General features: G+C 40.2%; 40 protein-coding genes, 6 tRNA genes and 2 pseudogenes. 8 read left to right on the top strand and 40 right to left on the bottom strand.

The annotated features are described in order from the left end of the window. From NFR46_RS08135 to NFR46_RS08205, 15 genes and pseudogenes are all read right to left on the bottom strand, one after another. Positions 1-590: reverse transcriptase domain-containing protein (locus NFR46_RS08135; protein WP_251576366.1), on the bottom strand; the 590-nt coding region annotated here is incomplete at its 3' end. A gap of 37 nt (positions 591-627) precedes the next feature. Then, a pseudogene (tnpA, locus tag NFR46_RS08140) lies at positions 628-984 on the bottom strand (IS200/IS605 family transposase); the annotation flags it as partial. Positions 985-1,205: 221 nt separating this feature from the next. Continuing rightward, complete coding sequence (gene rplA / locus NFR46_RS08145) at positions 1,206-1,898, bottom strand: 50S ribosomal protein L1 (RefSeq protein ID WP_251576368.1); 693 nt, start codon at positions 1,896-1,898, stop codon at positions 1,206-1,208. Between the two features lie 95 nt (positions 1,899-1,993). Further along, positions 1,994-2,419, bottom strand: a complete 426-nt coding sequence (gene rplK, locus NFR46_RS08150; protein ID WP_003717526.1) for a 50S ribosomal protein L11 — start codon at positions 2,417-2,419, stop codon at positions 1,994-1,996. A 207-nt stretch (positions 2,420-2,626) separates the two neighbouring features. After that, complete coding sequence (nusG, locus tag NFR46_RS08155; protein ID WP_191684403.1) at positions 2,627-3,172, bottom strand: transcription termination/antitermination protein NusG; 546 nt, start codon at positions 3,170-3,172, stop codon at positions 2,627-2,629. 107 nt (positions 3,173-3,279) lie between these two features. Beyond that, positions 3,280-3,456 (bottom strand): preprotein translocase subunit SecE, encoded by a 177-nt coding sequence (secE, locus tag NFR46_RS08160; RefSeq protein ID WP_003717524.1) that lies wholly within the window; start codon positions 3,454-3,456, stop codon positions 3,280-3,282. 16 nt (positions 3,457-3,472) lie between these two features. Beyond that, positions 3,473-3,622, bottom strand: a complete 150-nt coding sequence (rpmG, locus tag NFR46_RS08165; RefSeq protein WP_003717523.1) for a 50S ribosomal protein L33 — start codon at positions 3,620-3,622, stop codon at positions 3,473-3,475. Positions 3,623-3,781: 159 nt separating this feature from the next. After that, on the bottom strand, positions 3,782-4,348 hold the full coding sequence (locus NFR46_RS08170) for a sigma-70 family RNA polymerase sigma factor (protein ID WP_338146934.1): 567 nt from the start codon (positions 4,346-4,348) through the stop codon (positions 3,782-3,784). A 555-nt stretch (positions 4,349-4,903) separates the two neighbouring features. Continuing rightward, the gene (rlmB, locus tag NFR46_RS08175) at positions 4,904-5,650 is read right to left on the bottom strand and encodes a 23S rRNA (guanosine(2251)-2'-O)-methyltransferase RlmB (protein WP_251576372.1); all 747 of its coding nucleotides are present in this window, start codon (positions 5,648-5,650) and stop codon (positions 4,904-4,906) included. Next, positions 5,640-6,053 carry a Mini-ribonuclease 3 gene (locus tag NFR46_RS08180; protein ID WP_251576374.1) on the bottom strand — a complete coding sequence of 138 codons (414 nt, stop codon included), beginning with the start codon at positions 6,051-6,053 and terminating at the stop codon, positions 5,640-5,642. The genes rlmB and NFR46_RS08180 overlap by 11 nt, the downstream gene beginning before the upstream one ends. A 15-nt stretch (positions 6,054-6,068) precedes the next feature. Beyond that, positions 6,069-7,487, bottom strand: a complete 1,419-nt coding sequence (gene cysS, locus NFR46_RS08185) for a cysteine--tRNA ligase (protein ID WP_251576376.1) — start codon at positions 7,485-7,487, stop codon at positions 6,069-6,071. Positions 7,488-7,850: 363 nt separating this feature from the next. Next, positions 7,851-9,509, bottom strand: a complete 1,659-nt coding sequence (locus NFR46_RS08190; protein WP_251576378.1) for a formate--tetrahydrofolate ligase — start codon at positions 9,507-9,509, stop codon at positions 7,851-7,853. Positions 9,510-9,620: 111 nt separating this feature from the next. Beyond that, positions 9,621-10,781, bottom strand: a complete 1,161-nt coding sequence (locus NFR46_RS08195) for a PIN/TRAM domain-containing protein (RefSeq protein ID WP_251576380.1) — start codon at positions 10,779-10,781, stop codon at positions 9,621-9,623. 20 nt (positions 10,782-10,801) lie between these two features. Continuing rightward, on the bottom strand, positions 10,802-12,181 hold the full coding sequence (gene radA, locus NFR46_RS08200) for a DNA repair protein RadA (RefSeq protein ID WP_251576382.1): 1,380 nt from the start codon (positions 12,179-12,181) through the stop codon (positions 10,802-10,804). A 172-nt stretch (positions 12,182-12,353) separates the two neighbouring features. Further along, positions 12,354-12,890 (bottom strand): dCTP deaminase/dUTPase family protein, encoded by a 537-nt coding sequence (locus NFR46_RS08205; protein WP_251576384.1) that lies wholly within the window; start codon positions 12,888-12,890, stop codon positions 12,354-12,356. 104 nt (positions 12,891-12,994) lie between these two features. On the opposite strand from NFR46_RS08205, the gene NFR46_RS08210 reads away from it, so the two are divergent. Together NFR46_RS08210 and rpiA are read left to right on the top strand one after the other, a co-directional pair. After that, positions 12,995-13,288: a GNAT family N-acetyltransferase gene (locus tag NFR46_RS08210; protein ID WP_251576386.1), complete on the top strand. Its 294-nt coding sequence runs from the start codon at positions 12,995-12,997 to the stop codon at positions 13,286-13,288. 18 nt (positions 13,289-13,306) lie between these two features. Further along, entirely contained in the window at positions 13,307-13,999 is a 693-nt protein-coding gene (gene rpiA, locus NFR46_RS08215; RefSeq protein ID WP_251576388.1) for a ribose-5-phosphate isomerase RpiA, read from the top strand. A gap of 88 nt (positions 14,000-14,087) precedes the next feature. On the opposite strand, the gene NFR46_RS08220 is transcribed toward rpiA, so the two are convergent. Continuing rightward, a complete protein-coding gene (locus NFR46_RS08220) occupies positions 14,088-14,987 on the bottom strand; it encodes a LysR family transcriptional regulator (protein ID WP_251576390.1) in 900 nt (299 codons plus the stop codon). 131 nt (positions 14,988-15,118) lie between these two features. On the opposite strand from NFR46_RS08220, the gene NFR46_RS08225 reads away from it, so the two are divergent. Both NFR46_RS08225 and NFR46_RS08230 read left to right on the top strand, forming a co-directional pair. Further along, positions 15,119-16,738, top strand: coding sequence for a malolactic enzyme (locus NFR46_RS08225; RefSeq protein WP_251576392.1), 1,620 nt, complete (start codon positions 15,119-15,121; stop codon positions 16,736-16,738). Between the two features lie 137 nt (positions 16,739-16,875). Next, positions 16,876-18,216 carry a C1 family peptidase gene (locus tag NFR46_RS08230; protein WP_251576394.1) on the top strand — a complete coding sequence of 447 codons (1,341 nt, stop codon included), beginning with the start codon at positions 16,876-16,878 and terminating at the stop codon, positions 18,214-18,216. A 316-nt stretch (positions 18,217-18,532) separates the two neighbouring features. On the opposite strand, the gene NFR46_RS08235 is transcribed toward NFR46_RS08230, so the two are convergent. The 6 genes and pseudogenes from NFR46_RS08235 to NFR46_RS08260 form a co-directional block, all read right to left on the bottom strand. Then, the gene (locus NFR46_RS08235; protein ID WP_251576396.1) at positions 18,533-19,324 is read right to left on the bottom strand and encodes a transporter substrate-binding domain-containing protein; all 792 of its coding nucleotides are present in this window, start codon (positions 19,322-19,324) and stop codon (positions 18,533-18,535) included. Between the two features lie 16 nt (positions 19,325-19,340). Further along, positions 19,341-20,090 carry an amino acid ABC transporter ATP-binding protein gene (locus NFR46_RS08240; RefSeq protein ID WP_251576398.1) on the bottom strand — a complete coding sequence of 250 codons (750 nt, stop codon included), beginning with the start codon at positions 20,088-20,090 and terminating at the stop codon, positions 19,341-19,343. Positions 20,091-20,104: 14 nt separating this feature from the next. Continuing rightward, positions 20,105-20,800 (bottom strand): amino acid ABC transporter permease, encoded by a 696-nt coding sequence (locus NFR46_RS08245; protein WP_251576400.1) that lies wholly within the window; start codon positions 20,798-20,800, stop codon positions 20,105-20,107. A 7-nt stretch (positions 20,801-20,807) separates the two neighbouring features. Further along, a pseudogene (locus NFR46_RS08250) lies at positions 20,808-21,963 on the bottom strand (trans-sulfuration enzyme family protein). 348 nt (positions 21,964-22,311) lie between these two features. Continuing rightward, on the bottom strand, positions 22,312-23,181 hold the full coding sequence (locus NFR46_RS08255; RefSeq protein WP_251576403.1) for a prolyl oligopeptidase family serine peptidase: 870 nt from the start codon (positions 23,179-23,181) through the stop codon (positions 22,312-22,314). Continuing rightward, complete coding sequence (locus NFR46_RS08260; protein ID WP_251576405.1) at positions 23,168-23,866, bottom strand: 2,3-bisphosphoglycerate-dependent phosphoglycerate mutase; 699 nt, start codon at positions 23,864-23,866, stop codon at positions 23,168-23,170. Before NFR46_RS08260 ends, NFR46_RS08255 begins: the two co-directional genes overlap by 14 nt. Before the next feature lie 199 nt (positions 23,867-24,065). On the opposite strand from NFR46_RS08260, the gene NFR46_RS08265 reads away from it, so the two are divergent. Further along, on the top strand, positions 24,066-25,796 hold the full coding sequence (locus tag NFR46_RS08265; protein WP_251576407.1) for a glycosyltransferase family protein: 1,731 nt from the start codon (positions 24,066-24,068) through the stop codon (positions 25,794-25,796). A gap of 65 nt (positions 25,797-25,861) precedes the next feature. Here NFR46_RS08265 and NFR46_RS08270 read toward each other — a convergent pair whose 3' ends face one another. The 16 genes from NFR46_RS08270 to NFR46_RS08345 all read right to left on the bottom strand — a co-directional run bounded on the left by NFR46_RS08270 (position 25,862) and on the right by NFR46_RS08345 (position 41,494). Continuing rightward, positions 25,862-26,830 carry a beta-galactosidase small subunit gene (locus NFR46_RS08270; RefSeq protein WP_251576409.1) on the bottom strand — a complete coding sequence of 323 codons (969 nt, stop codon included), beginning with the start codon at positions 26,828-26,830 and terminating at the stop codon, positions 25,862-25,864. After that, positions 26,814-28,763, bottom strand: a complete 1,950-nt coding sequence (locus NFR46_RS08275) for a glycoside hydrolase family 2 TIM barrel-domain containing protein (RefSeq protein WP_251576411.1) — start codon at positions 28,761-28,763, stop codon at positions 26,814-26,816. Before NFR46_RS08275 ends, NFR46_RS08270 begins: the two co-directional genes overlap by 17 nt. 177 nt (positions 28,764-28,940) lie before the next feature. Then, a tRNA-Leu gene (locus tag NFR46_RS08280) sits at positions 28,941-29,026 on the bottom strand. A 57-nt stretch (positions 29,027-29,083) separates the two neighbouring features. Beyond that, positions 29,084-29,536: a SprT family protein gene (locus NFR46_RS08285; RefSeq protein ID WP_251576437.1), complete on the bottom strand. Its 453-nt coding sequence runs from the start codon at positions 29,534-29,536 to the stop codon at positions 29,084-29,086. Beyond that, complete coding sequence (locus NFR46_RS08290) at positions 29,529-31,709, bottom strand: Tex family protein (protein ID WP_251576413.1); 2,181 nt, start codon at positions 31,707-31,709, stop codon at positions 29,529-29,531. The genes NFR46_RS08285 and NFR46_RS08290 overlap by 8 nt, the downstream gene beginning before the upstream one ends. A gap of 20 nt (positions 31,710-31,729) precedes the next feature. Beyond that, the gene (nadE, locus tag NFR46_RS08295; protein ID WP_251576415.1) at positions 31,730-32,557 is read right to left on the bottom strand and encodes an ammonia-dependent NAD(+) synthetase; all 828 of its coding nucleotides are present in this window, start codon (positions 32,555-32,557) and stop codon (positions 31,730-31,732) included. 11 nt (positions 32,558-32,568) lie between these two features. Continuing rightward, positions 32,569-34,035: a nicotinate phosphoribosyltransferase gene (locus NFR46_RS08300; RefSeq protein WP_251576417.1), complete on the bottom strand. Its 1,467-nt coding sequence runs from the start codon at positions 34,033-34,035 to the stop codon at positions 32,569-32,571. A 51-nt stretch (positions 34,036-34,086) separates the two neighbouring features. After that, on the bottom strand, positions 34,087-34,788 hold the full coding sequence (locus NFR46_RS08305) for a GntR family transcriptional regulator (RefSeq protein ID WP_251576419.1): 702 nt from the start codon (positions 34,786-34,788) through the stop codon (positions 34,087-34,089). 198 nt (positions 34,789-34,986) lie between these two features. Next, on the bottom strand, positions 34,987-35,703 hold the full coding sequence (locus tag NFR46_RS08310; RefSeq protein ID WP_251576421.1) for an aspartate/glutamate racemase family protein: 717 nt from the start codon (positions 35,701-35,703) through the stop codon (positions 34,987-34,989). A 37-nt stretch (positions 35,704-35,740) separates the two neighbouring features. After that, complete coding sequence (locus tag NFR46_RS08315; protein ID WP_251576423.1) at positions 35,741-37,390, bottom strand: aspartate-alanine antiporter-like transporter; 1,650 nt, start codon at positions 37,388-37,390, stop codon at positions 35,741-35,743. Positions 37,391-37,509: 119 nt separating this feature from the next. Next, positions 37,510-38,151, bottom strand: coding sequence for a hypothetical protein (locus tag NFR46_RS08320; RefSeq protein ID WP_251576425.1), 642 nt, complete (start codon positions 38,149-38,151; stop codon positions 37,510-37,512). 72 nt (positions 38,152-38,223) lie between these two features. Next, positions 38,224-38,295 (bottom strand) — tRNA-Gln (locus NFR46_RS08325). Between the two features lie 10 nt (positions 38,296-38,305). Beyond that, positions 38,306-38,388, bottom strand: a tRNA-Tyr gene (locus NFR46_RS08330). Between the two features lie 145 nt (positions 38,389-38,533). Then, entirely contained in the window at positions 38,534-40,030 is a 1,497-nt protein-coding gene (locus NFR46_RS08335; protein ID WP_251576427.1) for a peptide MFS transporter, read from the bottom strand. Between the two features lie 320 nt (positions 40,031-40,350). Beyond that, positions 40,351-41,271, bottom strand: coding sequence for a glutaminase A (gene glsA, locus NFR46_RS08340; RefSeq protein WP_251576429.1), 921 nt, complete (start codon positions 41,269-41,271; stop codon positions 40,351-40,353). Positions 41,272-41,421: 150 nt separating this feature from the next. Then, a tRNA-Asn gene (locus NFR46_RS08345) sits at positions 41,422-41,494 on the bottom strand. A gap of 151 nt (positions 41,495-41,645) precedes the next feature. On the opposite strand from NFR46_RS08345, the gene NFR46_RS08350 reads away from it, so the two are divergent. The 3 genes from NFR46_RS08350 to NFR46_RS08360 all read left to right on the top strand — a co-directional run bounded on the left by NFR46_RS08350 (position 41,646) and on the right by NFR46_RS08360 (position 42,869). After that, positions 41,646-42,131, top strand: coding sequence for a flavodoxin (locus NFR46_RS08350; RefSeq protein WP_251576431.1), 486 nt, complete (start codon positions 41,646-41,648; stop codon positions 42,129-42,131). A gap of 138 nt (positions 42,132-42,269) precedes the next feature. Beyond that, positions 42,270-42,542, top strand: coding sequence for a hypothetical protein (locus NFR46_RS08355; RefSeq protein ID WP_251576433.1), 273 nt, complete (start codon positions 42,270-42,272; stop codon positions 42,540-42,542). A 6-nt stretch (positions 42,543-42,548) separates the two neighbouring features. Continuing rightward, positions 42,549-42,869, top strand: coding sequence for a hypothetical protein (locus NFR46_RS08360; RefSeq protein WP_251576435.1), 321 nt, complete (start codon positions 42,549-42,551; stop codon positions 42,867-42,869). A gap of 380 nt (positions 42,870-43,249) precedes the next feature. On the opposite strand, the gene NFR46_RS08365 is transcribed toward NFR46_RS08360, so the two are convergent. Together NFR46_RS08365 and NFR46_RS08370 are read right to left on the bottom strand one after the other, a co-directional pair. Beyond that, positions 43,250-43,322 (bottom strand) — tRNA-Thr (locus NFR46_RS08365). Between the two features lie 150 nt (positions 43,323-43,472). Further along, a tRNA-Asn gene (locus NFR46_RS08370) sits at positions 43,473-43,545 on the bottom strand. Positions 43,546-43,628 lie beyond the last annotated feature (83 nt).

Here is a 43,628-nt window from a genome sequence, read left to right on the forward strand (position 1 = left end):
TCATCAATATATTGTTGGAGGTATTTAATCATCAAATCATGGTTGACATTATCAAAATAGGCCCTAAGGTCTAAATCGACTACCCGTCGATATCCTTGATTATATAGCTTAACTACCTTTGCGATTGCGTCTTGGGCTCCACGATGAGGGCGGCTATTGTCAGAGAAAACACGCTCAAAGATGGGCGTGAGTACCTGGGCAACTGCTTGTTGGACCATGCGGTCCACTACCGTTGGTATCCCTAGTTTTCTCACTCCACCGTTGGGTTTGGGAATTTCCACTCGTTTAACCGGTGCTGGCTTATAATTGTCCTCACGTAGGTTGGTAATTAACTCCGTTTTATTTTCCTTGAGGTAAGGCAGAAGGTCATTGACGGTCATATCGTCAACGCCCGCTGCTCCTTTATTTCTCTTAACTCGCAAATAAGCCTGATTAAGGTTATTGCGATCCAAGACTAGGTCTTGGATAGTGACACTCATACCTTTACCTTCACCATAATCGGTACTACGCGCCCTTATGTACTTTCGGTTTTCCAAACCTATTCTCGACAAGCGGTCAGCTTGTGTTTCTGTTTTCTGTGATTGTCGCACCTGATTACACCTCCGATATAATTTATGAGTTGTTGTCGTTCAGTCCTACTGTGCTGACATAATAACCTTCTGCCCAAAAATGTCGATTGCCAAATTTATACTTTAAATTGGCATGATGATCAAACATCATCAATGCACTTTTTCCTTTCAAATATCCCATAAATTGCGAAACGCTTAGCTTCGGTGAAATACTTACTAATAAGTGAACATGATCAGGCATCAAATGTCCTTCAATGATTTTTACTCCTTTATACTGACATAGTAATCTAATATAATCTCGTAAATCTTTCCGATATTGATTGTAAATTATTTTCCGTCTATACTTTGGAATGAATACGATGTGATACTTACATAACCACTTCGTATGGGCTAAACTATTTAGTTTATTAGCCATATTAATTAAACCTCTTTTCCCTTATTTGATTTTGGCTTGAACACCTACATCTTAAGGCAAAAGAGGTCTTTATTTATATAGTCTTATCCCCCACCCGCAAAGCAGGTGGTTTTTTGTTTCGCATACTCACTCCGTTCGCATGCTCAACTAGGCCTAAAGGCATTAAATTAAAAAAGCTTCGAGAAAATTCTCGAAGCTTTTCTTTCTAAATTAAATTTAACTTAGAAGCTTTCCAAATCAAGTGTAACACTTGGTCCGAAAGTAGATGCGATTGAAGCATGTTGTACATAAGTACCACGTACAGAAGCTGGACGTGCCTTAACAATAATGTCTTCAATAGTCTTTAAGTTTTCAACTAACTTATCAGTGTCGAATGAAGACTTACCGAATGGAACAGCAACGTTACCATCACGGTCAGTCCGGTAGGTAACCTTACCAGCCTTAGATTCTTCAACTGCCTTAGCAACATCCATAGTAACAGTACCAGTCTTAGGGTTTGGCATTAAGCCCTTAGGTCCAAGAATACGACCTAAACGACCAACAACTGGCATCATGTCAGGAGTTGCGATTGCAACGTCAAAGTCTAACCAACCGTCTTGGATCTTGTCAGCCAAGTCAGCGTCACCAACAAAGTCAGCACCGGCTTCCTTAGCAGCCTTAGCGTTTTCACCCTTAGCGAAAACAATAACAGTTTGATCCTTACCAGTACCGTTTGGTAATACAACGGCACCACGTAATTGTTGATCAGCTTGCTTAGTATCAACGTTTAACTTAAATGCAACTTCAACAGTTGAGTCAAAGTTAGCGAAATCAATATCTTTTACTAATTGAACAGCGTCGTTAACAGCGTACTTCTTCTTGCTGTCAACCTTTTTAAGCGCGTCTTGGTACTTCTTACCACGTTTTTTAGCCATCTTGTGTTTTCCTCCTTGCAAATGTGGTCTAGCGGAGTTCATACCTCCCACGGGGTCCACTACTTTAATAGCGTACCCGGTCTGCTACTTAGCAATTAGTCTTCAACAGTGAAGCCCATGCTCCGTGCAGTACCTTCGATCATGCGCATAGCTGCTTCAACGTCAGCAGCGTTTAGATCTTGCATCTTAGTTTCGGCGATTTCCTTAACTTGAGCCTTGGTTACAGAAGCAACCTTGTTAGTGTTAGGTTCACCGGAACCGTGTTCAACACCAGCGGCCTTCTTCAATAAGACAGCAGCAGGTGGCGTCTTGGTAATGAAGTCGAATGAACGGTCCTCATAAACGGTAATAACAACTGGGATCAACATACCCTTTTGGTCTGCAGTCCGAGCGTTAAATTCCTTAGTGAAGCCCATAATGTTAATACCTGCTTGCCCAAGTGCAGGACCTACTGGTGGAGCTGGTGTAGCAGCACCGGCAGGAATTTGCAACTTGACAACGTTAGCTACTTTCTTTGCCACGAGACAAAACCTCCTTAGTCCGTGTTGTGGTCATGATGAGGCAGTAAATTTACCTCTCCCACAGTATGTCGAATAGCATACTTAATCAAAGTACCACATTTATAATAAATTTTCAAGATTTATTAAGTAAAAAATAATCAACAATTAGTCAGAAAGTCATTTACCCGAACCTTTCTAGTTCCAGCACCCCTTTCTTAAACTGATCATTTATTCTACTGTATCGATCTGATCAAAGCCAAGTTCAGCTGAGGTTTCCCGGCCAAACATTTCTACGTTAACCTTCAACTTCATCTTTTCATGGTCAACTTCAGTAACCTTACCTGTTAAGTCGGCGAATGGTCCAGCAATAACCTTAACACTATCACCAACACTAACGTCAATATCGTGTTGAACGGTTTGGACACCCATCCGCTTCATGATCCGGTCAACTTCTTCTGGAAGCAATGGAGTAGGCTTTGAACCACCACCGTGTGAACCTAAGAAACCAGTAACACCCGGCGTATTCCGTGCAATGTACCATGCTTGATCGGTCATTACCATTTCTACCAAAACGTAGCCAGGAAATGTCTTCTCAACAATTTCCTTAGCTTGACCATCCTTAACTTGACGAACTTCATCTTCAGGAACAACTACCCGAAAAATGTAGTCTTGCATTCCCATTGATTGGGCACGTGATTCCAAGTTACTCTTTACTCGGTTTTCGTAACCTGAGTATGTATGTAGGACGTACCAACGTTTTTCATTTGATTCCACGATGAATCCTCCTTAATAATTTTTAAATTCAAAATAAAAAACCCCGCGGATCCCCACGAAGCTCAATTGCACTTAGTATAACAAATCTCCGGTAATTTGACTACTACTTAGACGAATAACTTCATTAAGAGTTGGATTAACCAATCAAATAATGCGAAGAATAAGACGAAGAAAAGTGTCAAAGAAATAACAATGGTTGTATCACGCCGATTTTCACGGGCGGTTGGCCAAACAACCAGTTTCATTTCATGATTTACACTTTTAATAAAACGAAACAGATGCATAATTTCCTCCAGCTAATTAACGGGTTTCACGATGGAGAGTATACTCCCCACAATGTTTACAAAACTTTTTTAATTCTAATCGTTCTTGACGTTGAGGATTTGCGGTAATCGTATAGTTATGAGCACCGCATTTGGTACATTCCAGTGCAACTTTCTTTTGGGACATACTTTCACCTCCACATATACTTAAGATTAGCATGTTCCAACCGCCAAAACAAGTCCTGACAACTAACCCTAAGCAATAATACTAAGAACACATTAATAGGCTCCAAAGTTCGGACAGGCCGAACTCTAAAGCCTACTCTAAAATTATACTCTTGTCTGATCAATCGCCCGCCAAAAGCTTGACTAATTTTGTTCGTGTTCGTGAAAGGGCACTTTGAACTTGTCGTTTACTGCATTGCAACTCCCGGCATACATGTTCAATTGATCTACCAGTTACAATCATTGATAAAACATCTCGTTCAAACGGCGAACTAATCCTGATAACCTCTTCAATACTTTTATGACAATAAACGATATCCTCAAGTGATGCACTTTTTTGCATCATCATTTCGTCATCATTTTCTCCAAGAGCATCGAGTTGCTCAATTGGAATTCGTTTATTTGCTTGTCGAGCTCGGTATAAATCAAGAAGACGATTAACCAAACTCTGCTTATAAAAACCGCTGAATTGGTGAATATCTTTTCCACTATAAGAATAGATAACTTTTAGTAAGACAAGCTGTGCCTCTTGACACCAATCTTCAAATTCAAGGTCAGAGATGTGATATTTCTGCCATAATCGCTTAACCATTGAAGAATAACAATTGAATAAAGCCATAAATTTATCCTCATTGCCGACTTGTACTTGGATGAGTAATCCGAGATCAGCTGAATGATATTCCATCATTATTTAACCTTAACTGTTTTGTTAAGGATTACCTTTCTTGAATTTGGCTCCTCCACCCATTCCTTAGATTGCATTTGCATTCATGCTGTATAGTGGTTTCCTTTTTCGTCAAGAAGGAAGCCCCTTTACAGGTGATTGCCCGGTCGACAGGGTATCATCCCCATCGTCAGGAAGATTTCAGTTCTTAATACCGGTTCCTTATATTAATTCCTCAAATCTTGGTGACTAATGCCTGAAAATAATCTACCAAATTTTTATCAGTTTGAATAGTCTTTTCTTGTGATTTGGTGAACAACTATTCAAATGATAGTTAAAAAATAGTTTTTTTGAAGTGAAATTTATTTTTTTATAGAATTATTCATATAGATTAATAGTTATAGAGAGACAACTGTCGGATATAGATGATTAAAGATTATTATGGGATATTTTATATTTTGAAAAAATTTTGCCTTTAATTAATCCATTTAACCCAATAAGATGAATTGCTTACACTTATTGTTCATAATTTAACATTATTAAAAAATGGATGCTGGTATATACCAGCATCCATTTCTCTTACAATGGGTGGCGAGAATTAAAGCCCTGATAAATCAATAGGCTTGCAGCAACACTTGCATTCAAGCTTTGAACATGGCCAACCATTGGAATTGTCAACATTTCGTCACAATTTTTCTTTAGTAACGACGAGATTCCTTTCCCTTCGTTACCAATTACTAATGCAACTGCACCTTTGGCATTCCAACGTCGATAATCAGTTCCCTTCATATCAGTTCCAAATAACCATACTCCCCGCTCTTTTAACTCTTTTGCGGTCTGAACGAGGTTGGTAACCCGGGCAACGGGAACGTGTTCAATTGCCCCCGTTGATGTTTTAGCAACTACTGAGGTTAATCCCACAGCCCGCCGACGGGGAATAATAATTCCATGAACTCCCGCTGCATCCGCGGTCCGGATAATTGAACCAAGGTTATGTGGATCCTCAAGTTCATCTAGAATCAAGAAAAACGGGTGCTCACCATGCTTAGCCGCATTATCGAATAAGTCATCAATTGTGGCATAGTGGTACGCAGCAACTGCCAAAGCGACCCCCTGGTGATTTTGGTGATCGCTCATCTGATCTAGCTTAGTTTTTGGAACATTGGAGACAACTAACCGCTTTTCCTTTGCTAATTTAATAATTTGCGAAATTGCGTCAGATTTTAGTCCTGATTGAATAAAGACCTTATTAATCTCCTGATCGGACTTTAATGCCATTACCGCTGGGTGGCGTCCAATAATAAATTCACTGTTATCATTTTTCATGTCTTGTTCTCCCTGCTTCAACTTGTCGAATGCACCATTCTGCTAACTCTTCAATCCGGTCCTGCTTTCCAGCTAATTGAAGGTAGCCCATCATTGCCTCAAAGCCGGTAGAAATTCGGTAAGTTAGCACAGAAGTATGTTTTGCATGAGTATGGCTATTAGCATTCCGGCCCCGCTTGAAGTAACTCCATTCATCTTCAGTTAAAATATCATCTTGCTTCATCAAGTCAATCAATGCTGCCTGTGCCTTTGCTGAAACATAGTGTGTTGCGAGATGCTGAAGCTTAGTAGGCTTTGCTAGTCCCTTACTCAAAAGATGTTGGCGAATAAATACTTCATAAACTGCATCTCCCAAATAAGCGAGCGCAATTCCATTTAATTGTCGATAATCTGCTTGTTCCATTAATTTCCTTCCTGTCTACTCTTTTACTCGTTTAAAGCGTGTTCCCTGTGGCGTATCTTCAAGGATAATTCCCTGCTCCTTTAATTCATCACGAATCTGATCACTCCGAGCAAAATCCTTATTTTTCCGTGCTTCGTTTCGTTCCTCAATTAATGCTTGAATGTGTTCATCATTCAATTCATTGTTCGTTGAAGCTAATTTTACACCAAAAATACTAACCAACTCAGCAATTAAATTCTTCATCTCATTAAGTATGTCCGCCTTAACTACTTCTTGTTGGCTATAAACATTTGCGTATTTAACTAGTTCATAAACAACGGTAATCCCGTTTTGGACGTTAATATCATCATCCATCGCATCAATAAATTTCTGCTTAAAGTCAGCAAGTTTTTGACTAACTGCTGAATCAGTCCCTTTTTCAGCATCCTTTTGCCGGTAAGTCAAGTTATCAAAGGCTGTTTGAATGTGATCCAAATTATTTTTAGCATCAATTAGGTTATCCTTGCTGTATTGAATTGGCCGCCGGTACTGGGTAGTGGCCATAAAGAACCGTAATATCTGTGGATCAACTTCTTTAATAATGTCATGAACCGTAATAAAGTTGTGTAAAGACTTACTCATCTTTTCATTACCTTTGCCAATAGTCACAAAGCCATTGTGCATCCAGTAGCGAACAAACTTTTGTCCCGTTTCCGCTTCGCTTTGAGCAATCTCATTTTCGTGGTGTGGGAATTCAAGATCCTGGCCACCACCATGGATATCAATCGTTTTGCCGAGATACTTCGTCGACATTACTGAACATTCAATGTGCCAACCTGGTCGTCCCTTTCCCCACGGAGAATCCCAGCTGATCTCGCCAGGTTTAGCAGCTTTCCAAAGGGCAAAGTCCATTGGATCCTCTTTCTTATTAACTTCATCGGCACTAACATGTTCACTAGCACCTACTTCTAGATCGTCAATTGATTGGCCTGATAGCTGACCATAATTTTTAAATTTCCGTGCACGATAGTATACGTCACCATCTTTTTCATAGGCGTACCCCTTTTCAATCAAGCCCTGAACAAATTCAATGATCTCGGGAATATTCTCGGTTGCCCGGGGATGCATGGTTGCTGGCTCAATATTAAGGGCATTCGTATCTTCCATAAATGCCTGAATATACTTTTCAGCTAATTGAGGAACAGTAATTCCCTGCTCGTGAGCAGCTTTGATCATCTTATCATCGACATCGGTGAAATTAGAAACATAGTTTACTTTATATCCCTTAAATTCAAGGTAGCGACGAACTGTATCAAACGCAATTGCTGACCGTGCATTCCCAATATGGATATAGTTGTATACCGTCGGACCACAGACATACATGTTAACAACTCCTGGGGTTTGCGGCTTAAATTCTTCTTGTTTACGAGTCAATGTATTATATATCGTTAGCATGACTGTCTGCTCCTTTCATTCCTATATTCATAATACTAACATATCTAGTTAATTGAACGTATTGTTGGATCTTTTTTGATGAAAAAAGTTTTTTAACTTTATGGTCACAATTTCTTCACATTATCCTGCTAGTATATAAAGCGTAGTAAAGATACCAAACTTTACTATTAATGAAACCTATTATTTTTCAATTACTCCTCCCAATAGTAACCGAAAAAATAATTTATATGGGGATACCCCAAGTCCTCATAATACTCCTCAAGAGATAGCTTTCCCAAGCTATCTCTTCTTTTTATACGCAGAAGGCTCCAAAGCACGGGGAACCGCGCTTTGGAGCCTTTTTTCTAAGTAAAATTATTTAATTTAGAATAATCCTGTTATCTTACCATTAGCATCAATCGTCATGTTAACGGCGGCTGGTGTCTTAGAAAGTCCTGGCATGGTCATCATATTTCCAGAAAGGGCAACGATAAAACCAGCACCTAACTTTGGTACAAATTCGCGAATATGGAATGTAAAGTCCGTTGGTGCTCCTAGCTGACTTTGATCGTCAGTAAAGGAATACTGAGTCTTAGCAATGCAAACGGGCAAATCATTCCACCCATACTTAGCAAACTGCTTTAATTGCTTCTTGGCTTTCTTGCTAAATGAAACATCTTTTGCTCCATAAATTGACTTAGCAATCATATTTACCTTTTCTTCAATTGAATCACTAGCCTTGTAAAGCGGCTTAAAATCACTCTTTTGTTCAGCTAAGCGAACAACTTCCTTAGCAAGGTTTTGGGTGCCTTGACCACCCTTAGCCCAGCTGTCAGCAACAACAACATTAACTCCTAGACGCTTGCAATTATCTTCAATGAACTTAATTTCAGCATCAGTATCGTTAACAAAGTGGTTAATCGCAACAACAACCGGTAAATCGTAACGTTGCATATTCTTAATATGACGGTTTAAATTAACAATTCCCTTTTCGAGTGCAGGTAGTTGTTCTTCTTTAATTTCATCCAAACTAGCTCCACCGTTATATTCTAGGGCACGGACAGTTGCGACAATTACAACGGCATCTGGATTCTTCCCCAAAACAGGACGCTTAATATCAAGGAACTTTTCAGCTCCCAGGTCAGCACCAAACCCAGCTTCCGTTACTGTGTAATCAGCTAACTTAAGTGCTGTTTGGGTAGCCAAAATACTATTGCAGCCATGAGCAATATTAGCGAATGGTCCCCCATGAACAATTGCCGGGGTGTGATCAAGGGTTTGCACTAAGTTAGGCTTAATTGCATCTTTTAGGAGGATCGTAATTGCATCTTCAAAACCAAGCTGGCCTACAGTTACAGGTTCACGATCGTAGGTATAGCCAACGACGATCTGGCTAATCCGTTTCTTTAGATCCATTAAGTCAGTAGAAAGGCACAAGATCGCCATTAATTCTGAAGCGGCTGTAATATCAAAGCCAGTTTGCCGCGGAATTCCTTGCATAATCCCACCAAGGCCAGTAATTACATTTCGTAATGCTCGATCGTTAACATCTTCTACCCGTTTCCAAATAATCCGTCGGGGATCAAGGTTTAACTTATTATCCCGCATAACATAATTATCGATTAAGGCTGCTAAGGTATTGTTAGCACTAGTTAAAGCATGGAGATCTCCAGTGAAGTGCAGGTTAATGTCCTCCATCGGGATTACTTGACTGTAACCTCCACCAGTAGCACCACCCTTAATCCCAAAGACAGGTCCCATTGATGGTTCCCGCATGGCGATAATCGTTTGGTGGTGCAATTGGTTTAGGGCATCCCCTAGGCCAACCAAGACGGTTGATTTCCCCTCACCAGCTGGAGTGGGGTTGATTGAAGTTACCAGAATCAGTTTATGCTTCTTTCCTGACTTTTCGGCAACCGGTAATGAAATTTTTGCCTTATACTTCCCGTATTGTTCAATTTGGTCGCTATTAAGGCCCATTTTCTCGGCAATCTTACTAATTGGTTCGAGTGTGGCTTGGTCAGCAATTTCTATATCTGTCATTTCAACCCTCTCCTATCTGTAATGCGAACAATTTTTAAAAAAGCACCGATAAAGTTAAGAAATAACTCTTACGGTGTCTAGAATATAAAACTATGTGACATTTGTAAACAACTATTTAGAATCTTTACCCGATTTTGTTGTCTTTTTTTCTCCCTTAGAGGATTCACTATTCTTTTCATTAATCCCCCGCCGAGAATGAAGTGGTCGAGCAAAGATCATCCGCCCAGCGTCGGTTTGTAAGGCACTAGTAACTTCGACTTCAATTCGTTCGTTCATGAAGTAACGACCATCTTCAACAACGACCATTGTTCCGTCATCCAAGTAAGCAACCCCTTGTTGGCGCTCAGTCCCGTTCTTTACAACGACAACGTTAAGCGTTTCTCCAGGAATTACCCGCGGCCGCAACGACTTTGCAAGGTTGTTAATATTCAAGACCTGAACATTTTGGAACTGAATAACCTTATTTAAATTATAGTCATTAGTCACAATTACCCCATTAACCTTCTTGGCTAACGCTATTAGTTTGCTATCAACTTCAGGTATGTCTTCAAAATCGCCATCGTACATCTCAATTGGAACAATCTTCTCTTTACGCAGCTTATTCAAGATATCCAAACCACGCCGTCCCCGAACTCGTTTAATACTTTCGCCTGAATCGGCAATGTATTGCAATTCGTAAAGGACAAAGTTTGGAACCAATAACGTTCCTTCTAAGAACCCGGTCTTAACCAGATCATAAATCCGCCCATCAATTAAGATGTTAGTATCCAGAATTTTATAATGGTGGTAATTCTCATCCTTTTGGTCGATAACCTCAGTATTGGGATTCTTTGGTCGAACTCGGTGCCCAGAGAGTAAAGTCTTCCAATCATCAAGTCGTGTTGTCCCAATCCGATATCCAAAATAACTAAAGGCGATCATTAATAAAATCGGTAGAACGTTATTAACAACTGGGATCCCAGTTCGCCAAAGTGGAATTGAGACTAAAACTGCAAGGACCAAACCAACAATTGTTAATAGTGTCCCAAAAAATAGGTAGACCGGGCTTAACTTTGTCAAGCTCTTTTCAATTCGCACAACTAACTGTTCGGTTGGTTTAGCAAGTGGTAACGAAAGAATAAAGAAAATAAGAGCTCCCAGAATGATATCAATAAAAACTAAGAGTGCATTATTTAAGTGAACTTTAACTAAGTCCCAAAATAATGGCAAGTAATAAAAACCAATTGCGGCCCCAACAACAACGTATATTAATCGAATAATTCTTTTTCGCATAATCAACCCTCCTTTTCAAATTAGCCTAAAGCAAGACGCAACGCTTGACGCAGAGTTGTTACTCCAATAACTTCAATCCCGGTTGGTGCTTGCCAACCCTTTAGGTTATTTTTAGGAACAAAGATCCGCTTAAAACCAAGCTTCTGTGCTTCAGCGACCCGTTGTTCAATCCGGTTAACCCGCCGGATTTCGCCAGTCAAGCCGACTTCACCGACAAATGCGTCCGTAGCTTGAGTCCCCTTATCTCGATAACTTGATGCAATACTAATTGCAATTGCTAAGTCAATTGCGGGTTCATCTAATTTTACACCACCGGCCGCTTTAAGGTAGGCGTCCTGGTTTTGTAACATCAAACTTGCTCGTTTTTCAAGAACGGCCATTATCAATGATACTCGATTTCTGTTTAAACCTGTAGCAGTTCGTTGAGCATTTCCATAAACGGTTGGTGTGACCAAAGCCTGAATTTCAACTAAAATCGGTCGAGTCCCCTCTAATGAGACCACCACCGCCGATCCAGTAGCATCCTTCAATCGTTCTTCAAGAAAAATTTCTGAAGGATTCTTAACCTCAGATAGGCCATTGGTGTGCATTTCAAAGATTCCTAACTCATTAGTCGAGCCAAAACGATTCTTTACCGATCTCAGTATCCGGTAAGTATGGTGAAGATCACCTTCAAAATACAGAACGGTATCTACCATGTGCTCCAAAATCTTTGGACCGGCAATTGCACCGCCCTTAGTAACATGACCAACCACGAATATCGTAATGCTATTACTCTTGGCAATCTGCATTAACTGTGCTGTTACTTCTCGAATCTGAGAAACACTCCCGATAGCAGAAGTGACATCGGTAGCCTGCATTGTCTGTACAGAATCAATCACGACATATTCTGGCTTTAATTCTCGAATTGTATCCTTAATGCTATCCATGTTTGTTTCTGGATAGATATAGAAATCATCCGCCGCCACATCAAGTCGTTCTGCCCGCATCTTGATCTGGGTAGCACTTTCTTCTCCAGAAACATATAAAACTCGGTGGTGTTCGCTAGACAGCTGACCGGAAACCTGAAGAAGAAGTGTTGACTTTCCAATTCCAGGATCACCACCAATTAAAATCAACGAACCCGGGACAATTCCTCCACCAAGAACCCGGTTGAGTTCATTTAGTTTTGTCTTTACCCGGGGTGTTTCGTGACTATTAATTTCACCAATTTTTTGTGGTTTGGCAACTAGACCAGTTAAGGTTGTGGTTGGCCGCCGAGTAGCTGCACTTGAACTTGAAGACTGAACTTGCTCTTCAACTAACGTATTCCATTCTCCACAGTTAGGACACCTTCCTAGATACCGCGGTGAACTATAGCCACAATTTTGACAAACATATTGCGTTTTAACTCTGGCCATTCATGCCATCCTTTCTTCCTTAAAGACTACTTACAAACAACGATCCTGAAATAAAAGTGCGCCCTACCAATTACTGTTAAAAATAGTATTGGACCGTTCCACCGGCAAAAATATGGGTGATTTCAGAAAAAATTGTCCGAAATTATTCCGATTTTATTCAAGATTTGCTATATTACTTTTTGGTTGAGCCAAAGCCACCAACCCGCTGAGCGCGTGGTTGTTTCTCATCATCGGCAGTAAGGAATGGCATAAAAATTCCTTGGCCAATTCGCTCACCCTTCTTAATATGATAATCCGTTAAGCCGTAGTTAATGAGTTGGAAGAAGATTTCCCCTTCATTACTATCATTATCGTAATAGTCCGCGTCCACGATTCCGACCCCATTTGGGAGAATCAACCGGCGTTTAAATGGACCACTAGAACGGTTTGCTAATAGCAAGAATTCATCGTCTTGCATATAAGCTTTAATCCCGGTTGGTACGAGATACGGTTTAAGACATTGATCAGCATCCTTAAGCTCTTCATCAGTTAACTTTGTTTGCTGGTAGAGTTTCCACAAGGTTTTCAAAAAATTCCCTTTCCAAATAGATGGGAGAACAAAATCTTCTGCAGCTTCAAAGTCATACCCTGCTGCATTAGCAGTTTGCCGGCTTGGTAAATGAAGCCCCTGGTCTTGCTTACTAGAAACAATCTTAAATCCGCGTTTCATTTATATCACCTAATCCTTTTTATAAACTATCTACTTATTATAAAATAGATATAGGATTTATGGTATGACTTTACCTTGAATTAAGATTGAATGGACGTGATCAAATGGATTACAGAATTGAAAAGGATCGAATTGTCGCTAGTGATGACCAACAGCCCTTTGTTGGCGAAATTAGTTTTCCAAAAGTAGCGGGGGTTCCTAATCGGGTCGTTATTGAACGAGTTTTCGTTCATCCCGATTATCGTGGTCAAGGTATCGCGGCAGAATTGGTTAACCGATTCGTTAAATACGCCACCGCACACCAACTAACAGTAAAATTAATGTGTCCTTATGCTGTCAAGCAATTTAAGGTGCATCCTGAATATCAGCAGTTATTGTTACCAGAAGATCGTTTCTAAAACCTAAGGAGGAAACTCATGAATCAAGATGAGCTAAAACAACAAGTTGGCCGTGAAGCAGTTAAGTATATTCGTCCAGGAATGGTTGTCGGTCTTGGTACCGGCTCTACCGTTCACTGCTTAGTTGAGGCCATTGGTGAACACATTAAAAATGGTGATTTAACTGATATTGTTTGTGTCACAACCTCAAACAGAACTACTCGCCAAGCTGAAAGCTTAGGAATTAAGGTTGAAGAAATTGATGATGTAGATCACATCGACCTTACTATCGATGGAGCCGATGAAATTAGTGAAGATTTCCAAGGAATTAAAGGTGGCGGTGGCGCCCTTCTCTGGGAAAAGATCGTTTCTAATTACTCTGACCACGTAATGTGGATTGTTGATGAATCAAAGTTAGTTCACCACTTAGGAACATTTCCACTACCGGTTGAAGTAACCCCCTACGGAAGCCAACACCTCTTTACTAAGTTGGCCCGTCGTGGTTACAACCCAACTTGGCGGATGCTTCCTGATAATAGTGACAAGTTCCGCACTCACCAACGAAACTTCATCATTGACTTACACCTTGAAGACATCAATGATCCATTTGCCCTTCATGAAGAATTAATCGGCATGGTTGGTTTAATTGAAGATGGTTTATTCTTGAACCAAGTTAATGATGTTCTTGTCGGAACTCAAAACGGGTCAAAGTTCCTTCACGCCCGTCCATAATATATAAGACGTTAAAAATAGCAAATGATCTTAATTCAAATTTAAAATGAGGCTGGAATTTTATTTCCAGTCTCATTTTTTATAAAGTTCAATCGTGTTCTTTAACTTTTACCCCATAATTAAGAACTGTCTTCCATAATCTCTCTTTAGCAGGAGAAAGGATTTCGTTATCTCGAGTGGCAAGAGAAAGATGAAATGACGGCTGTTGCGAATCGGCTAATGCTAAGTCGGCTAAGCGATCATTGGGAGTGATTGCTAACTCTGTTAGGAACGAAATCCCTAAATTTTCAGCAACCATGTTCTTAATAATGTGAATATCATTTGTCCGATAAATTACTTTAGGACGGATATGAGCAAGACGACACATTTGGCGAAAAGCTTGTTGGTGAATAAAGTCTGCATCGGGTAATATAAAGGACTGTCCCTTAAGGTCACTAAATTGTACTTCCTTCTTCTGAGCCAAGCGGTGATGCCGACTTACGATGATATGAAAAGGATAGCGGACAAATTCTTTTACTAATAACTCTGGCTGCTGGAGTGAACTTGCAGACCCGAGAAGCGCCATATCAAGTTCTCCCCTTAGTAACATTTGGAGCAAATTTTTTGATCCAGCTTCAGTAACTTCTAACTTATCAATTAGTCCCTCCCGAAGCAGTTGTGGACTAAGCGGTGGAAAGTAATAGTTACCAATAATTGGTGGTAAACCAAAGCGAATCTTGTTTAACTTAGCATGTTCGATCTCTTGGCGGGCAATCGCTAGTTCTCTCAATATCGTCTTAACGTGTTGGGCATACTGCTGACCAATTTTAGTAACTTTTATCTGGTGATGAACATGATCACGGATAAAAAAAGCGGCTCCGTATTCTTCTTCTAAGCGGTTAATTGCCATTGTGATAGTTGGCTGACTAACATGGAAACGATCGGCAACTACCGAAAAGTTTTTATCTTTGACAAGTTCAATAAAGTATTCTAAGTCTCTAATTTTCATTTTCATCCTCAAAAGTAGCTTTTTATTCGGGTATATCAAATTTATTTATAGGATAGCATAAATTTGACTATATACTAATGACCTTCCTATCATTAAGTTATACATAACCAATTAAAAGGAGATCTTTAATAATGTCAGATGCAATGTCAATCCTCAATAACCCTTTCAAGAATAAGGGAACCGCGTTTACAATGGACGAACGAAAGAAATTGGGATTGATTGGTACCCTACCACCACGAGTAAAAACCATTGAAGAACAAGAAGCTGATACTTACGCTCTTTATGAAAGTAAGACATCCCGGATTGAAAAGCGGCACTTCTTAATGGAAGTCTTCAACGCTAACCGGACACTTTTCTTCTACTTAGTGGAAAAGCACATTACAGAAATGATGCCAATCGTTTACGATCCAGTGATCGCTGAAGCCATTGAAAAGTATAATGAACGTTACCTTCGTCCCCAAGACGCTGTTTACCTTTCCGTTAAGCATCCTGAAAACATCAAGGAGAGTCTTCAAAACGTTATTTGCGGTCGAGATATCCGCCTAATTGTTGTTACTGATTCTCAAGGAATCTTAGGAATCGGTGACTGGGGTGTCGATGGTGTTGACATTGCCGTTGGGAAGCTAATGGTTTACACTGCCGCTGCTGGAGTTAATCCTTCCCAAGTTCTGCCAATTTCTATTGATGCAGGAACAGATAATGAATTTCTCCTCAAAGATCCAAACTACCTTGGTGAACGACACCACCGGATCACTGGTCAAGAATACTTTGACTTTATCGACAAGTTCGTTGATACGGTTGAAGAACTATTTCCAAAGAGCCTTCTCCACTTTGAAGACTTTGGTCGGGGAACTGCTGCACGGATCCTTGATAAGTACCAAGATAAGATCTTGACCTTTAATGATGATATTCAAGGAACCGGGATCATTGCCCTTGCCGGTGTCTTGGGCGCACTAAACATTTCTAAGGAAAAATTAGCTGATCAAAAGTTCTTAACCTTTGGTGCCGGAAGTGCCGGAATGGGAATTGCCAAGATGCTCTTTGACGAACTAGTTCGCCAAGGAATGGATCCTGCTGAAGCAAAGAAACACTTCTACTTAGTTGATAAGCAAGGATTGCTCTTTGACGATACTGAAGGCTTAACACCAAAACAAAAGCCATTTATCCGGCAACGGAGTGAATTTGCAAATGCCGATGAATTGACTAACTTAGCGGCAGTAGTGAAGACGATTCACCCAACTGTTATGATCGGGACTTCCACCCAACCAGGAACCTTCACTGAAGAGATTGTTAAAGAAATGGCAGCCCACACTGAACGACCAATCATCTTCCCACTTTCTAACCCAACTAAGCTTGCCGAAGCCCGCGCTGCAGACCTCTTAAAGTGGACTGACGGTCGTGCTTTAGTTGCAACCGGGATCCCAGTTGACGACATTGAATATAATGGTGTTACCTACAACATCGGTCAAGCAAACAATGCGTTAATTTACCCAGGAGTTGGTTTGGGGGCAATTGCAACGGAAGCAAAGCATATTAATAATGCAATGCTCGCTACCGCAGCTCATTCACTTGTTGGTTTAGTTGATCCAGACAAGTCTGGTGCTGCTGTCCTTCCTCCTGTTAAGGATATGGCAAAGTTCTCTAAGACGGTTGCAATTGCAGTCGCTCAATCCGCTATTGATCAGGGTCTTTCTTCAGCTAAAGATGCTAAAGAAGCTGTAGAAAAGATGACCTGGGAAGCAAAGTACTAAGATAAATAACAGTTACCCAAATAGACTCCAAGCTCGGTAAAACGAACTACGGAGTCATTTGTATTTATAAGGGATTTTCTTTCTACATGTAAATCACTATAATATTAAGTAATACTATTTAAGGAGTGTGAACTGTCGTGAGTTTTAATATTACTAATTCAGCAATTAACGATTTTCACCAGGACTATCACCAACGAAAAGAAAGCAGCGTGCTTGAGAATGCCGTTACCAAAAATGGGGTAAACGCTGCTAGCTTTAACTGGCACTCAATTGCTGATAATGCTCCCCACTTTTCAATCGATTTAAAGACCGGGAATGTTGCCGACCAAAAGCAATCAGGTCGTTGCTGGATGTTTGCAGCATTAAACACGATGCGTCATGACATGCAACACCGGTTTAACTTGCCTGACAACTTCGAGCTTTCCCAATCTTACCAATTCTTTTGGGATAAGTTTGAAAAGGCAAACTACTTCTACGAAAACGTAATTAAAACTGCTAGTCTTCCTACTAGTGACCGGAAAATTGCCTGGTTAATGGAAGCACCACAATCTGATGGTGGACAATGGGACATGCTCTGCGCTTTAATCGAAAAGTACGGGGTAATGCCAAAGGCTGCAATGCCGGAATCATTTAACTCTAACCGCTCAAACGGGATTAATTCTCTGCTTAACAATAAATTACGCCACGATGCAGTAATTTTACGAAAGATGATTAATGAAGACCACGCGGATGAAGAAACCGTCAACGCAAAGCGAAAGGAAATGTTAAATGATGTTTACCGGATGCTTGCTTATGCCTTCGGTGAACCAGCTAGCCACTTTAATTTTGAATACCGGACAAAGAAAGATGATGAATTCCACCGTGAAGAAAACATTACTCCACAAGAATTCTTCAAAAAGTATGTCGGTTGGAACCTTAATGATTACATTTCAATTATTCAAGCGCCAACCGCGGATAAGGAATATTACAAGACTTACACTATCGATATGTTAGGTAACGTTGTTGGTGGTCGTCAAATTAAACACTTAAACCTTCCAATGGCTGAATTCAAGCAACTGGCAATCGATCAATTGAAGGCTGGAGAAAGTGTTTGGTTTGGTTCCGATGTTGTTAAATATTCTGAAACCAAGCTCGGGATCATGGCATTAAACACCTATGATTACGCTCAATTATTTGATACGGATCTCGAAATGACTAAGGCGGATGCCCTTGACTATGGTCAAAGTATGATGGATCACGCAATGGTCCTTACTGGTGTTGACCTGGTAAATGACAAGCCAACCAAGTGGAAAGTAGAAAATTCTTGGGGACCAAAAGTTGGTACCAAGGGTTACTTCGTAATGAGCGATGCTTGGATGGACAAGTATTGCTACCAAATTGTTGTTAACAAGAAATATCTTAGTGACAAGCTAAAGAAGGCTCAGGCTCAAGAACCAATTATTTTGAAGCCTTGGGATCCAATGGGAACGTTAGCTTAATCTAGGCAATAATTAAAATAAATTCCTCTCAGCATGCTGAGGGGAATTTATTTTTGTGTTATGCAACTTATGTCTAGATCTGCTTGTCCTACCGAATAGGCTTGCTTCGCTGCGGCTTCCTTGAGCTAACGGTTTTAGGCAGCTAAGTCGAAATGCGTTCACCGTGACCGCATGCTAGAGCTAGTGGTTATAGGCAGCTAAGTCGAAACGTGCTCGTCCTAAGCTTCCTCAAGCTAACGACCTCCCCCTCCGACAACAAGACGTCATTCGGGGGAGAAATCGTTAGCCACCGGAAGCTTTTAACGGACTCGCACTCTTATTCCGTAATATCCGCTCCAAAGTATTTTTGGGAGAGTTTTTTAACGGTACCGTCTTTTTGAAGTTTCTTTAGAGCTTGATTGTAAGAGGATTGAATGGCCTTATCTTTTTTATTGAAGAGAGCAGAGATGTTTGCGGGCTTTACATCACTAGAAACATCAATCATCTTTAACCCTTTTGTGCTGTGCTTCTTGCCATAAGCATACCAAGCTTCACGTGAGTTAACCGTTCCCTCAGCCCGGCCTTGCTTAATCATTGCTAGTGAATTACTAAAGTCACCACTTGGAACAAGCGTACCGTGATACTTTTTAACAACATCAGCGTTATTTGTTCCGGTACCAGCAACAATCTTCTCCCCTTTGATTTGTTTAAGATTCTTAATCTTACTATCCTTAGGCACAATCAAAGCGTACCGTGACTTAATGTACGGGGTAGAGAAATTATACTTTTTTGCTCGTTCTGGAGTCTGAGTAATGTTATTCATTACTACATCATATTTTCCAGAACCTAATCCAGCTACTAAAGAATCCCACTTACTAGGAACAAATTTAGCTTTTAACCCCATCTCCTTGGCAACCGCTTTTCCAAGATCAACTTCAAAACCAGTTAACTTATTGTTTTTCCGGTATGAATAAGGAGAGTAGGTTCCCTCTAATCCAATTGTGAGCTCACCCTTTTGCTTTAATTCCGAATTAACTTTCGATGAGGCCGCATGAATACTACCAATCCCAGCACTTGTTCCGAGTGTAATTGCAGCTAACGTTACTAGTACTTTTTTCCACATTTTCATTTTAACTTTCTCCTTTTTATTTTAAGTTTTTCATTGTCATCGAAGCGATAAAATTCTTGATTCGTTCATTTGGATTATCCTGAGAAAAGAATTCTTCCGGGTTACCATCATAAATAAATTCACCATTTTCCACGAAAATGATCTTATCTGCAATCTGTTTAGCAAACGCCATATTGTGAGTTACCAGAACCATTGATTGCTTTTCACGGGCTAGTTGGAGGAGAACCTTCAAAACACTTAGCTCTAATTCTGGATCTAAAGCAGAAGTTGGTTCATCAAGGAGAACATATTGTGGCTTCATTGCCAGTGCCCGCGCGATTGCTACCCGCTGTGCTTGTCCACCTGACAATTCACTTGGGTATACATCCCCATAGTCTGCTAGCCCCACCTTAGCCAGTAACTCCTTAGCTACTTCAATTGCCTGCTTTTTTCCCATCTTCAAAACTTGAGTGGGCCCTTCGATGATATTTCCCAGAACCGTTTTATGCGGAAAAAGATTGTAATCCTGAAAGACCATCCCCGTTTCCCGACGAACTGCTAACTTTTCTTTATTGCTTATACTCTGACTAAAATCAATCCGGTGGTCATTGAATTCATACTGACCACTTTCCGGTGTCACCAAGAAATTCAATGACCGAAGAATTGTTGACTTTCCAGAACCGGATGGACCAACGAGAACAGTCACCTTTCTCGCAGGAAAATCTAATGTTATATCTTTTAACACGTGTTTATCACCATATGTTTTGTTAATCTGAGTTAACTTCATTGCTTTTCACCTCTCTAACTTATCCTGAGCTGACTACCTAATCGTTTCTCTAAGTAATGTTGAATGATTGTAAGGACCGTGGTAAACACTGCATAAATCAATGCTACTAATGTGTACATTAACAATGGCTGATAATTTGCAGCCGCAATTTGCTGGCTAACTTCAAACATTTCCATAATCGTAATCGAGGCTGCTAATGAAGTGTCCTTGACCAAGCTGATGAAGCTATTTGATAAAGGTGGTAATGCCACTTGGAGTGCTTGGGGAATTATAATGCGCCATAATACTTGGAGACGGGTCATCCCAATTGCTGCACCAGCTTCCCATTGTCCCTTAGCAACTGAACTAATTGCCGCCCGAATCGTTTCTGAAGCATACGCTCCTGTATTTAATGAAAAGGTTACAACACCAGCGGTAAATGGCTCTAATTTTATCCCATGAGGAAAGATCCCCCTAATCCGTAAATACGGTAACCCAAAGAACACAATGAACAATTGAACTAATAGTGGGGTTGACCGGAAAAGCCAGACATAAAATTGAGCAAACCCTTTAAGTAGGGTAAACAACCCGCGTTGGTGTGACAGCCTAATCAATGCAGTTACTAAGGCAATGATTAACCCAAAGAAAAATGAAATTAACGCTAAGGGAATCGTATATTTAAATCCTGCCGCTAAAAGCTGGGGTAATGATGTTCTGATTATTTCCCACATAATTAGATTATCCTTTCTCTTGCTTTAATTTACCTAGAGCTTGTTTCAGATCAGCGATAATATCTTCAGGATCTTCAATTCCGACTGATAAACGAATTAGCTCATCCTTAATCTCGTTTTCTAATCTTATTTCCCGGGGAATTGAATCATGAGTCATTACTGCTGGAACTTCAATCAGGCTTTCAATTCCACCAAGGCTTTCTGCCAAGTCAATCAAGTGCAAACTTTCAACAAATTTCTTAGTATCTAATCCTAACTTCAACTCAAAACTAATCATTGCTCCAAAGTTACGCATCTGTTTTGCTGCAATACTATGACCAGGGAAATCAGTTAATCCAGGGTAATAAATCTTGGCAATTCGTGGATCATCTTGCAAAAATTTAATCACTGCATCAGCATTTTCCTGGTGGACTCTTAACCGTGCCCCTAAAGTTTTAATTCCCTGTTGGAGCAACCAACTATCGTCTGGTCCAAGCGTACTTCCAATTGAATTCTGTAAGAAGGCTAACTTATCAGCAATTTGTTGGTCACTAGTTACCGCCAATCCGGCAACCACATCACTATGTCCACCGAGGTATTTTGTTGCGGAATAAACCACAATATTTGCTCCTAGGGTTAACGGTTGCTGGTTATAAGGTGTTGCAAATGCATTATCAACAATCGTTTTAATCCCATGTTTCTTTGCAATATTACTAATTGCTTCAATATCTGCAACTTGAAGAAGGGGATTAGTCGGTGTCTCAAAGTAAATCGCAACAGTATTATCTTGGATTGCTTTTTCCACAGTCCCTAAATCTTGCATATCAACAACCGTAAATTTCAAGCCGAACCGTTTTAATACCTTATTGATCAGTCTAAACGTCCCTCCGTACACATCACTTCCAACAACAAAGTGATCACCCTGAGAATATAAGGAAAATACAGCGTGAATTGCGGCAGAACCAGATGAAAAGGCAAAGCCGGCTACCCCCATCCTCTAACTCGGCAATCAACTTCTCTAACGATGCTCGAGTTGGATTTCCTGTTCGTGAATATCCCCATTGAGGATTACCACCGAGTCGATGTTGGTGAAAGGTTGAGGAACGATAAATTGGTGTTGAAACGGCACCCGTAGTTTTGTCTTCACTGTTACCACCATGAATTAATTGTATATTAAAGCGCATAATGTTTCTCCTTGTAAATTAGCTGTTCCGAATAAAATGGTATAAAAAAGGCGCAATTCCAAGAAAAACTTGAAATTGCGCCTTATGCACTTACCCCGACTGTATTAGCAGGCCAAATTAATTTTGGATACGCCAAAATGTGGGTCGCATAAGACACGATCCACAGCAACAAACAACAGCGTTAACAAATTGAATGTTATTCATGACGTGTTCCTCCTAATAAAGCATAGATAAAATATAACTTATTTATAGTAAGGTGTCAACATATAAATTTTAAAAATAACGGAAGAACTACCGAAATTGCTTTATTTTCAGTAATTACTCCCGTTATTTTTCTTTAATATAATATTAATGCTTTAACTTCTTATCCAAAAATTCAAGGACCGTATCATAAATTCGTTGGCTCCAAAAGTCACGTTCATGATTAGCATTAGTAACTCGATAAGCTTCAACACTTGCATCAACAGATTTTAACTTCTTGTACATTTCTTCCATTTGGTGGTAAGGGACAACCTTATCTGCGTCCCCATGGAATAATTCAAATGGTGGGTACTGTTTCTCTGCTTCTACCCGGTATAAGGGACTCATTTCACGCATAATTTCGGGCCACTTCTTCTTGTCAGTACCAAAAAGACAATACTTTAGAATTTCATTTCCCGGAACATTCGCCGTATACTTAAACGTTTCGGCAACATCCATCTGACCAAAGCAGGATACAACAGCTGAAACAGTATCGGATTGATCATCATAGGCAGCGGTCTTGTACTTAGGGTCATCACCTGTAAGGCCAACTAACATTGCGGCATTCGCACCAGAGGATGTTCCCCAAATAGCAACCCGCTCAGGATCAATGGCGTACTTTTTCGCATTTGCCCGTAGAAAACGAATTGCGGTTTTAACATCCTGAAGAAATGCTGGGAAAGGATAACCATCTAATGAATTGCGATGTTGTACTGTGGCAACAATATAGCCATTCTTAACAAATTGTACTAGTTGAGGAATCTCTTCACCAAATGTTGGCAACCGCCAAGAGCTTCCTTGGACAAACACAATTAGCGGTCGTGATTCCGTCTTGTATTGTTGAGGGTACCGTTGTGTCCATGGGGTTAAAAGTTCAAGTTTTAATGCTTGACCATCAGCCGCACCATACGTGACATTTTCGATTAAACGAATTTGTCCGCTCAGGCTCGGGTTATTTTTAATCTCATGAATTGCCATTTTCTTCACCATCCATTGTAATAAAAGTCTTCTTAACAATATTTAGTGCTGGATCAAATTCATACATAATCGGTTTACCGTTTGGAACTTCAACCTTATCAATTTGATCGTCAGGAATTTGATCAAGGTACTTAATTAATGCCCGTAAGGAACTCCCATGAGCAACTATCAACTGGTTCTTTCCATCTAGCAGTCGTGGAGCAATTCGATCCTGCCAGTAGGGTAATAATCGCTTCTGGGTCATTGCAAGACTTTCACTGTAAGGCATCTTTACACCAAGGCGATCATAGCGTCGCTCATGCTGACGATGCTTCAACTTTGGTGGAAGCTCACTGTAGCCCCGACGCCAACGATGAAGTTGTTCTGCGCCAACTTCTTCTTTAACCTTAGCTTTATTTAACCCACTAAGTGCTCCGTAGTGACGTTCATTCAACCGCCATGTCTTATGTACTGGGATATAAAGTTGATCTACCCTATCCAGAATAATGTTCATTGTCTTAATTGCTCGTGACATATAGGAGGTGTGTGCATCGTCAAATTGGATCCCCATTTTGGTCAACTCTTCACCTACCATCTGTCCTTGTTCAATTCCCTTTTCAGTCAGTGGAACATCAGTCCATCCTGTGAAAATATTATCACGGTTTGCCTGACTCTGACCATGACGAACAATTACTAACTTTGCCATTCTCTCACTTCCCTAACACACTAATCATAGCGCATTTGTATATTTCATAACAAGAACAACTTTCCCCAAAATTTTAGCTGAAAGTAACCAATCTTTTCTTTATGATCACAGTCATAGCGTATAATTAAACTATTACATTCATAATGAAAGGAATAAGCTAGCCTAAAGAAAATATTTTTCTCTACCTAACTAAGAAACCATGAAAGAAAAAACCATCAAGCTACTTGAGCGAGGTCTCCCTTATTACATCATAATTACAATGAGTTGCTTGATAATATTACCGCAAATAATATCCCATGGAGTTATCCTCGGGACAGATTCAATTTTTCATTTTAACCGTTTTTATGAAGCAACCCAGCAAATTCAGCACTGGAATTTTAGTTACTTCCAAAGTAATTATTCTTTTCAACAAAGTGGCCGAATTATTAATGCTACATACTGTCCCCTATTTGCCTACTTTAATGCGATAATCCTCTTGCTTGCCAGAAGTTGGTATCGGTACCAAATCATCACTAATCTTCTTATTTACTTCATCGGTGGAACCGGAATGTATAAACTATGCATTAAACTCCACAGTAAGCAAAGTATCGCACTAATTATCGCTTTTATTTACATGAATATCGGCTGGTTACCTCGCTGGGAATTAGCCCAAAACATGAATGCATGGGGTGCCGCACTTTCTCCCTATATGGTCATCTGTGGTATCAGAATGATTCAAAATAGAAAACAACCAATCAATGCTCTTCAGTTAATAACTCTCATGACCGTCATCATGCAAATCCATCTTCTGAGTTCCGTATTCTTTGCGGTTGCCTTAATTCCATTTTTTATTGCCGGACTTATTTATTCCAACAACCCCCGATTAATGTGGACGGAATTAATCAAGGCAGTGATCGGAACAATAATCTTAACTGCTAATGTCTGGGGAGCATTGCTCATGATTAACCTCAATAACCATATTGCCTATCCAGCAAACTTTAGCCTATTAGCCAATGCCCTCCGTCCAGCAATCTTTAGTAATAACCGAAGATTTCTTGCATTCCCCATTTGCTTCCTTTTTATTGCTCAATTGGTATTTGTTATTAGAAAGCCACGACGCTCGTTCCTCAATACGTTTATCACGAGTTGGGGCTCCTTAATCTTAATTCTAAGTTCTGTTATTACTCCCTGGAGGAAACTTCAGCAGTGGCTTCCTTTTCTTTCACATACATTACAATTTCCCAGCCGTCTAACAATTATCGCTTACCCGCTTCTCTTCGCGGGAATCGCTATGACCGTTACAGCAATCATCAATTCAACTCCCAAATACTCACTTAGTCACATCTCCTCAATTGGCATTCTCCCTGCAACCCTTCTCCTTGTATTTATCCCAACCAACATAACAATATCAAGAGAGACTGCCAACTACCATTCTGATGCACTCTTAGCTAACCTCAGTGCATTATCGAATGCCAGCACTAACAAAGAGGCAATTCGTTATTCCACTCAATCTTCCCACCCCGAGCAACTACTAAGCTTAGTTGAAAAACGTAGCCCTGACTACTTGCCTCTCCCTTCAAACTATGCAGGAGATAAGTCCAAACACTCCTATGATTACCAATTCCAAATCATTGAGGATACCAAGAACTTCCATCATACTGTTCTTAAGGGTGGAAAATTAAAACTTACTTGGACAGCCAATCATTCTGGAACACAACGTCTTCCCCTAATCACTTATCACGAATCTATCCTTACGGTGAATGGTAAAAAAGTTACCCACTATCAACGTTCATCAATCGGTGCTCCCTACATTCATGAGCGGCAAGGCGTTAATACTGCTACTTTGAAATTCAAGCCAGCTAGCTGGTTTAACTACCTATTAGCGATCTGGATAATTAGTTCAATCCTCTATTGGATATATGGTGGCTACTACCTTTATAAGAAAAAATAGCATAAATACTAAAATAAGCCTCTGAGCACAGTATATTACCGTACCCAGAGGCTTATTTTTATTTACTATTTAGCAGGGTTAATTATAAATGAAAATTCAATATCTTGATCAGCTGGAATGTGATATTGCTTTTCAACATCTGCACCCCAACTATCAATTCCCCCAACACCACGAACAGCACCAGCCATTACCAATACCGTTCGCCGTGCTAACGGTAATTCTTCAATATGGGTTGCTGACTCAAGTTCTTCAGCAGTGTATGGCAAACAGCTAAAGTTAAATGGCTGATCTGCTTGGCTGAACTTTAAGGAAAATGGTTTGGCAGAATGATCAGCATTATTTTCAGTTATTTCCCGGGTAATGCTGAGTTGTTCAGTTTCCATGTGCATCCCATTTTCTTGAGGAACTAAGTATGGGGTAACCGGAAGACCATCAACATGGTACTTACCGTGACGAGCCCCAGCCATCCGGTCAGGATATGTTTCGCCAGATAGCCCCTCATAGTCAAATCCAGTTGCTAGTGTTGGCATGATAAAACGTAGGCCAAAAACTGGTAAGCCGGGAAGATCTTCATGGCCAAAATAATGGGCACTAACATTAATTTGCCCAGTAGCGTCAACCACATAGGTTACAGTGACCTTGGTTGCAGGAACAGTTAATGTTTCATAGGTAAAAGTAATTTTCACTTTATTTGCCGTCTCGTGATTAGTAAACTTATTTGTTTCTGGAGCAACTGGTAAGTGATCAAAGTGACGATCATCAACTACTAAGTCAGTCTGATCATTAAGACATTTACTAAAAGTATCAGCTGCCACCCATTGAGCAGACTTAATATTAAAGCCACTTCCCCGATCATTATCAGTTGTGGCGCGCCAGAAGGTCGGTGTTGGAACCCGATAAAGCCATTCTTTGCCATTTAACTTTAACGATTCCAGGCCACCTTTTTCATAACTAAAGATATAGTGAAAATTATCCCCACCAAGTCCTAACGTTCCGTCACCGTAGATCACGTGCATTTTATTTGTGTAAGCCATAGTAATACCGTACCTCCTGCATAGCTGGTTTAGGTGTCCGATCGGCAAACATTAGACCATCGCCAGAAAATTCATAGTCTGAATGACGATCATCAAAGTCACCACCATAACGCATAACCATTTGTCCACTGATTGGATCCTTTACTTGAAGTGCTTGATCAATAAAGTCCCAAATAAAGCCACCGAAATATTGTGGGTACTTATCAAGGAGTTTAATGTAAGATCCCATTCCACCAGTAGAATTACCCATATCATGCATGTATTCACATTCCATAAATGGCTTATCCGGATTATTCTTCAAATATTCTTCAACCTGCTTTGGTGGTAAGTACATCCAACTTTCTACGTCTGATAACTCATCACGATAATCATGAGTTTCTCCTTGAGGAAGGTAGTTTTCCTTATTCAAACTTGGAATTTGGTTGCTGTAATCATGCGTGTGACAAACACCTTCATAGTGAACCAAACGGCTATCATCATGTTCCTTATAGAATTGTTTCATAGCTACAAGGTTATCACCGGCAAATGATTCATTCCCAAGTGACCAGAAAAGAATTGCGGTATGGTTTTTGAAGAATTCATAGTTACTTCGTGCACGGTCAACAACAACTTCTCGCCATTGAGGAACTGAACCAGGAACATTATATGATGGTTCAACTGCCCCCATCTTTTGCCAGGTAGCGTGTGACTCAAGGTTATTTTCGGCCATCATGTAAATTCCATTTTGATCACAAAGGTAATACCAAGGGATCTGATCTGGATAGTGACATGTCCGGACAGCATTAATATTATTTTCTTTGAAGGTATGGATATCACTAAGCATATCCTTCATTGTGACTGAACGACCACGGTGATCATCCCACTCGTGACGGTTAACCCCATTAATAATAAGGCGCTTCCCGTTTAACAGGACAACGTGTTCTGGGCTAATTTCAATCCTCCGGAAACCAAATTGGTAAGGAACCAATTCAAGAAGGTTTCCTTTAGCATCCTTAACTTCGATCAAAAGTTGATAGAGGTATGGATCATGGTTATCCCAAAGATGAAGATCCTTAAATTCGTGCGGTTCAACTGTAACTTTTTCGGTAACTGGCTTTGTTTCATCAAGTAAGGTCTTACCATCATGATCCCTTACCACAAGATGGACATTACCAGCTTGCTCGCCAGCAAAAGCAAGATCAATTGACAACTCACCATCACGGTAATTATCAGCTACCCGTGGCTTTAAGGTAAAGTCCTCCAGGTGAGTTACCGGTTGGGCAAGTAGTTCAACGCTCCTAAAAATACCAGAGAAACGGAACATATCCTGATCTTCAATCCAGGAAGCGGTACTGTGCTTAAATACTTCTACTGCTATCACGTTATCTTCATCCTGGATGTATGGTGTCAAATCAAATTCAGACGGCGTAAAGCTATCCTCTGCATATCCAACAAAGTGACCATTAAGCCACAGGTACATTGACCGTTCAACGCCTTCGAAGCGAACCCGAATTTGCTTCCCCCGAAGTTCATCATTTAAGTCAAAATGCTTCAGGTAAAGGCCAACGGTGTTATCATTCCCCTCACTAAACGATCCCTCTTCAGGATCATCCTGGCTCAAGGCATAAGCAGGACGCCGAAAAATCTTTCCTTCCCACGGCATCAGGGTATTAATGTAATTATTCTGTGTATAATCACTTAATTCAATTTCACTAGGAACTTCAATGTGCCCAAAGTTACTAGCGTCAAAGTCAACTTTATAAAAATCCTTAACCCTTTCTTGAGGCGTTTGGGCAAACTTAAACTGCCACTGACCATCCAAGCTTTGTTCAAAACTACTTTTATGCTGTTGCCACTCTGCATAATTACGGTAGAAATGATGGTCACTATGTGCCGGTAACTGATTAACCCGGAAGATCTCTGGGTCATCTAACCATTTTATCTCTGCTTCCATCGACGAAAGTCCTCCTCAAAAATCATTACAGTTTAAGTATAGCGCTTTCATAGCTGTAAAGATAGGATTTTATAGACAGGATAAATTAATAATGGCTATTTTCTTTGTTAAAAGCTAAACTCAGTTCAATTTTAAACGAAAAAAGCACTTAACTAAAAGTTAGGTGCTTTTTGTTAGTGCGGCCGAGAGGACTTGAACCTCCACGGTCATAATCGACCATAAGATCCTTAATCTTACGCGTCTGCCAGTTCCGCCACGGCCGCATATCAACCAACGAGTATTATTATAGCAAGATACTTATTCGTTGGCAACAACTTTTTTCAATTTTTTTGAATAAAATGGTGACCACACCGACGACACACGTACCGATTAGTATTAAACCGGCGTTGGCGAACAATTGGGACCCCACATCCTGTACATTGGTAACGCCAATAATGGTGTGTTCGCTGCCTGGCCTTACTCGTTACCGGAGCATATCGTGAACCACCTACACGAGTAAGTAACTGACGAAAATCCGCACTTCGGTGATGATAATCACGGCCAGTCAAGTGTAAATGGTAGTGACAAAGTTCATGAAGAACCACCCGCTTTAAGTTATCCAAATCAAATTCGGTATACATTAAAGGATTAATATCAATATGGTGATCATCGAGGTGGTAACGCCCACCAGTAGTTCGTAAACGGGAATTAAAGAAGATCCGATGCAGAAATGGCCGCTGGAAATATTCCACCGACCATTCTTTAGTTAGCTCTTGTAATTGCTGATTATGCATCTGCTTCATCTTGTGGTGCAATCATTGTTAATTGAATCCGCTGGCGCTTGAGATCAACATCTTCAATCCAAACATCCACAATATCACCAACTGAAACCGCAGCACGGGGATCCTTAATGAATTGCTTACTCATCTTTGAAACGTGAACTAGGCCATCATGCTTTACGCCAATATCAACAAAGGCACCAAAGTCCACAACGTTTCTAACAGTTCCCTGGAGTTTCATCCCAGACTTAAGGTCATCAATCTTCATTACATCCTGACGAAGTAGTGGTGCTGGCATTGAATCGCGCAAATCACGACCCGGCTTTTGAAGTGAAGCAATGATATCCTTCACCGTTTCTTCACCGGCCTTTTCGGTAGTAAAGTCATCAATATTGATCTTCTTTAACTGCTCTTCAGCGGCTGACGAGCCAAGATTATCAACATTAATCTCGGCGGTTTCCATGATCTTCTTCGCAATTGGGTAACTTTCCGGATGAACATCAGTATTATCAAGCGGGTTATCCCCGTTAATAATCCGCAGGAACCCAACAGATTGTTGGTAAGCTTTTGGTCCTAACCTTGGAACATCTTTCAATTGCTTCCGGTTAGTATACTTACCGTGTTCATCACGGTACTTAACGATATTTTTAGCAGTCGTCTTATTCAGACCAGAAATCTGAGTGAGAAGCTGGTAACTTGCAGTATTAAGGTTAACCCCAACCCGGTTAACGGCTCGCTCCACAACAGCATCCAGTTCACCTGAAAGTTCTTTTTTCGGCAAGTCGTGTTGGTACTGGCCAACACCAATCGCCTGTGGCTCAATCTTAACTAATTCAGCAAGTGGATCCTGAAGCCGTCGACCAATACTGATCGCACTCCGTTGTTCAACATGAAGATCAGGGAACTCATCCCGTGCCTCCTTACTTGCAGAGTATACAGAGGCACCGGCTTCATTGACAATTACATAATAAACAGGCCGCTTGATCTTCTTCAGAGTGTTCACAACAAACTGTTCAGATTCCCGACTGGCTGTCCCGTTACCGATCGCGATCATTTCAACATGGTACTTTTCAATCAGATCAATTAATTGACCTTCAGCTTTTGCCCGCTCTTCCTCAGGCGCTGGCTTGTGGGGATAAATAACAGCCTTAGTAAGGAACTTCCCGTTTTCATCCAACACAGCTAACTTACACCCTGTCCGGTAAGCCGGATCGAAACCAAGAACAACCTTTCCCTTAATTGGTGCTTGCATCAACAAGTGATAAAGGTTTTCTCCAAACACTTTTATTGCTTGTTGGTCCGCATTTTCCGTTAATTGGCGGCGAATCTCCCGTTCAATTGCTGGACCCAAGAAACGCTTATAGGAGTCAGCATAGGCCTCTTCAATCAACTTAACAGCCACATTATTCTCCTTACTTGTCCGGATTAACCGAAAGTGAAGGTAATTAAGCACCGCATCATCATCTACGGTAACCTTAACGTTTAGGACACCCTCCTTTTCTCCACGGTTAATTGCCAAGACTTGATAAGAACTTAATTCCTTTACCGGACTCGCAAAATCGTAATATTGCTCGTAAGTTTTTAATTCATCCTTTTCCTTACCGTTGCGTTTAACAGCAGTTACTAGTTGACCATGTTGGGTCATAAAGTTTCTCAACCAACTCCGAACAGTTGACATTTCACTAATTGCTTCAGCCAAAATTTCGTGAGCGCCATTCAAAGCATCGTCAACCGTTTTTACGTCATCATTGAGGTACTTTGCCGCCTCAGTTTGTGGGTCATCGTCTGAGTATGTTAATAACCAATTAGCAAGGGGTGCTAAACCATGTTCTCTGGCCACCTGCGCTTTAGTTTGCCGTTTTTGCTTATAAGGCAAGTAAAGATCTTCAACCGTTTGGAGCTCCGTTGCAGCCAAGATTTGCTTCTCTAAGGCCGGAGTTAGCTTACCAGCTTCCTTAATCTTATTAATAACGGTCTGCTGACGATCAAGTAATGATGTTGCGTGCCGATATTGATCATGGATTTCCTGAAGTTGAACTTCATCCAACGTTCCGGTAGCCTCTTTCCGGTACCGGGCAATAAACGGAATCGTGTCTCCTTCATCCATTAACTTCAAAGATGCCTTAATCTGTGATTCACGTAGTTTTGGGAGTTGTTTACTAACTAACTTAATTGTTTTTTCGTCCATACAATCCTCCGTCGATCGTTTTACCGCCACCAAGTATCAGCGGGATTAATTGGCTGGTGACGCTTATGTTGTGTCTTCTTGTACCAGCCTTCAATTGTTGTTGCTGATTGAGGGCTAACCTCTTTTCCCTCAAGATAATCATCAATTTCTTGATAGGAAACTCCAAGGGCCTTCTCATCCGGAAGCATTGGCTTGTCATCTTCCAAATCAGCCGTTGGAACCTTTTCATACAAGTGTGCTGGAGCACCTAGGTATTCCAGTAAGGCTTTTCCTTGTCGTTTATCTAAGCCGGAGAGTGGTGTAATATCAGCGCCACCATCCCCAAATTTAGTATAAAATCCAGTGACCGCTTCTGCCGCATGATCAGTTCCCACAACGGTACCACCATGTTCACCCGCAATTGCGTATTGGACAATCATCCGTTCACGAGCCTTAATATTTCCTTTATTGAAGTCACTAATGTTAGCACCAGCAGTTGTTAACGAATCAAACATTGCGTCTGTAGCAGGCTTAATGTTAACCCGCATCATCTTATCAGGATGGATAAACTGGTCAATTGCCATCATCGCATCTGATTCATCCGCTTGTTCACCATAAGGTAAGCGGACTGCAATAAATTGGTAGCCTTGATCTTGCGTTCCTCGCCGAAGCTTCTCAACTGCCAATTGTGATAAGCGTCCCGCTAATGAGGAATCCTGACCACCAGAAATCCCCAGGACCAAAGTCTTCATCCCCGTCTTTTTAAGGAAGTCTGCTAAGAATTCAACCCGTTGCTCAACTTCCGCCTTTGGATCAATCTCTGGTCGCACATGAAGCGTCTCAATGATCGTTTTTTGTAAACTAGTCATCTTTCTGCCCCCTAATTATCAAGTGTTTTTACATATTCATGGATCCGGTGAATCATATTAAGCTTATTGTCATAGCACTTCTGTGACAAATCCACTGGGTAAACTTCCGGATTAAGATCGCGTTTGTATTCATCCCACAATGCATCAAGGTTTTTCTTTCGCCGTTGTCGTGTTTCTTCCAGATTCGGTTCATCATAAACAAATTGACCGTCTTTCCAAATATCCTTTAACATTGGACGTGCCTTAAAATCATCAACATCCTTTTGTTGGAGTGGGAAGTCTGGATTAAACATATTTAATGACCGTTGCTTACGGGGATCCTCATCATCGAGAGTAATGTAGTCCCCTTCACTCTTATTATCTGCGCAGTCATTAATCCGCCAAACCTGCTTTTTCCCTGGGGTAGACATTTTACTGAGGTTATTTGAAAGCTTAATTGTATCAACCATCTTGCCATTTTCATCTTCAATGGCAACAAGCTTATAAACGGCTCCTAAGGTTGGTTGGTCATAAGCAGTAATTAACTTAGTTCCGATACCCCAAACATCAATCTTAGCTCCCTGCATTTGAAGGTTTTGGATTGTCTTTTCATCAAGACCGTTAGAAGCATAAATCTTTGCATCCTTAAAGCCAGCATCATCAAGAAGTTTACGAACCCGCTTTGAGAGGTAGGCCATATCACCACTATCAATCCGTACACCAAGGAAATGAATTCGGTCACCAAATTCTTTGGCCACCTTTATTGCAGCTGGAATACCACTCTTCAGAGTATCAAATGTATCTACAAGGAAAACACAATCATAGTGAGTTTCAGCATACGCCTTAAAGGCATCATAATCATTCCGGTATGCCTGAACTAAAGCATGGGCATGGGTTCCAGAAATTGGAATTCCAAATAATTTGCCCGCACGAACATTACTTGTTGCATCAAAACCACCAATATAGGCAGCACGTGTTCCCCACAAGGCCGCATCAAATTCTTGAGCCCGGCGTGAGCCAAATTCCATCACTGGTTGATCACCAACGATCGACTTAATACGGGAAGCCTTAGTAGCAATCATAATCTGGTAATTAATGATGTTTAATAATGCTGTCTCAATTAATTGGGCCTCGAGCATTGGTGCATCGACCTGGATAATTGGTTCATGGTTAAACACCAATTCCCCTTCTTCAAAACTCTTAATAGATCCCGTAAATTTAAAGTCTTTCAGGTAGTCCAAAAAGTCATCGTCAAATTGCCCCGTTGACCGGAGATATTCAATATCACTAGTCGTAAAGTGAAGGGACTTAATATAACGAATAATATGATCCAGACCAGCAAAGACCGCATACCCATTTTGGAAAGGCATTTTCCGGAAAAAGGCCTCAAAAACGGCACGGCGATTTCCCTGTCCCTGTTTCCAATATGTTTGCATCATACTGAGTTCATAAGCATCAGTATGAAGAGCTGTACTATCATCTGGATAATTGAATTTCATTGTCTAGTATCCTCTCAAATTGAATTAATAACCAACATTGTAGCACGAATTTTACTTTTCCAAAACGAACTCAAATCGTGAACCAACATATTGGGTATGAACATATTCAAATGGTGTTCCATCTTGTAAATACGAAAGTTGTGTCATCCGCAATAATGGGTCGCCACGTTTAACATTTAAGTAAGTTGCAATCCGTTCGTTAGCCTTGGTAGCAGAAATATGTTGAACAGCATGTCCGGGATAAAGGTGAGCCTTATGTTCAAGTGTTTCCCAAAACGAAGTTGTTACCTCCTCTTTGCTTAATCCCTTAACTAATCTTGCTGGGATTGTTGCCACTTCAAAACAAATTGGAACGTCATTTCCCGAACGAATTCGTTCCATTCGAATAACCTGATCGCCATCATTTAAACCTAGCTTTTCGATTTCAACTTGGGAAGGAATCGTTAAGTGGTAAGAAATTGTTGTACTAGATGGTTCCTTGCCAATCGACTTCATCAAATCCGTAAAACTTGTTATCCCCGACATTTTTTCTTGGACTTTCCGGTTAGCAACAAAAGTTCCAGACCCAACATGCCGTTCAAGAATTCCTTCATCAACCAATTCTTGAATTGCTTGACGTAATGTCATTCGACTAACACCAAATCGACTAGCTAGTTCCCGTTCAGCAGGAATTTTATCGCCAACCTTCCACTTACCATCTTCAATATTTTCCCGTAGTTGATTATGGATTTTAATATATATTGGTGAACTCATTTTGGCTTTATCCTCCTTACACCATTTAAAACAATTTAAAACAATAATTAACTATCTACAATTGTAACATCAATTAATAGGATTAGACCAATTTTAGTAAGATTAACGAATTAAACAAAAAGACCGAAAAATAACCCTTCTAACAAGCCCTCATTACTTAGGCCAATGGTCATTTTTCGGTTCCCTATTTTACAATTTTTAATTTTCCCCGTTGCGAATCTTTAATGCCCGCTCAAGTGTCCGATCGACAATGATTGATTGTGAATCTGCAACCGGGTACTTAGTTTCTGGATCCATCTCTTCAGCATACGAGAGTTCTGTACAACCAAGGATAACAATATCACAGTTTTCCTCTTCGATCATCTTACGCACAAGTTCATGATACTTTTTACCATCAGAATGGCCCTTTTCTTTAATGTCATGATAGATTAAGTCCTCGGTCATTTCTTGAATTTCAGGAGTTGCTTTAACCTCTTCATAACCCGCATTTTTGATATAAGAATCATAAATTCCGGACTTCATAGTACCGTCCGTTCCTAAAAGGCCAACTCGCTTAGCATCCGGCTTCAAGCGTTTAATTTCATTAACCGTTTCTTGAAGCATATTCAGGATTGGAACCCTCGTCGCTGCCTGTAATTCATCATAAGAATAGTGAGCGGTATTACAAATCAAGACAAAGAATTCCGGATTAAGAAGGCTTTGCTGTTTGATATCTTCAATCAGTGCCTTAGCTGGACTAGGCTTACTATGATCAAGGATCCAGCTTGTCCGGTCAGGAACAGTCGCATGGTTAACCACGAGGTAGTCCAAATAATCCTGATCACGATGCGTTGGTGTCCGCTGATCCAAAATCCGTACGTAACTCTCAGTGGCTAATGTTCCCATCCCGCCAAGAACTGTAAAAAACTTTTTCATGACTCATAACCTCACTTTATGGTTTAATTTTAATACTTTAAGATAACAACGCGACAAAAATTGGTCCTAGTAGGGTAATTCCAATATTCCCCATGATGTAAGCTGGAGTTAACGCAGCGGCAAAATATGCTCCACCTTCCGCACCAGCCTGATCGGCAATTTCTGTCATCACGGCAGCACAGGTACCTGAACCAGTTAATCCACCAATTAAGGCAAGAGGTTCCATATGTAAAATGTACCGACCAAACAGTAACGTTAAGAGGTGAGGAGCAATTGCAACGACTGCACCAATAAACAGGACACCAATTCCTAATGCTTTAATCGCACTAGTAAATGCTTGGGCAGATTGGAGACCAACCGTTCCCACAAAAAGGGTTAACCCTAAGTTTTGGAAGAAGGCAGTGACCGTCGGTGGAATCGAATCGTGATCCCGGTGGCGGGAAATCCATGTACTCAATGCCAACCCCATTAATAAGGCGGCAACACCATTCCCTAGTTGTAGTGGAATACCGTTTAACTTCAATCCAAGGATCCCAAGTAAAGAGGCACCCCCAATTCCAAGTGAGAATAACGAGTAGTTAATTGCCATTGCACTCGTATGCCAGTGTCCCATCTTCTTTAAGATTGCGGACGTCCGTGACGTATTCCCAGTCAAAGAAATTACATCCCCGGGCTTTAACTGGTTAAATAATTGTTCATTCCCCGTATCAGGATCCTGAATATTAATAAAAACCCCATGTTGACGCAAATGTGCTAATTGAGTTGGCTTAAAATGTTTCCCTAAAACAAATTTTCGTTCTCGCGGAGCATTAGTTGGGGTTAAGACTTCAGTTGTCCCCTTAATCCCGTGCATCTGATCAAAGTGAATTGCATAACCAATCACGGTTAGCAGGTCACCTGGCTTTAGCTTATATTCCAAGTGATCTGTCATTTCATCCCCATGAAAAGCAACCAACGCAATTATCCGGTAATGGGTCCACTTATTAAAACCACCAATCGTTTTACCAACTAACGGTGAATCAGGTTCAATCCGGTATGTCCGCCGCCATGTCGGGTTAGGATTTTTCGCGTGAAAGTGATACTTCCGGGCCATCAATGGTCCCCGGTTGCTTACCTTGATTCCCAAAAGTTTTGGTGCAACATCACGAAGAAAAATGATAACACCTAACGTTCCAAAAACATAGGTTAATGCATAGGCAACTGGCAACTGTGCTTCATACGTTGACCTGACTGCACTACTAACTGGCAGAGAACCAATTGTCCGTAATGAGCTAGCAACAGTGGATGATTGGGTTAGTGAACCAGCAATAATTCCTGATGCAACTCCTGGTCCAATATGGAATGCAACAAACAACCCCCACGAAACAAGGAAAGCCGTTACCAACCAAAAAATACTGATAATCAAGATTCGCGAACCAAAGATTTTTAAACTGGTTAGCATCTGTGGTCCAATCCGGTAGCCCACTGAAAACATGAAGGCACCAAAGAAGATCGTTCCCAACATCTCATCTCGTGGAAACGCTCCGATCTGGCCAACAATTAAAGTAACAACCAGTGTGGCCACGGTTGCACCAATGCTAAATTTACCCCCAATTTTATAATCCCCAATTGCAAAACCTAGGGCCATACAGATAAATAAGGTAAAAACTTGGTTATGAACCATAAAATGAATAATTGTATCAACCATAAGAATTTCTCTTTTTATACCTCAGACAATCCCTCAATTTTGTTATTACAACCACTCATTTTAACATTATCTAAGAGTGAAGGCTATCAACTCGACCATCTTATTTATCTTTGCGTTAATTAGGATTTTTCTAGTGCCATTAGCCACTCCTTAGTTCCCTGATCTAGTCCTGGATCAATTGCTAATGGAAATGGCTTAAACAAGATTGCAATCTGCTGCCAGTTAATTTGACCATTTTTGTAAATGGTTTGAAGAAGTCGTTGTCGCGTTAATTCTCGAATTTGGTTATTTATTGGCCGGTTCAAAAACGTCATAGCAGTTGCCTTAGTTGCTAGTTCTTCCGCAATCATTTTAGTTAACTCTTCTTTACTAATTGTTCCCGAAACAAGAATTTGTTGTTTCAGTGGAACACTAGGGACCTCACGTTGAATAAAATGTTGGAGGTCTTCCCAACCATCAATTAATTGACGGTAAAATTGCCAAGGAACACGACTATTTAACTTTTTAAGTAGATCTGGAATGGCACTTTCTAAATCTAAACGTTGCTCCTGACAAGTGTCCAAAATTTCAATTAAAAATCGTTGATTACTCTCTTGAATCTTCTTTGCTAATTTCTTCTTACTTGTTAGATTAAATCGTAAAACGACATAGTCAACGAATTGATTATCATCGATTGCAGACTGGTGAGAATGCTTTTTTACTTTAAACTGGTTTAATTGTTTTAGTCGACTTGACTTTGCAAACTGCCCTTGTTTAGGCATTGTAATTTCTCCTTTGCATAGTTTCTTGATAAACAAAAAAGCCACCAACCAAACAGTTGGTGACTTAAGCAGTTGGGCTAGCTGGATTCGAACCAGCGCATGACGGTACCAAAAACCGTTGCCTTACCGCTTGGCTATAGCCCAATAATAAAAGTGGAGGAGGGTGGATTCGAACCGCCGAACCCGAAGGAACGGTTTTACAGACCGTCGCGTTTAGCCAGACTTCGCTACTCCTCCATCACAACGTGAAAGTTATAAGTAACAATCAACGTTTATTATAATATCGAACTTTAGCTAAAATTGCAAGGACTTTTTGAAGAAAAATTTTAAAAAATAAGAAGCCGAGAAAACAAAATCGTTTTTTCTCAGCTTCAAGCTATTATTAATCTACTCCGTCCATTAATTCATGGATCTTTTTAACGAAGAACATCAGAATAATTCCGAAGACAATGCTTACAAGCCCCACAGCAATGAAGTATGGAACTTCAGTTGCGGATGAGTAGTACTTAACAATTTGAGCGTTAACAGCTTGACCAGCTGAATCGGCTAAGAACCACATACTCATCATTTGTGACTTAAACGCTTTAGGTGCAAGCTTGGTGGTTACTGACAAACCGATTGGTGAGATTAACATTTCACCAATTTCAACAATGAACCATGAACCAACAAGCCAGAATGGACTAACCCGTCCTGCTGTCCCAAACATCATCCCTGGTAATGCCATGAGAATATAGGATAATCCGGCAAAGACAAGACCAGCGGAGAACTTGCCAGGAGCACTTGGTTGACCCTTCCAGTGATCCCAAAGGGCAACGAATACTGGTGTTAAAAGCATAATGAATAATGGGTTCAAAGTCTGGAAGTTAGCAGCAGCAAAGTGCCAACTACCAATGTGAAGAACTGTCCGTTGTTCAGCAAACAATGCTAAAACAACTGAACCTGATTCTTCAATTGCCCAGAAGATTGCCGCAGCAATGAAAAGTGGGATATAAGCAAGAACCCGTGACTTTTCAGGCTTAGTAACCTTCTTTGAATTCAACATCATAATGAAGTAGTAGATTGGTAATGCAATCGCAATAAAGGTAATGATGTTGATAATGTTGTTAATGTTAAGTTGGCCTATTGCAGCTAACAAACCAAGAACAACAACTAATACAGCTACCCCAACACAAGTCCAAATAATAATTGGCCGTAAATCATCTTTTTCGATCGGGTCGTTAGGATATAAGCTGTCCTTTGAAAGGTACTTTCGACCATCCAAAGTGTATTGAAGTAAACCAAAGAACATTCCGATTGCAGCAAGTGAGAAGCCAGCGTGGAAGTTCATTTCGTTACCAAATAAATGAAGGCCAAAACCATTAGCAGCCCACGGAACAGCCCATGGAGCAACAGCGGCACCCAGGTTAATCCCGAAAACAAACATACTAAATCCAGAATCACGCCGTTCATCATCGGGACCATACAAACCACCAACCATTTCAGAAACGTTTGGCTTTAATAAACCAGTCCCGGCAACGATTAATGCGATTGAAATATATAAGGCTGTAACACCGGCTGGTAATGATAAGGCAATGTGCCCAAACATAATTAGCACACCACCGATAAAGACGGTCTTACGAGAGCCCCAAACACGGTCAGAAAGCCAACCACCAACAACACTCGAGAGGTAAACTAACGAACCATAGATCGCCATGATTGAAGCAGCAGTGGCTTGGTCCATGCCCAAACCACCCTTAGTGACAGCGTAGTACATGTAGAATAACAGGATTGCCCGCATTCCGTAGTAACTAAACCGTTCCCACATTTCAGTGAAGAACAGTGTAGATAGTCCTCTTGGCTGCCCGAAGAAGGCTGTATCCAAGTTTTTCTCTTTACTCATATAATTCCTCCAAATAATATCTTCAGGAGATAAATTAGGTGTAAAAGTTAATTAAATTAAGAAACTTTCACATTAAAATTTCAGAATATAACCATTATAGGCGTCTATTTGGTAGTCGTCAATTCAAAAATAAATTTTTGATGAGAAAAACATGTTTAAACACTCGTCTTCACACAATTAATCAAAGTCCCTCATGTTATTTTTTAGAAATATAACATGAGTTCACTAAGAATATTAAGAATAGTGTCTGATGTGGCCCAACTTAATAAAGTTAATCTCATTTTCAATTTAAAGGAACACTAAAGCCACTTTCTTAATAGCTAATACCTAAATAAATCTACTTTTAATTCGCGACCAAGTTCGTTTAGAGCACTTAACCCCGCAATACTATTACCCGCATCATCTAGTGGCGGACTAAAAATCCCAATTCCGTATTTACCTGTCGCAGCACTCATTAAGCCGCCACCAACCCCACTTTTAGTTGGAATTCCAATAATTGCAGAATATGTTCCGGACTCATTATATAGTCCCGTAGTCATCATCAAAGATTTGGTGTATGTTGCCGCTTCACTTGAAATTAACCGTTCATTGTCCCATGGTTTAATTCCATCATTTGCCAGAACCGCTCCTAGGTTAGCCAAGTCTTCTGCCGTCACCATCATTGAACACTGTTTAAAGTAAACTTTTAAACTCGTTGGTACGTCCGCTTTTAGCATCTTCTTTGCTTTGAGGTAATATGCTAAAGAACGATCCATATCACCTGTCCGTTCTTCCGACTCAAAGATTTCCGTACTAAGTGTAATCTGCGAGTCATGACAAATTTCACGAGCAAAACGAATGAGCTGTTCAAACGGCTGCATGTTATTTACTGCCTTTAAAAGCGACGTTACTTCGATTGCCCCCGCGTTAACAAATGGATTCAGCGGGTGATGTTTCCCCTCAATCTCTAAATTTAAAATTGAGTTGAACGGGAAACCAGTTTGGCGGGCACCAACACGCTGGGTAACATAATCCATTCCTAATTGTTTTACCGCATATAAAAAAGTAATGATCTTTGAAATACTCTCGATCGCAAATCGTACTTGTGAGTCACCAACTTGCTTTATATCATTTTCTTTAAGATCATAAATTGCGATTCCTAATTGATTTGGTTCAACTTTACCTAGTGCAGGGATATAGTTAGCAACTCTGCCTTCTTTAGTTTTAGCTAAATTATTCTTTACTATTTGTTCTAAATTCAAACGAACCACCTCCTAATTGACATGATACGTGATTTAAATGAAATAGCAAAAGAAATACATTATGACGCAATTAAAGTAATTAAATAATTCATATAGTAAAAATTTAAAATAAAAAAACGCTAGCCAAAACAGCTAACGATCTTATCACAACTCCGGCAGTCAGACTCGAACTGACGACAACCTGATTAACAGTCAGGTGCTCTACCAACTGAGCTATGCCGGAATAAAAAAATATCAAAGATAAGTCTTAACAACAGTATTTATTATACAAGATAACATTCCAAGTAGCAAGTAAAGTTTTAAATTAATTAAGAGTTCTTTCAATATGGTATATAATACTTATGAAAAGTAAGAATTCCTGAGGAGGTAATCTTATGGCAAATACTTTAGTTCTCTACTACTCCGCTACTGGTACAACGAAAAAGGTTGCAGAAGAAATTGCACAAAAGTTGAGTGCTGATATTGCGGAAATTCATCCAGTAACGCCATACTCAAACGAAGATCTTAATTGGCATGACGAATCTACCCGGGCGACTGTAGAACAGAAACAAGAACATGACGGTCGTGTTCCAATTAAAGACGATCTACCTTCACTTGATAATTACGACAACGTTATTATTGGTCACCCAATTTGGTGGGGAATTCCACCACGTCTTATTGCCGCAACCATCGATAAACTTGCATTGAATGGCAAAACCTTGGCAACCTTTGGTACCTCCAGCAGTACAGGCTATGATCGTGCCCAATCTAATATTGAACGAACAATTAAAGAAAATAACTATGAGGTTAAGTTAAATCGAGGAGACGTTCTCAATTCTCAATCAGCTATCGAGAATTGGCTTACTTCATTGAACTTCTAACTATCCCCTACTTAAGGTAATGCATGAATCTGATCCATCATTGGGTTCACGCATTTTATTTTCTGTTTTTTAACCAGTAGTCAGCATTCACAAACGAGTATAATAATATTAATGATTAATTCTAAAAGAGGCTAAATCATGCGGGAAATTCCAATTAAGCAAGCACATGCAATTCTTAAACGATTTCTAAAAGGAAACGGTACCCAACAAATCCAATTATTAACAAAGAAAAAAGACCGATCCTTAAGTGTTAAAACAAATAATGATGAATTAACACTAATTGAACAAGGATATGTCAATAAAGTCACCAACTACTCATTAAATAATGGTGAAGCCAAGCACGGATTAATGACTGCATTTAAACGAGAGTTTCCACGGAGCCACCAACTATACTTAAATCAAAGAGGTTAAAATAAAATGCAGATCGAGTTTGATGAACATGGCTGTAAACCTTTTTTCAAAAAGCATCGGCAACAAAAAGAATTGATTAAGGAATCAATTAATACCGCAGTTGAAAGAGAAATTGCAACAGGAATGACTAAAGTTAAAGTGGCTACCAAAAAGAAGATCGCTAAACAAACTATTTATGAGTTTCCTTTGAATCTTGGTAAGCTTGGTTCAGCGCGATTAGCTTTTTCAGCAACGCAAAATCGAGTAATAATTTATTTCATCAGCAGTCATCTCCAAAAATCAACGTTCAATCATGAATTTGAGCAAGTAATTGACAAAATTGGTTAATCATAAAATGGTTATTACTATTTCATAATCATTATCCACTAAAAAATGCACATGCTTTTCTGTAATTAATAATTAGTTTAAAATACTAACCTAAACACAAAAATTACGTTGAAATGTTGATATATCAACCCATACGTCCTCTTACATTTTCCCAAACACACTGGAAATATAACCACAAAACATTGATATATCAATGTTAGTAATCTCCTCAAAATTGGTCTAAACACAATGAGCCACATTGGCATTTCAGTGTGTTTGAAACAGTAATTCAGAACATTTCAGAACTATTCACTTTACTTCTTAAGTGTACAAAAAAGCCTACAGATTAAGCTTTTGCGGCTTTTTCTGTAGGATTCCGAATTCTACTAAATTCTATCTAGTGCTAACTAGAGGAGTCGAACCTCCGACCTTCTCTTTACGAGGGAGATGCTCTACCAGCTGAGCTAAGTTAGCAAATAATCAACATTTATTATTATATCATGCCAATAAACGAGTTGAAACACCTATTCTTAATTTTATCTAGGTGTTTTTTAATAGGCGCTATCTTAATATAATGAAACAAAAAAGCTGTTAGCTATTGGGCTAACAGCCTTTTAACAATAACTCCGGCAGTCAGACTCGAACTGACGACAACCTGATTAACAGTCAGGTGCTCTACCAACTGAGCTATGCCGGAATAATAGCGTGGCAACGTCCTATCCTCGCAGGGAGCGATCCCCCAACTACTTTTGGCGTGTTGAAGCTTAACTTCTGTGTTCG

This window comes from Limosilactobacillus agrestimuris, from assembly GCF_943193105.1.
GTDB classification, from domain to species: domain Bacteria; phylum Bacillota; class Bacilli; order Lactobacillales; family Lactobacillaceae; genus Limosilactobacillus; species Limosilactobacillus agrestimuris.

Excerpts from the sequence above, each read along its gene's own strand:
- NFR46_RS08305 (WP_251576419.1), bottom strand. The coding sequence starts at position 34,788 with ATGAGTTCACCAATATATATTAAAATCCATAATCAACTACGGGAAAAT.
- NFR46_RS08320 (WP_251576425.1), bottom strand. The coding sequence starts at position 38,151 with ATGCCTAAACAAGGGCAGTTTGCAAAGTCAAGTCGACTAAAACAATTA.
- NFR46_RS08240 (WP_251576398.1), bottom strand. The coding sequence starts at position 20,090 with ATGAAGTTAACTCAGATTAACAAAACATATGGTGATAAACACGTGTTA.
- rpiA (WP_251576388.1), top strand. The coding sequence starts at position 13,307 with ATGAATCAAGATGAGCTAAAACAACAAGTTGGCCGTGAAGCAGTTAAG.
- nadE (WP_251576415.1), bottom strand. The coding sequence starts at position 32,557 with ATGACTAGTTTACAAAAAACGATCATTGAGACGCTTCATGTGCGACCA.
- NFR46_RS08315 (WP_251576423.1), bottom strand. The coding sequence starts at position 37,390 with ATGGTTGATACAATTATTCATTTTATGGTTCATAACCAAGTTTTTACC.
- rlmB (WP_251576372.1), bottom strand. The coding sequence starts at position 5,650 with ATGAAAAATGATAACAGTGAATTTATTATTGGACGCCACCCAGCGGTA.
- NFR46_RS08190 (WP_251576378.1), bottom strand. The coding sequence starts at position 9,509 with ATGACAGATATAGAAATTGCTGACCAAGCCACACTCGAACCAATTAGT.
- NFR46_RS08270 (WP_251576409.1), bottom strand. The coding sequence starts at position 26,830 with ATGGCTTACACAAATAAAATGCACGTGATCTACGGTGACGGAACGTTA.
- NFR46_RS08235 (WP_251576396.1), bottom strand. The coding sequence starts at position 19,324 with ATGAAAATGTGGAAAAAAGTACTAGTAACGTTAGCTGCAATTACACTC.
- NFR46_RS08335 (WP_251576427.1), bottom strand. The coding sequence starts at position 40,030 with ATGAGTAAAGAGAAAAACTTGGATACAGCCTTCTTCGGGCAGCCAAGA.
- NFR46_RS08265 (WP_251576407.1), top strand. The coding sequence starts at position 24,066 with ATGAAAGAAAAAACCATCAAGCTACTTGAGCGAGGTCTCCCTTATTAC.
- NFR46_RS08220 (WP_251576390.1), bottom strand. The coding sequence starts at position 14,987 with ATGAAAATTAGAGACTTAGAATACTTTATTGAACTTGTCAAAGATAAA.
- NFR46_RS08275 (WP_251576411.1), bottom strand. The coding sequence starts at position 28,763 with ATGGAAGCAGAGATAAAATGGTTAGATGACCCAGAGATCTTCCGGGTT.
- rplA (WP_251576368.1), bottom strand. The coding sequence starts at position 1,898 with ATGGCTAAAAAACGTGGTAAGAAGTACCAAGACGCGCTTAAAAAGGTT.
- NFR46_RS08255 (WP_251576403.1), bottom strand. The coding sequence starts at position 23,181 with ATGGCAATTCATGAGATTAAAAATAACCCGAGCCTGAGCGGACAAATT.
- NFR46_RS08225 (WP_251576392.1), top strand. The coding sequence starts at position 15,119 with ATGTCAGATGCAATGTCAATCCTCAATAACCCTTTCAAGAATAAGGGA.
- NFR46_RS08170 (WP_338146934.1), bottom strand. The coding sequence starts at position 4,348 with ATGATGGAATATCATTCAGCTGATCTCGGATTACTCATCCAAGTACAA.
- NFR46_RS08360 (WP_251576435.1), top strand. The coding sequence starts at position 42,549 with ATGCAGATCGAGTTTGATGAACATGGCTGTAAACCTTTTTTCAAAAAG.
- NFR46_RS08180 (WP_251576374.1), bottom strand. The coding sequence starts at position 6,053 with ATGGAACAAGCAGATTATCGACAATTAAATGGAATTGCGCTCGCTTAT.
- NFR46_RS08290 (WP_251576413.1), bottom strand. The coding sequence starts at position 31,709 with ATGGACGAAAAAACAATTAAGTTAGTTAGTAAACAACTCCCAAAACTA.
- NFR46_RS08245 (WP_251576400.1), bottom strand. The coding sequence starts at position 20,800 with ATGTGGGAAATAATCAGAACATCATTACCCCAGCTTTTAGCGGCAGGA.
- NFR46_RS08300 (WP_251576417.1), bottom strand. The coding sequence starts at position 34,035 with ATGAAATTCAATTATCCAGATGATAGTACAGCTCTTCATACTGATGCT.
- NFR46_RS08210 (WP_251576386.1), top strand. The coding sequence starts at position 12,995 with ATGGATTACAGAATTGAAAAGGATCGAATTGTCGCTAGTGATGACCAA.
- NFR46_RS08355 (WP_251576433.1), top strand. The coding sequence starts at position 42,270 with ATGCGGGAAATTCCAATTAAGCAAGCACATGCAATTCTTAAACGATTT.
- cysS (WP_251576376.1), bottom strand. The coding sequence starts at position 7,487 with ATGCTAACGATATATAATACATTGACTCGTAAACAAGAAGAATTTAAG.
- NFR46_RS08285 (WP_251576437.1), bottom strand. The coding sequence starts at position 29,536 with ATGCATAATCAGCAATTACAAGAGCTAACTAAAGAATGGTCGGTGGAA.
- NFR46_RS08350 (WP_251576431.1), top strand. The coding sequence starts at position 41,646 with ATGGCAAATACTTTAGTTCTCTACTACTCCGCTACTGGTACAACGAAA.
- NFR46_RS08260 (WP_251576405.1), bottom strand. The coding sequence starts at position 23,866 with ATGGCAAAGTTAGTAATTGTTCGTCATGGTCAGAGTCAGGCAAACCGT.
- rpmG (WP_003717523.1), bottom strand. The coding sequence starts at position 3,622 with ATGTCCCAAAAGAAAGTTGCACTGGAATGTACCAAATGCGGTGCTCAT.
- NFR46_RS08205 (WP_251576384.1), bottom strand. The coding sequence starts at position 12,890 with ATGAAACGCGGATTTAAGATTGTTTCTAGTAAGCAAGACCAGGGGCTT.
- secE (WP_003717524.1), bottom strand. The coding sequence starts at position 3,456 with ATGCATCTGTTTCGTTTTATTAAAAGTGTAAATCATGAAATGAAACTG.
- NFR46_RS08310 (WP_251576421.1), bottom strand. The coding sequence starts at position 35,703 with ATGAAAAAGTTTTTTACAGTTCTTGGCGGGATGGGAACATTAGCCACT.
- NFR46_RS08195 (WP_251576380.1), bottom strand. The coding sequence starts at position 10,781 with ATGCGAAAAAGAATTATTCGATTAATATACGTTGTTGTTGGGGCCGCA.
- radA (WP_251576382.1), bottom strand. The coding sequence starts at position 12,181 with ATGGCCAGAGTTAAAACGCAATATGTTTGTCAAAATTGTGGCTATAGT.